Here is a 56,011-nt window from a genome sequence, read left to right as displayed (position 1 = left end):
GCCATCACGCAAATGGGGTGCTCGAAGAGGAGCCGGAACCTCCCCTTCCGTTCGGCTGCCGCAATGGTGGACACGTCCGCACCACAGGTGCGGGCACGAGCCCCCAGTCTGACGGAACCTCGCCCGGATTGCCCCTGCCGTGCGGCGGGAAGAGCGGGGTGTTCCCCGGACGGGGGAACCGTGCCGCGGGCCCCGGCGGCGGCCGGCCGTGCCGGAGGAACACCACGACGGGCCCGGGTGTTGGACACTGGAGGCCGACGCAGCCAGCAGGCACTCAGACGAAGGCGGGCCGATGACCACCACGCAAGCGCGCACCGAGCCGGAGCAGGCGCCCGGGGCGGAACCGCACGGCGAGCACGTTGCGCTCCAGAAGACGCCGGACGCCCACGCCGCCCACGGCCCGCACGGGTACAGCGCCCAGAAGGACGCGCACCTCAAGCGGCTGCGCCGGATCGAGGGCCAGATCCGCGGTCTCCAGCGGATGGTCGACGAGGACGTCTACTGCATCGACGTGCTCACCCAGGTCTCCGCCAGCACCAAGGCCCTGCAGTCCTTCGCTCTCTCGCTGCTGGAGGAGCACCTGCGGCACTGCGTCGCGGCCGCCGCCGAGGAGGGCGGCACCGAGCTGGACGCCAAGGTCGCCGAGGCCACCGCCGCGATCGGCCGGCTGCTGCGCAGCTGACCCCGCCGCCCTCCGGCCCCGGACGCTAACCGGCCGGACGCCGGCCCTCCCGGGGGGCCCGGGCCTCCCGGCCCTGCGGGTCCCGGGCCGGCCCGGCGGCCGGACCGCCGTCGGGCCGGTCGAGCAGCACCTCGTCGATCCGCTCGGTCGGCAGCCGGTCGCCGCTGCTGGCCGTGGCGGCGATCATCAGCTCACCGGCCAGCTCGATCTCGTCGAGGGCCGCGTCGTCGTGGCCGCCGCTGCGGCCGCCCGTGGACGACATCACCTGCACCACCCCTTCAGCGCCTCGCCAGCCCGGGCGGCAGCCACCCGACGTCCAGCCTAGGCACTTCGGAGCCCGTCCACATGGCACGGACGGGCCATCTCGGCGCCGCCGAAACGGGTGGGCCCGGGGGCTTCCGGGCCCACCCGGACCGGCGGCGTCCCCGCGCGCCTGCGCCCTCGGCGCCCGCGCCGCCCCCCAGTGCGCTACTTCGGACTCTCGGTGGGCTTCATCGCGTAGATGTCCGCGGCCGGCGGCTCGGCCGCCTCGACCGGCGCGCCGAAGTCGCTCAGCGTGGTGGTCGAGACCACCTTCACCTGGTCCTTGGCCTCCTTGGAACCGGCCACCCCGGCGAAGGTGAAGACCTCGACCACCTTGTGCAGCCGGCCCTGGTCGTCGAGCCAGACGTCGTAGGGGACCTCCTTCACGGTGAAGGTCTGCGCCCCCATCCGCAGGCCGTCCCCGCCGCGCCCGCCGGTGGCGTCGGCCGCCTTGGCGAGGTCCAGGGTGCCGCGGAAGTGCTTCAGGGCCACCCCGCCCAGCGGCTCGGTGCCGACCAGCTCGGCCTTCTGGGCGCCGCGCAGCGCGCCCGCGGCGGACGACGGGTCGGTGGCGCCGCCGCTGACCAGGTTGCCGTCCGGCAGCTGGCGGACGTCCAGCTTGACCCACTTGCCCTCCGGCACCTTGGCGCCGCTGTTCTGCAGGTAGACCGTGCCGGGCAGGAGCACCTCGACGATCTTGCCGGTGGTCGCGGCGCCCGGCGGCACCTGCACTTCCAGCCGCCCGATCCGCTTCACGTAGTCGTAGCCGCCGGCGCCGGTGAAGACCGCCTTCTTCTCCGCCGACTCGGTCACCAGCTCGGTGGCGGCGTGCGCGGAGCCCGAGCGGCCGGTGATGTCGGCGGCGGCGCGGACCGCCTCCAGCGGATCGGCGGCGAGCCGGTCGGCGGAGATCCGGCCGGGGTCGCCGCTCGCCTGCTGCTCGGCGGAGGCGGCGCTCGCGCCGTCCGCACCGTCCGGCGAGCAGCCGGCCAGGGCGGACGCCCCGGCCAGCACGGCGGCGAGCAGGACGGCACCCGCCGCCGGACGCACCCGCCGCCCGGCGCGGCCGCCCGCCCGGCCGCTGTGCTGCTGGTCGGTCATCTTCATCCTCGCGACAACCCCCTCGGGCCCGACTGCCCCGCCGGCCACCACCAGCGGGTGGGCAGAGCTCTTTCCGGGCAAACGAGTTGGGACGCGAGAGGTTACGGGGCCGGGTGCGTCGGGTGTGCCGCGGGCGTCGCGCGGCGGTGGTCCGGCGCGTTACGGTGAAGCACGTGCACAGTGAGCTGCCGGCCGTTCCCGGCACCGCCCGGATGCCCGAACACCGCGTCGAGATCAGCGAACGCGGTTCCTTCTGCCACGCGACCTGCAGCTGCGGCTGGTACTCCCCGGCCCGGCGCTCGCGTGACCTCACCCGGCGCGAGGCGGATGCCCACCTCTCCACCGTCGGGGCCGCCCCGGGGCCGGGACCGGGGTAGGGCCGGAGCGGGCCCGGGGCCGTCGTCGGGGGGCGTCGTCCGGTCTCTCGTCCGGCTCACGCGGCCAGGTCGGACTCCCGCGACTGTTCCTCGGTGCGCAGCGCGCCCCGGGCGCCGCCGCGCCGTCCCCGCGCACCCGGACGGCCCCCGCCCCGCTCGGCGCCCCGTCCGGCGCGGATCAGCGGGGCGAGCGGCGTGCGGGCGAGCGCGTGGCAGAGCGGCACCAGCACGGCCATCGCGATCGGCGCCAGCAGCAGCACCACCGCGGCGGCGAGCGCGAAGCCGCCGATCACGTCGGTCGGGTAGTGGACGCCCATGTACATCCGGCAGAAGCCCTGCAGCAGGGCCAGGCCGCCGGCGATCCAGCCGAGCCGTCGGTTCACCAGGAAGAGCGCCACCGCGATGCCCATCGACATCGTGGAGTGGTCGCTGACGAAGGAGTGGGTGCCGGCCTTGCCGTCGACCAGCACCTCCAGACCGGAGTGGTCCACGAAGGGCCGGGGGCGGTCCACGATCGCCGAGATCGGCAGGTTGGCCAGTTCGGCGAGGGCGACCGAGAGCGGGGCCCACAGCAGCCCGGCGACCGCCACCGGGGCGTCGGGGCGCCGCCGGGCCTGCAGCCAGCCCACCAGGCCCAGCAGGGCGAGGCCGAGCAGGATGCCGTACTCGCCGATCCAGGAGACCAGGCGGTCCACGGAGGCCGGGGCGTGTCTGGCCAGGCCGTTGACGGCGTAGAGCAGGCCGAGGTCGGGGTTGGTCGTGTCGGCAAGCGGCGTCGACACGCCGCACCTCCTTCTGGGTCCGCTGCACCTGGTCCTTGCTCCGTGGCCCACGCCACCGCCCGGCTCGGGGCGGTTGACGGTGGACCAACGGACACAACGTCATCACCGGCGTACAGCGTTCCACGGAAACGCGCAGTTATGGAAACTTGACTCAGCGTCCACACCGCGCGCACACCCGGCGGGTGGGCGGGAATCAGTTCTTTGCGGGGAGTTGACCTGGACCTGCCGTTCCGCTGCCGCTGCCGGTGGCGACGGCGCCGGCGGCCCGGCCGGGCGGGGCGGCCTGGACGGCCGCCTGCGCCGCCGGGGTGGTCGGGGCGGCCGGGGCGGGGGTGGGCGTGGTGGGGGCCGGGTCGCCGGGGCGGCTCGGGGCGATCACCTGGCCGTCGTCGTCGTTGCGGTTCGGCAGGGCCTGGGCGCCGTCCGAGGTGACCCGGGTGGCGCCGATGTACTCCCGGGTGTCGATCTTGTCGTAGCGGATCACCGCGCCGGTGTGCGGCGCGTCGATCATGTATCCGCCGCCCACGTAGATGCCGACGTGGTGGATGCTCCGCGGATCGGTCAGATCGGTCGCCCAGAACACCAGGTCCCCCGGGCGCAGCTGGTCGCGCGACGGGTGCGGCCCGGCGTACCACTGGTCGTTGGCGACCCGGGGGAGGATGATGCCCACGCTCTCGAACGCGGCCCTGGTGAGCCCGGAGCAGTCGAACCGTCCCTGCTGCCACGGCTTGCCGTCGCCGCCCCACAGGTACGGGGTGCCGAGCTTGGTCTGGGCGAAGTAGATCGCGCCCGCCGACTGCGCCGAGACCTCCACCGGGGCGGCCGGGTCGGCCGGGGCGGCGAAGCTGCGGGCCGTCGCCAGGATGTTCCGCACGTACCCCTGGGTCTCCCGGTACGGCGGCACGCCCCGGTACTTCGTCACCGCGCCCGGCCCGGCGTTGTAGGCGGCCAGCATGTTGGACTGGCGGTCGCCCGGGATCTTGGCCACGTCCCTGGCGAGCGCGCAGTCGAAGGTGGCCGCCGAGGCGATGGCGTCCAGCGGGTCCCAGGGGTCCCTGCGGCCGTCGTTGTTCCCGTCCGTGCCGTACGACGCCCAGGTGCCCGGCATGAACTGCGCCAGGCCCTCCGCGCCGACACCGGAGCGGGCCCGCGGGTTGAAGCCGCTTTCCTGGTACAACTGCGCCGCGAGCAACGGGGGGGAGAGATCGGGGCAGAGCCGGCCCCACTGCTCGATCGGCCCCTGGTACGCGGCCGGAACGGTTCCCGGGGAGAGGCCTGCGGCATTGCCCTGTTGCTGTGGCGTCCCGCTCGCCGCATACGTCCCGAGCGTCACCAGGCCGACGAAGCCGGCGAGGACAACTCCCGCAGCAGCGGCGGCCGTACCGCCCTTCCGGAGTACCATCAGCACCATCCCGACGAATCGTCAGTCGAAGTGTCCCGGAAGGCGTTGCTCACCGCAATCATCAGAGATACAAAGAGTGAGCGCTATCCTTCGTACGGTGGACATCCTCGCGTACGTGTCCGATGCCTCACGACCAATCCGCGAGAAGTAGCCAAGTCGACATCAGATCTGGCCAAGAATAGGTACCGACCCTTCGCGCGGGCGGGGTCTGGGCCCTTGAATTTGCCTGATCGGGCGGTGAGATGGAAATGAACCAGAGCAGCGTGCACAGCATCGCGATCGGCCACCTGGCCGAGGACCCTCCTAAGAAGCCGAATATCGACACCATCATCGGCGGCATCGCCCCGGACTGGGGCCCGTTCGCGAGCCTCGGGTCGGAGGCCCGGGTGATGATCGAGGTCGTCATGGCCGTGGCCATCCTGGGCTGCCTCGGCATCGCCATCTGGGGTGCGGCCAAGCAGCGGATCGGTGCCACCGCGATGCGCGACAGCTTCGGTGCCGAACAGGGCAAGGGGCTGATCATCGCCGGGCTGACCGGCGTGTTCATCATTGGATCACTCGGCACTCTGTTCACCATTGTGTACGGCATGGCGATCTGACGATCAGGCAGATCTGACGGATCGGGCAGATCGGACAGTCGGGGCGGATCCGGCGGTTCGGGCGCTCCGGACTCCCCGGGCCGCCGTGACCGGGCGGTGGACGGCGCGGCCCCCGGGCCCGCCGACCGGTCCGATCGTCTGACCCTCCGACCAGTCCGACGTCACGTCCGGGTATCCGTGAATGCTCGGAGTCCCGCCGGGAATCCATCCACCACCCCTTCCCTCCGCGCCCGCCCACGGCCGGAGGGGCCCCCGGAGCCGCCAGCCGGCTCCCCGCACCAGGAGGGCCGCCGTGCCGTTGTCCGACGACCAGCCGCACACCCGGACGCGGCTGCCGGTCGGCGAACAGCCCTCCCTCCAGCCGAACGGCCGTCAGCCCAGGCCGCTGCGCACGCTGCTGACGATCGTCCTGGTCGTCGCGCTGCTCGTGCTGGCCATCTCGATCGCCAACCGGGGCAAACCCGACCCCGGCCGCGGCGGCGCCGACGCCGGCCGCTCCGCCGACCGGGCCGCCGCCACCGCGGCCCCCGGCGCGGGCCCCGGGCCCAGCGGCGAGCAGCCCGTCGGCACGACCGTCAACGGCATCGCTTCCGGCTTCCCGCACACCGACCAGGGCGCCCAGTCCGCCGCCGCCAACTACGCGGTGGCCATCGGCTCCGCCGACATGTTCCGCACCGACACCCGCCACACCATCATCACCACCATCGCCGACCCCGCGGCCGCCCCGGCCCTCCAGTCCCGCCTGGACCAGGGGTTCGGCGGCGACACGGTGGCCCGCTACGGACTGGACGCCCAGGGCCGCGCGCCCAAGGGCCTCACCTTCGTCAGCCGCACCGTTCCGGTCGGCACCAAGTCGGTCGGCTACACCGACGCGGAGACCAAGGTCGAGGTCTGGTGCACCGGCCTGAACGGCCTCGCCGGCGAGCGCTCCATGCTGCCGGTGGTGACGAGCTGGTTCACGCTCAACCTGTCGCTTCGTTGGGCGGGTGGCGACTGGAAGCTCACGGACTACACGAGCCGGCAGGGGCCCGCGCCCATGCCGGGTGATGAACAGGCAGCCACCGCCGAGGAGCTCACCGGCGCCGTCCAGCAGTTCGGGGGTTTCCGCTATGCCCGTTGAGACGACCGTCGCCCCGCCCCCGTCCCGCCGCGGTGTACGCCGCGCCGGGACGCTGGCGGGCGCGCTGGCGACCCTCCAGCTCGGTGCCCTGCTCGCGGCCCAGCGGGTCTTCGCCGAGCCCTCGCCGACGGCGTCGCCGTCCCCGACGGCGACCTGCCAGAAGGTGGACCTCCCGATTCCCGGCAGCGACGCGGGCTGTGCCCCCAACGGCGCCGTGGTCATCCCCGGGAGCGGGACGGTCGGGACGGTGACGGATCCGCTGGGATCGTTGGCGAAGGGGTGTGCGCAGGCGGCGGCGTGGGTGGTGCGGAAGCTGTCGGGGGCGATCGACGGGACGACGGAGGTGGACTTCACCAACGCGTCGTTCCTGCAGCAGTACGCGGTGGTGTTCGCCGCGTCGACGATCGTCACGCTGGTGCTCTGGCTGCTCGCGGTGACCAAGCGGGCGGTGCGCGGGGCGCCGTTGGCGACGGCGATCTCGGAGGCGATCGGGTTCCTGTGGCTGACGGTGGTCGCGTCGGCGTTCACGCCGTTGATCCTGTACACGGTGGTGAGCGCGACCGACGGGCTGACCAAGGCGATCGCGGTGGGGACGAAGTCGGACACCGGGACGTACCTGGGCGGGTTCGCGGACACCCTGGAGAAGGGTGACATGGGCGGCGGGCCGCTGATCCTGATCATCACCTCGCTGGTGGCCGTGCTGGCGGCGGCGGTGCTCTGGATCGAGCTGCTGATCCGGGCGGCGATGCTGTACGTGGGCGCGCTGCTGGGGACGGCGGTGTACGCGGGTCTGGTGGACAAGCAGTTGTGGAAGCACGTGCGCCGCTGGGCGGGGGTGATGGTGGCGGTGGACCTGGCGAAGCCGATCATCGTGATCATCCTCGGGCTGGCCGGGGCGGTGTCGGCCGGGGCGGGGGCGAGCGACGACTTCGCCCGGGTGCTCTCGGGGCTGGCGATCCTCTTCCTGTCGATCTTCGCGAGCGCCGCCGTGTACCGGTTCGTTCCGGGCTTCGGCGACGAGATCATGAGCATGCGCAGCGCCCGGGCGAGCGCGGTCTCGGCGGGATCGGCGATGATCAACGGGACGGCGAACTTCATGCGGCAGGGCATCAGCACGCACGGCGACCGCGGCCCGCAACCGGGCGGCGGGGGCGGCGGCGGTGCGGGCGGCGGCTCGGTCGCCCCGGGCATCGCCGCCCACGCGGCGCGCACGCCGCCGCCGCAGGCCGGGCCGCCGGCCCAGGCCTCGGCTCCGAGCCGCGACAGCAATCCAGCGAAGGGAGGGTGACGGGTAAGTGAGCGAACCACTCGGCCAGTACGGCGCCCAGTACGCCCAGCCGTATGTGCACCAGCGCCGTACCTACCTGATCGGCAAGGCCCGCCCGAACGCGCCGATCGGCCGGAACCGGGAGTCCGGCGAGATCGTGCTGATCATCTTCGGGGCCTTCCTCGGCATGGTCTGGGGCCTGATGATGCCGATCCTGCCGTTGCGCATCGCGGGCCTGGTGGGTCTGCCCGCGATGGCGATCGCGGCGGTGTACGTGCCGTACCGGCGCCGGACGTTCTACAAGTGGGTGGAGATCAACCGCACCTTCCGCCGGACGGTCCGCAGCGGCCGGGCGGTGTGGAAGTCGGACGCGATGGACGCCGGGACGCGGCTGGACGGCCGCGAGGTGGAGATCGGGCCGCCGCCGGGGGTGGGGCGGCTGCGCTGGCTGTCGGCTCCGTTCGGGCCGGACGAGGTCGGGGTGCTGATGCACCTGGAGCGGCGCACGGTGACGGCGGCGATCGAGATCGAGGGCCCGGGTGTCGGGCTGCGCGACTCGGAGGACCAGGAGGCGCTGGTCGACCGCTTCGGGACGCTGCTGAAGCACGTCGCGAACGGGGACGGCTTCGTGACCCGGCTGCAGATCCTGGCCCGCACCCTGCCGGCCGACCCGGACGCGCACGCCAAGGACGTGGAGCGGCGGGGCGACCCGGACGCGCCGCGCTGGCTGATGGACTCGTACGACCAGCTGCAGTCGATGGTGTCGACCTCCTCGGAGCAGCACCGGGCGTACCTGGTGGCGTGCATGCACTACACCCGGGACCTCGCCGCCGAGGCGCACGCGATGGGCCGTACCGCGACCGGGCGGCGGGCCCGGGACGACGAGGGCCTGGCCGCGGTGATGGCCCGTGAGCTGACCGACATCTGCGCGCGGCTGGCGGAGGCGGACATCCGGGTGCGCCAGCCGCTGGGCCAGGCCCGGCTCTCCTCGCTGCTGCACTCGATGTACGACCCGGACCACCCGATCGACCACATCCAGGCGATGTCGAAGCGCAACGCCTGGCCGGCCGAGCTGGACGCCACCCACCCGCAGTACCTGGAGGCGAAGACCCGCGAGTCGGCGACCCGGGCGCCCTGGTGCCACGCCACCGCGTGGATCAAGGAGTGGCCGCTGACCCCGGTCGGCGTCAACTTCCTGGCGCCGCTGCTGGTGCACACCCCGGACGTGATCCGGACGGTGGCGGTGACCATGGACCTGGAGCCCACCGACGTCGCCATCGAGCGGATGCTCACCGAGAAGACCAACGACGAGGCGGAGGCCAGCCGCGCCGCCAAGATGAACCGCACGGTCGACCCGCGCGACCTGGCCCACAGCGGCCGGGTGGACCAGCGCGGTGACGACCTGGCGTCCGGCGCGGCCGGCGTCAACCTGGTCGGGTACATCACGGTCTCCTCGCGCAACCCCGACGCGCTGGCCCGGGACAAGCGGACGATCCGGGCCTCGGCGGGCAAGAGCTACCTGAAGCTGGAGTGGTGCGACCGCGAGCACCACCGCGCGTTCGTCAACACCCTGCCGTTCGCCACCGGAATCCGCCGCTGAGCGGGCACCGGCCGAGCGACTGATCTGGAGGCCCCGTATGGCGATCGGCAACCTCACCGACGCGTTCACCAGCCTGATGTTCGGCAAGGTGGAGACCACCCGGCTGCCGGTGCGCACGTCCACCGGGCAGGCGCAGGCGGTGTACCTGCCGACCGCCGCGCCGGGGCTCGGCGACTCCGGGGTGATCATCGGCCGGGAGGTGTACAGCGGAAAGGGCTACGTGTACGACCCGTTCCAGCTGTACGGCCAGCAGCTGCCGGCCCCGCACTGGCTGGTGCTGGGCGAGTCCGGCAACGGCAAGTCGGCGCTGGAGAAGACCTACGTGCTGCGCCAGCTGCGGTTCCGGGACCGGCAGGTGGTGGTGCTGGACGCGCAGGGCGAGGACGGGGTCGGCGAGTGGAACCTGATCGCCAACGCGCTGGGCATAAAGTCGATCCGGCTGGACCCGATGGCGGCCCGGGACGGCGGGGTGAAGCTCAACCCGCTGGACCCGGCGATCACCCAGACCGGGCAGCTGTCGCTGCTGCGCACCATCGTCGAGGTGGCGATGGGGCGCGGTCTGGAGGAGCGGGCCGGATTCGCGCTGAAGGCCGCGCACGCGCACGTGGTGGCGACGGTCCGGGACCGTCAGCCGGTGCTGGACGACATCATCGACACCCTGCGCAACCCCGAGCTGTCGTCGGTGGAGTCGCTGGGCGTGGCGGTGGACGAGGTGCAGTCCTGGGGCCTGGACGTCGCCCTGGTGCTGGACCGGCTGGTCGACGGTGACCTGCGGGGCATGTTCGACGGGTCGACCACCGACGGCATCGACCTGGACGCGCCGCTGATCGTCTTCGACCTGTCGCACATCGACCGCAACTCGATCGCGATGCCGATCCTGATGGCCATCGTCGGGGTCTGGCTGGAGCACACCTGGATCAGGCCGGACCGCAAGAAGCGGATCTTCCTGGTCGAGGAGGCCTGGCACATCATCAACAGCCCCTTCGTGGCCCAGCTGTTCCAGCGGCTGCTGAAGTTCGGCCGCCGGCTGGGCCTGTCCTTCGTCGCCGTGGTCCACCACCTCTCCGACGTGGTGGACGGGGCGGCGGCCAAGGAGGCCTCGGCGATCCTCAAGATGGCCTCCACCCGGACCATCTACATGCAGAAGGCCGAGGAGGCGAGAGCCACCGGACGGGTGCTCGGCCTGCCGCGCTGGGCGGTGGAGATCATCCCCACACTTTCGCCCGGTATCGCGGTCTGGGACGTCAACGGCAACGTCCAGGTGGTGAAGCACATCATCACCGAGGCGGAGCGTCCACTGGTCTACACCGACCGCGCGATGACCGAGGACGCGGTGGCCGAACGGGTGCGGGCCGAGCGGCAGTTGGCGGCCGAGCCGGGGGTGTGACGACGGCTCCGGCGGCGCCCCGGCCGGGGCGTGGCGGCCGGCGGTCCGTCGCGGTGCCCGGGCGGCGCGGCGGGGAGAGTCCGATGACGATTCGTCCGCAGGTAACCCTGTCGTTACGTCGGGGGGCCTGACAGCTACGCGCGTTGACCCTAGGCTGCACTCGCGCAACGACACTCGTCTCGCGCGCCCGGGCCTGTCCACAGCTGGGCGCTCTCACAGGTGCAGGGGACCCCCTACATGCTCTCCGTCAGAACCCGACGGTCCGCGCTGGCCGTCGTCGCCGCGGCCGGCCTCGTCGGCACGGTGGCCATGCCGTCCGCGGCCCAGGCCGCGACCGCCAAGAAGCCCAAGACCGTCAACCTCCAGTTGCTGGCCATCAACGACCTGCACGGCAACCTGGAGCCCCCGGCCGGCTCGTCCGGCACCATCCGGGAGATCGACCCGGCCACCGGCCAGCCGGTCAGCACCCCGGCCGGCGGCATCGAGTACCTCGCCACCGCGCTGCGCCAGGCCCGGATCCCCGCCGACGACTCGATCACCGTCGCCGCCGGCGACCTGGTCGGCGCGTCCCCGCTGACCTCGGCGCTCTTCCACGACGAGCCCACCGTCGAGGCGCTGGACAAGCTCGGCCTGGACGTCACCTCGGTCGGCAACCACGAGTTCGACGAGGGCTCGGCCGAACTGCTGCGCCTGCAGAACGGCGGCTGCCACCCGACCGACGGCTGCTACGAGGAGGGGCGCACGTTCAAGGGCGCCAACTTCAACTACCTGTCGGCCAACGTCACCAACGAGAAGACCGGCAAGCCGCTGCTGGCCCCGTACTGGGTGACCAAGTCCCAGGGCGTCAAGGTCGGCTTCATCGGTGTCACTCTGGAGGGCACGCCGAACATCGTGACCGCCGAGGGCGTCAAGGGCCTCAAGTTCGCGGGCGAGGTCGCCACGATCAACAAGTACGCCGCCGAGCTGAAGGCCAAGGGCGTCAACTCGATCGTCGCGCTGATCCACGAGGGCGGTCTGCCGGCCAGCAGCACCTACAACTACGACTGCGGCGCGGCCGGCCAGGGCATCTCCGGCCCGATCGTCGACATCGCCAAGCAGGTCGACCCGGCCGTCGGCGCCATCGTCACCGGCCACACCCACAACGCGTACGCCTGCACCATCCCCGACCCGCAGGGCGTGCCGCGCTCGGTGACCAGCGCCGCCTCCTTCGGCCGGCTGTACACCGAGATCGACCTGAAGCTCGACAAGGCCAGCGGCACCATCGTGCGCCCGTCGGTCAAGGCCGAGAACCACATCGTGCGCCGGACGGTCGAGAAGGCCCCGGACATGACGGAGCTGATCGGCCGCTACTCCAAGCTGGCCGCGCCGATCGCCAACCGCCCGATCGGCTACATCGCCTCGGACATCAACGGCCGCGGCAACAGCGACCCGGAGAAGCCGCTGGGCGACGTCATCGCCGACGCCCAGCAGGCCGGCCTGGCGCCCGCCGACAAGGGCGGCGCGCAGGTCGCCTTCATGAACCCGGGCGGCATCCGCTCCGACCTCGTCTACAAGGCGAGCGGCGGCGAGGGTGACGGCGTGGTGACCTACGGCGAGGCGTTCACCGTCCAGCCGTTCACCAACATGATGCAGGTCAAGACGCTGACCGGGGCCCAGCTGGTCCAGCTGCTGCAGCAGCAGGTCAGCGGCTCCAACGAGGCCTCGCCGAAGATCCTCCAGCCGTCCAAGAGCCTCGGCTACACGCTGGACATGCGCAACAAGGGCGCGGACCGGATCGTCGTCGACTCGATCCGCCTCAACGGCGCGCCGATCGACCCGGCCGCCAAGTACCGGGTCGCGGCCAACGAGTTCCTGGCCGGCGGCGGCGACGGCTTCCCGGCCTTCGCGGCCGGCACCGACAAGCTCGTCGGCGCCTCCGACCTGGACGTCTTCGCCGCCTACCTCGGCGCCAACAGCTCGGCCGCCGCGCCGCTGAAGGCCCCGGCGCAGGACCGGATCAAGGTCATCGGCCCGGGCGGCACCGCCGGCTGAGCCGGCGGTGCCGGCCGTGAGCCGGTCGGGGCGGGGCGCTGTCGGGGCGCCCCGCCCCTCTTCTCGTTCCTAGCCGGGGGCCGGACCGCCGGGCAGGCGGACGGCGGCGAGGGTGCCGGGGCCGCCGTTCCGGGCCGGGCCGAGCGAGACCTCGCCGCCGGCCTCCCGGACGCTCTGCGCGACGATCGACAACCCGAGGCCGGAGCCCGGGAGCTGGCGCGAGGACGGGGAGCGCCAGAACCGGTCGAAGACGTACGGGAGCTCGTCCGGGGGGATGCCCGGACCGTGGTCGCGGACGGTCAGCACGCCCCCGTCGAGGCGGACCTCGATAGTGCCGCCGGGCGGGCTGTACTTCACCGCGTTGTCGAGCAGGTTGATCACCGCGCGTTCCAGGGCGGCGGCGTCGGCGTGCACGTACCAGGGGGTGGTGGCGGTCTCGAAGACCAGCCCGGGGCCGCGCAGCTTGGCGCGTTCCACGGCCCGGTCGGCGATCTCGTGCAGGGCTACCACGGCGAGCGTGCGGACCGGCTTGGGGGAGTCGGGGCGGGAGAGCTGGAGGAGGTCGCCGATCAGCACGGTGAGCTCCTGCATCTGGGCCTTCATGTTGCCGAGCAGCTTGGTGCGGGTGGCGGGCGGCAGGGGGCGGCCGGTGTCGTCGCTGCGGATCAGCAGGTCGACGTTGGTGCGCAGGGAGGTGAGCGGGGTGCGCAGCTCGTGCCCGGCGTCGGCGATCAGCCGGGTCTGCCGCTCGCGGGAGTTGGCGAGCGCGGTGCTCATGGAGTTGAAGGAGGTGGAGAGGCGGGCGATCTCGTCCTCGCCCTGGACGGGGATGGTGGTGCCGACCTCCTCGGTGCGGGCGATGTGCTCGACGGCGTCGGTGAGCTGGTCGACGGGCTTGAGCGCCGAGCGGGCGACCAGCCGCCCGGCGACGGCGGCGAGGATGACGCCGCCGAGGGCGACGCCGCCGAGGAGGAAGGCGAGCTGGCGCAGGGAGTCCTCGACGGCCTTGGTGGAGGCGGCGACCATGATCAGTACGGGTTGGTCGGTGCCCTTGAGGCGGCCCGGGGAGATGCGGATCATGGCGGGTTCGCCGGAGGTGTAGTGCCCCTCTCGGATGACGAACTGGTCCCATCTCAGGTTCAGGGCCTTCACGTCGCCAGGTTCGATGGCCATGGCCTTGGAGGCCAGCTCAGGCAGACAGACGATCGTGGTCTGGCCGACGACGACGAACTGGGTGTCGCGGGGGACGGGGGCCCCGTTGGGAGCGAGCTGCGTGGAGCTCTGGACGTTCTTCAGTGCCCCCTGGGGTGTGGCGGCGCAGCCTTCGAGCGTCAGCAACGGCTGCGGTCCGCCCCGCGCGTTCTCCAGGTCGCTGCGGACCACGCCGTACATCCGTTCCTCGACGATGAACCAGCAGGCCAGCGCCGACAGCGCGATCGCCACCGCCACCGCCGCAGCCGTCAGGAACGTCAGGCGGCTGCGCAGGGAGCGGGCGCGGTACCAGGTGGTGAGGCGGCCGCGGCGGGGGATGCGGGGCGGGGCGAGCGGGGGCGGCGGGACGGTGGGGCTCACGCGCTGGTGCCGGCGGCCGGGCGGAGCGCGTAGCCGACCCCGCGGACGGTCTGGATGAGCCGGGGCAGTCCGCCCTGCTCGGTCTTGCGGCGCAGGTACATCACGTAGACGTCCAGCGAGTTGGACGAGGGTTCGAAGTCGAAGCCCCAGACCGCCTTGAGGATCTGCTCGCGGGTGAGCACCTGGCGGGGGTGGGCGAGGAACATCTCCAGCAGCATGAACTCGGTGCGGGTCAGCTCCACCGGCAGGCCGGCCCGGGTGACCTCGCGGGTGGCGGTGTTCATCCGCAGGTCGGCGAAGGCGAGGACGTCGGTCTCCTCCTCGACGGCGGCCGCCCGGGCGGCGGCCTCGGCGGCGAGCGCGTTGCGCCGCAGCAGGGCCCGCACCCGGGCGAGCAGCTCGTCGAGTTCGAAGGGCTTGGCGAGGTAGTCGTCGGCGCCGACGTCGAGGCCGGTGACCCGGTCGCCGACGGCGTCCCGGGCGGTGAGCATCAGCACCGGGACGGTGTCGCCGCGCGAGCGCATCCGGCGCACGGCGGTCAGGCCGTCCATCCGGGGCATCATGATGTCGAGCAGGACGAGGTCAGGCCGGTCGCGTTCGACGGACTCAAGGGCCTCGTAGCCGTCGGTGGCGGTGGCGACCTCGTAGCCCTCGAAGGCGAGGCTGCTCTCCAGGGCGTCCCGGAGGGCGGGTTCGTCGTCGACCACGAGGAGCCGGGCGGTGGTCTGCTGCCCGGGCTCGGCGGCAGTGCGGTCGTCGGCGGACGGGGTCATCGGCGGTTGCCCTTTCTGGTGGCGGGAGGGCCTGCTCGGGTCAATTGTCGGACGTGGTCAGACGTTCTGGCCGGACTGCAGCTTCGGCAGCACCTGCTTGATGTCGTCGATCGGGATGGCGAAGCCGAGGCCGACGCTGCCGGCCCCGCTGCCGCCGGCCGTGGCGCTGGAGCCGCTCGGCGAGTACATGGCCGAGTTGATGGCGATGACCTGCCCCTCGGCGTTGATGAGCGGGCCGCCGGAGTTGCCGGGGTTGAGCGCGGCGTCGGTCTGGAAGGCCTGGTAGGTGGCGGTCTCGCCGCCGCTCTGCGGGGTGGTGCCGCGAAGTCCGGGCAGCTGGGGGAAGCCGAAGCCGCCGTTGCCGCTGGTGGTGCCCTCGTCGAGCTGGACGGTGACCTCGCGGTGCTCGGCGCTGATGATGCCGGAGGTGACGGTGCCGGTGAGGCCCTCGGGGTTGCCGATGGCGACGACGGGGTCGCCGACCTCGACGGCCGAGGAGTCGCCGAGGACGGCGGGGGCGAGGTCCTTGGCACCGCTCGCGGTGATCACGGCGGCGTCCAGGGCCTTGTCGGTGCCGGTGAGGGAGGCCTTGGCGGTGGAGCCGTCGTGGAAGGTGACGGTGATCCGGCCGCCGCCGGCCGCACCGGAGACCACGTGGTAGTTGGTGAGGATCTGGCCGTTCTCGCCGAGCACCACGCCGGTGCCGGTGGCGGTGCCGTTCGCGGTCTGCACGGTGATCTGGACGACGCTGGGCGAGACGGCGGCCGCCACGGCGGCGACGTCGGCACTGCCGTCGGAGCGGGCGGCGATCGGGCCGGCGAGGGTGCGGCCGCGGGCCTCGGAGTCGTGTCCCTGGGCGGCGACCACGCCGCCGGTGACCCCGCCGAGGACGGCGGCGATCGCCGCGACGGCGGTGACCAGGGCCAGCCGGCCGCGCAGCACGGTGCGCCGGGCGCGGTGGCCGGGGCCACCGGAGCCGCCGGGGGCGGCCGACCGGCCCGCCTCGGGCGGGAACGGCGGGGCCGGGGGAGGGGGCGGGGTGCCGGCGGCGGGGTGGGCGGCGCTGCCGTACCCGGTGCCGTCGTACCCCGTGCCGTCGTACCCGGCGCCGTGGTTCGCGGCGCCGTCCTGCGCCGTGCCGTCGTACGTGGCGCTGTCGAGGACGGTGCCCGGGATGACCCGGGGCCGCGGGTGCCCGTACGGGCCGTCGTACTGCTCGCCGCCGGTGCGCTGCTGCCACTGCTGGTGATCGCTCATGGCGACCAACGTCCGCCCGGCGGATGAGAATCCGGTGAGAGATCGCTCAGAAGGCCCCGAGAAGCCCGTTGACTTCTCATAAAGCCTGGTCAGGCTATGACCGGGCGCCGTCCGGCGAGCATCCGCAGGAACGCCGCACGACCAGGCGCGACGGGAAGGTGCGGACCCGTTCGGTGTCCGAGCCGGGCACCATCAGCGAGTCGTCCAGCACCAGGTCCACCGCGGCCCGGGCCATCGCGTCGCGGTCGGAGGCGACGGTGGTCAGCGGCGGGTCGGCGAGCGCGGCCTCCGGCACGTCGTCGAAGCCGGCCACCGCGAGGTCCTCCGGGACCCGCAGGCCCAGCTCGCGGGCGGCCCGCAGCACGCCGATGGCCTGGTCGTCGGTGGAGCAGAAGATCGCCGGCGGGCGGTCCTCGGAGCCCAGCACGCGCAGCGCGACGTCGTAGGCGCCGTAGCGGTGGAAGGGCGCGTCGATGAGGTGCGGCTGGGTGGGCAGGCCGTGCGCGTCCATGGCGCGCTGCCAGCCCTCGACGTGGTCGATGACCGGGTCGCCGGGCGCGGGGGACTCGACCGGGCCGCCGAAGCACGCCACGTACGGGTGCCCGTGCACCTCCAGCAGGTGGCGCACGATCGTCTCGGCGCCGGCCACGTCGTCGGTGACCACCGCGACGTCGTCGATCGCCTCGGGGCGGCGGTGCAGCAGCACCACCTTGGCGCCCTCCATCGCGGCGAACTCCTCGGCGGCCCGCTGCGAGGGGCCCTGGCTGACCAGGATCAGGCCGGAGACCCGCATGCCGAGGAAGGCGCGGACGTAGTGGACCTCGCGGTCGTCGACGTAGTCGGAGTTGCCGATCAGCACGAGCTTGCCGCGCTCGGAGGCGGCCCGTTCCACGGCGTGCGCCATCTCGGCGAAGAACGGCTGGCGGGCGTCCGGGACGACCATGCCGATCAGGTTGGTGCGGCGGGAGGCCATCGCCTGCGCGACGCTGTTCGGCCGGTAGCCGAGCTGCTCGATCGCGGCGAGCACCTTCTCGCGGGTGGCGGGCGCGACCGGGCGCGGCCCGTTGTTGATCACGTAGCTGACGACCGCGGTCGAGGTACCAGCCAGTCGGGCTACGTCGTCGCGCGTCACTTTGGCCACGGGAGGAGTCTACGCGTGTGGCATGGGGCCGGGCAGTGGGGGACCCGCCCCGGGCGGGCGCAGCGCGCGGCGGCCCGGGGCAGGGTGGGGCGAATCCGGACAGGCCGGGCGGGGCGCCGGGGCGCGGGCCCGCCCGGCCGGCCGGTCAGGCGTCCAGGGCGGCCGGGGAGCGCCGGGGGGCCGGCTCGGCGCGTTCGGCGCGCTCGCCCTTGTCCCCCTTCTCCGGGACGACGAAGCGGTAGCCGACGTTGCGCACGGTGCCGATCAGGCCCTCGTGCTCGACGCCGAGCTTGGCGCGCAGCCGGCGGACGTGCACGTCGACCGTGCGGGTGCCGCCGAAGTAGTCGTAGCCCCAGACCTCCTGCAGCAGCTGCGCCCGGGTGAAGACCCGGCCGGGGTGCTGGGCGAGGTACTTGAGCAGTTCGAACTCCTTGAAGGTGAGGTCGAGCACCCGGCCCTTGAGCTTGGCCGAGTAGGTGGCCTCGTCCACCGAGAGGTCGCCGTTGCGGATCTCCATCGGGCTGTCGTCGGTGGTCACCTGGAGCCGGCCCAGGGCGAGCCGCAGCCGGGCCTCGACCTCGGCGGGGCCCGCGGTGTCGAGCAGCACGTCGTCGATGCCCCAGTCGGCGGTGACGGCGGCCAGGCCGCCCTCGGTCACCACCAGGATCAGCGGGCAGCCGATGCCGGTGGAGCGCAGCAGCTGGCAGAGGCTGCGGATCTGCGGCAGGTCGCGCCTGCCGTCCACCAGGATGACGTCGGCGCTGGGGGTGTCGACCAGGGCGGCTCCCTCGGCGGGGGCCACCCGGACGCTGTGCAGCAGCAGGCCGAGCGCGGGCAGCACCTCCGCGGAGGGTTGAAGCGCGTTGGTGAGGAGGAGCAGAGAACTCATACCCGGTAGTCCCCTTTCCGGGTCGTCGCGGTCGCGGTCCGGCTGCCGCCACAGCCGGAGGGCGCACGTGCTGGTGAGGGGGAAGGGACGGACGTCCGGGGGGAGGCGGGGGGCGCGGCGGCGCGCGCGGCCGAACGGGGCACGCTCCGGGGGTCCCGCAACCCCCGCTGCACCGTTTCTGCTCTGCCCATCCGCGAACCTTCCGGTCCTGGCCCGGTCCGGGCGGCGGCCCGGAGCCGGGGTTGTCCGACGCCCCGGCCCGGTCCCGGCACGTCGTTGTGCCGGTGCGGCGGGGCGGTCCCTGCGGCACGCCGGGGGTGGGCCGACGATTCGCACGGACGTCCGTACTGGTGTCCTGAAAGCACAAAAGGATCCGGGGGCGACTCTGCCCGGATCCCTCAGGGATCGAGGATAGCCGACCGGCCCCCCGCGCCGGGAGGGCTCGAATCCGGCGGTTCGGCCTTTTCGGGCGCGCCCCGGGTGAGTCCGGCCACAGCTTCGCGACGGCGCCGCCGGAGGCCGGGCCAGGGCGATTGCCGCTCGCGAGGGCGAACACGCCATCATGGGGGACACATCGGCGGCACCGTATGCGTACCCCTTTCGGGGGAGGCACGGGCGCCCCGGTGGTGGACCCGGCCGGGACACCCGGGCCCGGGCGAGGACGACGAGAAGGGGTTGCCATGGGCGCGACCACCGGGCACGACCCGGCGGCCGCCGTTCGGGTGAGCGGCACGATCCGCTACTGGGCGGCGGCGAAGTCGGAGGCCGGGCTGGCGGAGGAGCCGTACCTGGCGGTGACCCTGGCCGAGGCGCTGGCGCAGGCCGGGGAGCGGCACGCGGACCGGCCGAAGCTGCTCCGGCTGCTCGGCCACTGCTCCTACCTGGTGGACGGCTCGCCGGTGGGCGGCCGCGACCACGCGACCGTCGCCCTCACCGAGGGCGGGACGGTCGAGGTCCTTCCGCCGTTCGCGGGCGGGTGAGCGGCATGACCGGGATGAACGGAACCCCCGAGGGGCAGCCGCAGCAGCCGCACCCCCAGCAGCCCCACCCCCAGCATCCGCAGGCGCCGTACCAGCCGCAGTACCCGTACGGGCAGCCGCAACCGCAGCAGCAGGCGCCGCAGGGCTACCAGCCCGGGCAGGCGCCTTATCCCTATGCCCCGCAGCAGGCGTACGCGCCGGATCCCTATGCGCAGCAGGGGCACGCGGCCCAGCCGCACGCCCCCGGCGCGGGACACGCGCCGTACGGGCAGCAGGCCTACGGGCAGCCGCCGTACGGGGCCGGGCCGGGCGTGGACGACGCCGCCACGGCGCTGCTCCCGCCGGTGCCGCCGCTGGACGACGCGGCGGCGACCGCGCTGCTGCCGCCGGTGCCGCCGCTGGAGGACGCCGCCGCGACCGCGCTGCTGCCGCCCGTGGTGGTGTCCGGTCCGCTGCCGCCGGCCGCGCCGGGGCAGCAGCCGGGCGGGCCGCCGGTCCGGGCGCCGGGTCAGCCGTCGGCCCAGGGACCGGCGCGGCCCTACACCGAGGCCCCGCCCGGGCGCGGGCGCCGCCGGGCGGCACCGCCCGCGCCGACGCCCGCCCCCGCGCCCGTCCAGGCCCAGGCCCCCGTGCCGGCCCCCGCCCAGGGGCAGGACCTGGACCAGCCGACCATGACGCTGAAGCGCCCCGAGCCCCCGGCTCCCGTGCTGACCGACCCGGCCGCGGCCCGCGCCGCGCGGGCCGCCCGGGCCGCCCACGGCGCCCACGGCGCGCCCGCCCGTCCGGCCGCGCCGTTCCCCGGCCCGGCCCCGTCGCTGGGCGGGCAGCCGTTCCCGGCCGCTGCCCCGGCACCAGCCGCAGCCCCGGCCCCGGCCCCGGCCGCGCCCGCCCGGACCGGTTCGCCGATCAACGACCCGGGCCTCCAGCCCGCCCTGATCACCGCCGGTACTGCCGCCCTGCTGGCCGGCGGCGCGGCGATCGGCCTGCCGGCGCTGGCGCTGGTGCTCGTCCTGCTCCAGGGTCTGACGGCGGCCGGCTGGTTCCGGCTGAACGGCATGTGGCCGGCCCGCCAGGGCATCGCGCTGGCCGCGCTGGCCGGTGTGGTGGCCGACGTGGCGGTGCTGCTGGCCGGCGCGGACGGCGGCACGGCCGCCGTGGTCGGCACGCTCGGCGGGTTCTTCCTGCTGGTCCTGGTGCTGCAGACGTTCCGCCCGGCCGATCCGAAGGAGCGGTTCTACGCGCTCACCGTGCTCGGTTCCGCCACCGTGGTGACGGTGCTCTGCACCGCGCTGCTGCTGGCCGACTGGGTGCCGGCGGCGGTCGGCGGCGTCGCGCTGGCGACCCTGCTGGCGGCCGCGCCGCTGCCCCTGCCGCGCTGGGCGGGCCCGCTGCTGGGCCTGCTCGCGGCGGTCGGCCTGGGCTTCGCGGTCGGCGCGCCGCCGTTCCTGGGCGTGGCGGCCGGCCTCGGAGCCCTGATCGGCCGCCGGGTGGCCGGGTACGACTTCCCCTCCCGGTTCGTGCACATGACGGCGGGCGTGGCCCTGCCGCTCGCGGTGTCGGCGCCGCTGGTCTGGATCGCCACCGCGCTGCTCGGCTGACCGCCCGGACCCGCCCGACGTCCCGCCCCGGAACCATGCTCCGGGGCGGGACGTCGTACGGTCGTGCGGGAGCAGGCCGCACCGGAGCGGCCCGGTCCGCCGCCGGGACGGCTCCGCGCCGCCGGCCACGGCGGACGACAGCGACCGGCGACGACGGGGGAGAGCGATGCGCGGCTGGCTGAAGGCGACGATCGGCGTGGTGGTGCTCTCGGGCGTGCTGGTGGGCGCCGACCGGATCGCCGTCGGGGTCGCCGAGGACGAGGCGGCCGAGCAGATCCTGAAGAGCGGCCGGATGAGCCAGAAGCCGGACGTCTCGATCGAGGGTTTCCCCTTCCTCACCCAGGTCGTCTCGCAGAAGCTGGACGACGTGCGGATCTCCTCGGACGGCCTGACCGTCGGCGAGGGCAAGGACGAGGTGGCCCTGCACGCGTTCCAGGCCCGGCTGTCCGGCGTCGAGGTGAGCGGCAACATGAGCAGTGCCACCGTGGAGAGCGGGAGCGGCTCCGGGCTGATCACCTACGCGGACCTGGCCCGGCTGCTGCCGCCGGCCTCGGAGCTGGTGCCGAACGTGGGCCGGCTCTCGCTCGGCGGCGGCACCCGGCTGAGCCTCTCCTACGGCGGTCCGGGCAAGGTCAAGGCCTCGCTGGGGCCGTTCCCGGTCGGCGACGCCGCGGTGCACAGCCAGGGCGACACGGTCACGGTGGACGGCTTCAAGCTGAGCGCGATGGCCTCGCTGCTGGCCGGGGTGTCCGACCAGAGCCTCGCCCCGATCAGCTTCACCCTCTCCACGCTGCCCGCCGGTCTGAACCTGGCGTCGGTCACACCGCGGGAGGACGGCCTCCAGCTGGCCTTCGAGGGCAAGGACCTCAAGCTCATCGGCTGATCCCCGCCGCCTCTTCCACCGTTCCGATCCGCGAGACGCGCTGTCCAGCACCGGCCGCGGAGCGCTGCCGTGCCCGGCTCCGGACCGGCCTCCGCGCGCCCGCCGCCCGGGCCCCGGCCGGATCCCGACGCCCATGAAATGGTCAAATCCCACGATGTGAGTCATCTGGTCTCGCTATTCGATACGCTGATGACAGCGGGCATCCGGTGTCCCTAGCATCGTCCGCATGAAGCGACAGACGGACCTCACCAAGCGGCGGGCGGTAGACCTGTGCCGCGTGGCCGCCTGTCTGTGTCGAATGCGCTAACTCGGCGCCCAGGCAGGGCAGTTGCCCCCGCCGCCGATTTCCTCCGGTGACCGCCGCCGGCCCCTCTGGCCGGGCGTCCCCGCCGTACTCCGCCACATCCCGCCCGGTCGCGCCGCGCACCGTCTCCCGTCCCAGTATTCGGACAGGAATTCGGACCGGTGGCCGACGGGCGACCCGCACCACCGCTGAGCAGCAGCACCCGAACCAGCGAGCACCTTCCGCCAACCGCCCCCGGATGGAGAACATCACCATGAGCCGCAGCGACGTCCTGGTCGACGCCGACTGGGTCCAGGCCCACCTGGACGACCCGAAGGTCGTCATCGTCGAGGTCGACGAGGACACCTCCGCCTACGAGAAGAACCACATCCGCAACGCGGTCCGGATCGACTGGAAGAGCGACCTCCAGGACCCGGTCCGCCGCGACTTCATCGACCAGGCCGGCTTCGAGGCGCTGCTCAGCGCCAAGGGCATCGCCAACGACGACACCGTCGTGCTCTACGGTGGCAACAACAACTGGTTCGCCTCCTACGCCTACTGGTACTTCAAGCTGTACGGCCACGGCGACGTCCGCCTGCTCGACGGCGGCCGCAAGAAGTGGGAGCTGGACTCCCGCGACCTGGTCGCCGAGGTCCCGCAGCGCGCCGCGACCGAGTACAAGGCGCAGGCCGCCGACTCCTCGATCCGCGCCTTCCGCGACGACGTGATCGCCGCCATCGGCAACCTCAACCTGGTCGACGTCCGCTCGCCCGACGAGTTCTCCGGCAAGCTGCTCGCCCCGGCCCACCTCCCGCAGGAGCAGTCGCAGCGCCCCGGCCACGTGCCGACCGCGCGCAACGTCCCGTGGGCCAAGAACGCCAACGACGACGGCACCTTCAAGAGCGACGAGGAGCTCAAGGCCCTGTACGAGGCCGAGGGCGTCGACCTGGCGACCGACACCATCGCCTACTGCCGCATCGGCGAGCGCTCCGCGCTCACCTGGTTCGTGCTGCACGAGCTGCTCGGCCAGGAGAACGTGAAGAACTACGACGGTTCCTGGACCGAGTACGGCAGCCTCGTCGGCGTGCCGATCGAGCTCGGCAACTGAGCCACCGGCTCCACCCGTAAGGCAGAAGGGAAACAAGACAATGTGCGGTGCGAAGGCCGGCGGCCCGGACCTGGCAGGAGTTGACGTGGCGAACGAGACGATCATCCAGGGTTCGGTGACCCGCGACGGAGAGCCGGTCAACGGCTATGTCCGACTGCTCGACGAGGGCGGCGAGTTCACGGCCGAGGTGCCCACCTCGGCGACCGGCCAGTTCCGGTTCTTCGCCCGCCCGGGCAAGTGGACGCTGCGCGCGCTCATCCCGGGCCAGACCGTGGACCGCCAGGTGGTCGCCTCCCAGGGCAACCTGACCGAGGTCGCGATCGCGGTCTGATCGGCGCGACGGCGTGACCTGAGGGCCCCTGCCGTGCGGGGGCCCTCAGGCCTACCGTGGAAGGGTGCAGTCCCGCCGGCGCCGCCGCTACTACTACGCCATGATGGGCGTCTGCCTGGGCGTCTTCGTCCTGGCCTGGGGAGTCGTGCGGTTCTTCTCCGTCCCGGCGGCGATCGGCATGTGCCTGTTCGCGATGGTCATCCCGCCGGCCGCGGCCGTGTTCGCCAACAAGCGGGACCCCGAGGACGACTGGTGGGACGACCCGCGCTGGGAGGACCCGAAGTGGGACGACCCCGGCCACGACCGGGACCGCCCCGACCACGAACCCCGTCAGTAGACGAGCGCCTGCACGCCCTCGGCCATGATCTCGCTGACGAAGACCTGCGCGCCCGCGATCCGGACACCGTCGAGGGTGTCCTGCTGCTCGATCCCGCGCCGCGCCGCGCACTGGGTGCACAGCGTCAGCGTGCCGCCGGCCAGCACCGACTCCAGCAGGTCCGGCAGCGGGGCCGCGTGCGGCAGCTCGAACTCCGCCGCCCGCCCCGGCAGGGCGAACCACGCCGACTCGCCGGTCAGCCAGAGCGAGACCTCGACGCCGCTGGCGACGGCCACCGCCGCCACCGTGAACGCCTGCGAGCACCGTTCGGGGGCGTCCGCCCCGGCGGTGACCTTGATGACGAGCTTCTTCTTCTGGGACATGCCGACACCCTAGATCGGCGAGGTGGTGGGGCTCACCGAGACCCGTCCCCACCCGCCGGATAGAGTGAGCGGCAGCAAAATCCACCACACTGTCGCCGCAATGGGAGCCCCCCGTGTCCGGTCTGGAAATCTTCTTCGACGGTCTGCTGGCCCTCATGGCCGTGCTGATCACCTGGTTCGCCATCTTCTCGGTGATGAAGCTCTACCAGGGCCAGCGCTGAGCCACTGCCGTACGGTTGAAGTACTCCCGCACCGACGACAGCGACCAGGAACATGATCGAGATCCCCTCTGACCTCCACAAGGACGTCATCCCGCTCGCCTTCCTCCTCGGCACCTGGGAGGGCGCGGGCGTCTATGACTTTCCCGGCACCGAGAAGTGCAACTTCGGCCAGGAGATCGTCATCCGCCACGACGGACGGCCCTTCCTGGAGTTCCGCTCCCGCAGCTGGGTGCTGGACAACGAGGGCGAGAAGGTCCGCCCGCTGGAGAACGAGCACGCCTTCTGGCGCATCACCAGCAACCAGCACGGCACCAGCGGCGCCCGCGGGGTCGAGATCTCGTCCGTCCGCGACGACGGCACGGTGGAGATCTGGTACGGCGAGCTGGCCGACGGCAAGCCGCAGATCGACGTCTCCACCGACGCGGTGGCCCGGATCGAGGGCTCGCCGGAGTACTCGGGCGGCAAGCGGCTCTACGGCTTCGTCAACGAGGAGCTGCTCTGGGTGGGTGAGAAGGCCGCCCCGAACGTCCCGCTGCGTCCGTACATGTCGGCCCAGCTGAGGAAGGTGCTCTCGCCGGCCCAGCTGATCAAGGACATCAACGACCTGCCGGACGACGGCATCGCCTTCTTCAAGTAGGCACGCCGCCCGTCCGGGCTCGCACAGGGTAGGGACCGGCCCCCGGCCGGTCCCTACACTTGGTCCAGGACCCCCGACGTATGGCAGGGACAGGACCGTGGCGGACACCGGCACCACCGACTGGCAGCTCTCCGGCGACTGGAAGGCCGACCTGCGCGAACGCGGGTACCGGCTCACCCCTCAGCGGCAGCTCGTGCTGGAGGCGGTCGACGCGCTCGACCACGCCACCCCGGACGACATCCTCTGCCACGTCCGGCAGACCGCCAGTGGCGTCAACATCTCCACCGTCTACCGGACCCTGGAGCTGCTGGAGGAGCTGGGCCTGGTCTCGCACGCCCACCTCGGCCACGGCGCACCGACCTACCACCTGGCCGGCCGTCACCACCACCTCCACCTGGTCTGCCGGGACTGCGAGAAGGTCACCGAGACCGGCACCGAGATCGCCCAGCCGCTGATCGACAGCCTCCGCGCCCAGCACGGCTTCGACACCGACCTCAAGCATTTCGCCATCTTCGGCCGCTGCGCCGACTGCACCGCCGAGCGCGCCGCGGGGCGGTCGTAAGCTTGCCGGTATGACCGGTCTGAAGAGTCCGCTGCTTGCGCTGCCCGGAGCCGTCCCCGCCGAGGGAACCGACGAGGGCGTCGCCGCCCACTACGGCGACCTCTTCCGCGAGCAACGGAGCCTCGCCCGAGGCGCCGGGTTCGTCGACCTCTCGCACCGCGGCGTGCTCACCGTCACCGGCGAGGACCGGCTGAGCTGGCTGCACCTGCTGGTCACCCAGCACGTCAGCGCGCTGCCGCCGCAGCAGGCCACCGAGGCGCTGGTGCTCTCCCCGAACGGGCACGTCGAGCACGCCCTCTACCTGGTCGACGACGGCACCACCACCTGGGCGCACGTCGAGCCGGGCACCCAGCAGGCGCTGGTCGGCTACCTGGAGAGCATGAAGTTCTTCTACCGGGTCGAGGTCGCCGACGCGACCGCCGATTACGCGGTGGTCCACCTGCCGGCCGGCTCCACCGCCTCCGCCGAGGGCGCGGCGGCCGTCCGCGAGCTGTCGTACGGACGGGACCTCTTCCTGCCGCGCGCCGAGCTGGCGCAGCGGACGGCGGGCTACGGCCCGGCGGCCGGCGTCTGGGCGTACGAGGCGCTGCGGATCGAGGGCCACCGGCCGCGGCTCGGCTTCGAGACCGACCACCGGACCATCCCGCACGAGGTGGACTGGCTGGACACCGCCGTCCACCTGCAGAAGGGCTGCTACCGGGGCCAGGAGACGGTGGCCCGGGTGCACAACCTGGGGCGGCCCCCGCGCCGGCTGGTCTTCCTGCACCTGGACGGCACCGAGGAGGTGCTGCCCCCGCACGGGACGCAGGTGCGGCTCGCCTCGGACCCGGAGGGGCGGGCGCTCGGCTTCGTCACCTCCTCGGCGCGCCACCACGAGCTGGGGCCGATCGCGCTGGCCATCGTGAAGCGGAACGTCCCGGTGGACGCGGTGCTGCTGGCCGGCACGGTGCCGGGCACGCAGGACGTGATCGTCCCGCAGTAGGGCGGACGGACCCTAGACCTCGACGAGGACGGTGAACGGGCCGTCGTTCACCAGGGCGACCTTCATGTCGGCGCCGAAACGGCCGGTCTCGACCTTGGCGCCGAGTGCGCGCAGCCGGGCGACCACCTCGTCCACCAGCGGCTCGGCGACCGGGCCCGGCGCGGCGGCGTTCCAGGTGGGGCGGCGCCCCTTGCGGGCGTCGCCGTAGAGCGTGAACTGGCTGATGACCAGCAGGGGCGCTCCGATGTCGGAACAGGACTGTTCGACACCCTCGTCGTTCGCGGGCAGCAGCCGCAGGGTCCAGAGCTTGCGGGCCAGCTGGGCCGCCTTGGCGGGGGTGTCGTCGTGGGTGACGCCGACCAGGACGCAGAGCCCGGGCTCCTCGATCGCGCCGACGGTCTCGCCGGCCACCGTCACCCGGGCCTCGGCCACTCGCTGCACCACTGCTCGCATGCGGCCATTCTGCCGGAGTCGCAGGGGGGCGTGAGCAGGCCCCTGGGGCGCTCTGTCCCTGGGCGCGCGCCGGGTAGCGTGCGCCTGCGTGCGCCATGGCGGCGTTCTCCCTGCGAAAAGCTTCGGTCGTATCAGCCACCCCTCTTCGCCAGGGGGCCGTTCGGGTGCACGGGCGGTGCGGCGGCGCCGGGCGGGGTGGCACGCTGGGGGACCGTACGAGGGCGGGCCCGCCGCTCCGCCGCACCAGGCGGGGGCGGTCGGACGCGCCCGGGGTCCGGGGCGCCGAGGTCCGCCGCGCCGGGCCCGGTCCGGCCGGGCGGCCGGGCCCATGGGTCAGGCGTTCTGGTCGTGTCGCCCCGCGGGGTGGCCGCGGCCGGGGGCGGGAACCTTCGTGGGCGTCCGGGCGTGCCTCCGGACGGGAACGCGCCACCGGCGCGCGCGGCGGTTGACGGGCCGGACCTGCGGCAGGCGACGGGGCGCCGCGAGCGGGTGGGATCGGGACGACGGCAGGTGGGTTGGTTGATGGACGCGATCAGCGCGGCGCAGGACCGGTACGGGCGGCTGCCCGAGGGGCCCGGGGCCGGCCCCGGGCCGGACCTCGGAGGACTGGGCCTGGACCAGCTGCGGACCCTGCGCCGGGAGACCCTGGAGCAGGAGGCCGACCTCTCCTACCTGCGACGGCTGCTGCACGGCCGGATGGACATCCTGCTGGCCGAGCTGGACCGGCGGCCCGTGGCCGGAGGCGGGGCCGGCGCCGGTGCCGCCAGGCCGGTGGGTCCGGCGGACGCGGCGGAGCCGGCCGGCGCCCTGCTGGCGCGGCTGCCGGCCATCCTGACGGACGCGCCGTCCACCGTCCGCCGCTCGGCCCGGCACGTCACGCTGGGGCCGCCGCGCGGGGAGCAGTCCCAGCTGGAGGCGGACGCGCTGATGGGCGACGTCCAGCTGGCCGACCTGGCGGCGCACCCGGCCGAGGAGCTGCTGGCGGCGCTGGAACGGCTGCGGGCGCACGAGCGGGAGGTGTCCGGACGGCGGCAGCGGCTGCTGAGGACGGCGGACGGCTGCAACGCCGAAATCACCCGCAGGTACCGTGATGGGGAAGCACGGGTCGACGACCTGCTCGCAGGCGGCCCGCTCTGACAGGTGCGGGGCCGCCCGGGGCGGGGCGGGGCCCGGCTCGCCCCCGGCTCACCCTCACCCCGGAAGGCTTTCGCCATGTCCAATTCCGCCGCCCTGCCCGTGCTCGCCGAAGTCGTCCGCTCGGGCTTCGTCGAGGGCCGGCACCACGGTTCGCTGGTGCTGCTGGGCACCGACGGCTCGGTCGAGTTCGCGCTGGGCGCGCCGGACGCGCCGGTCTTCCCGCGGTCCTGCGCCAAGCCGTTCCAGGCCGTGGCCACGCTGCGGGCCGGGCTGGCGATCGAGGGCGAGCTGCTGGCGCTGGCCGCCTCCAGCCACTCCGCAGAATCGTTTCACCTCGATGGTGTACGGCGGATCCTCGCCGGTGCGGGGCTGGACGAGTCCGCCCTGCGCACCCCGGCCGACCTCCCGCTCGACGACCTGGAGGCGGAGCTGCACCTGCGCTGGGGCGGCGACCGCGAGCCGATCCTGATGGACTGCTCCGGCAAGCACGCCGGCTGGCTGGCCGCCTGCGCGGCCAACGGCTGGCCCACCGACGGCTACCTCGACCCGGCCCACCCGGTCCAGCGGCTGGCCCGCGAGGCCCTGGAGGAGTCCGTCGGCGAGCCGGCCGCACACGCCGGGGTGGACGGCTGCGGCGCGCCGCTGCTGGCCGTCAGCCTGACCGGCCTGGCCCGCGCCTACCGCGCGCTGGTGCTGGCCGAGCCCGGCACCCCGCAGCGCCGGGTCGCCGACGCGATGCGGGCGCACCCCGAGTACGTGGCCGGCACCCGCCGGGCCGACACCCGGCTGATGCGGGCGGTGCCCGGCGCGCTCGCCAAGATGGGCGCGGAGGCCGTCCAGGCGGTGGCGCTGCCGGACGGGCGGGCGCTCGCCTTCAAGATCGACGACGGCGCCGAGCGGGCCCGCGGCCCGGTCCTGGCCGCCGCGCTGCGCCGCCTCGGGGTGACCACCGCGGACGGCACCCTGGACCGCATCGCCGCCTCCCCCCTGCACGGCGGCGGCACCCGGGTCGGCGAGGTCCGCGCCACCCTGTGATCCGCCCGCTCGCCTCCGGCGTGCGGCGCGGGGCGGGGGTCGTCCGCCCGGTCGGCTCCGCGTGCGGACGGACGGCCCCCGGTGCACCGTGGACCGGGGGCCGTCGCACAGCTGAGGAGTCCGCCATGAGCGAGCATGTGTACCGGGTGACCGAGATCGTCGGGTCCTCGACGGAGAGCGTCGACGCCGCGATCCGCAACGGCATCGATCGCGCCTCCCGGACGCTGCGCCACCTCGACTGGTTCGAGGTCTCGCAGGTCCGGGGTCACCTCGCCGACGGGCGGATCAAGCACTACCAGGTGTGCATGAAGGTCGGCTTCCGGCTGGAGGACGAGGGCTGAGTCACCCGCGTTCCGGCAGCACCAGCGGCAGTCCCGTGCGCGGGTGCGGCAGTACCTCGACCGGGTGTCCGTACACCTCGCTGAGCAGCGGGGCGCGCAGCACCTCGGCCACCGGCCCGTCGGCGACCGTCGCGCCGCCGGTCAGCAGCACCACCCGGTCCGCGTAGGCCGCCGCCAGCGACAGGTCGTGCAGCACGACGACCACGCCGTCCCCGGCGGCGGCCCGGGTGCGGGCCAGGCGCAGCACCAGTTCCTGGTGGCGCAGGTCGAGCGCGGCGGTGGGCTCGTCGAGCAGCAGCAGGGCGGTGCGCTGGGCGAGCACCCGGGCCAGCGCGACGCGGGCCCGTTCACCGCCGGACAGGGCGGTGAACGGCCGCCCGGCGAAGGCGGCGGACTCGGTCGCGGCCATCGCCTCGGCGACCACCCGTTCGTCCTCGGCGGCGGCCGCGGTGCCGGCCCAGGGGGCGCGGCCCATCCGGACCACCTCGTCGGCCGGGAACGGGAAGGACAGCGCGGCCGCCTGCGGCAGCAGCGCGCGGCGCCGGGCGAGGTCGGCGGGCCGGTAGCCGGCCAGCGGGCGGCCGTCCAGCCGGACCTCGCCGGCGGTCGGCACGAGGTCCCCGGCGAGCACGGAGAGCAGGGTGGACTTGCCCGCGCCGTTCGGCCCGAGCAGGGCGACCACCTCGCCGGCGGTGACCCGGACGTCCGCGCCGGCCAGCAGGTCGCGCCCGCCGACGGTCAGCCGGACCGCCTCGGCGGTGAGCAGTTCGCTGCCCGGGGCGGGCCGTTCGGGCACCTCGGGGCGGGTGCGCAGGGTACCGATCCTCATGCCCAGCCTCCCTGCTTGGTCCTGGTGCGGCGCAGCAGCCAGAAGAAGAACGGGCTGCCGATCAGCGCGGTGAGCACGCCGAGCGGGAGCTCGGCCGGCTCGGCCAGGGTGCGCGCGGCGAGGTCGGCGGCGACCAGCACGAGCGCGCCGCCGAGCGCGGAGGCGGGCAGCAGGAAGCGGTGGCCGGGCCCGGCGACCATCCGCAGCAGGTGCGGGACGACCAGGCCGACGAAGCCGATGATGCCGCTGACCGCGACGGCGGCGGCGGTGAGCAGGGCGACGAGGGTGATCAGCACCAGCCGCATCCGCTCGACGTCCACGCCGAGGTGGCGGGCGGGCCGCTCACCGAGGGCGAGCAGGTCCAGCGAGCGGGCGTAGCGGGGTGCGGCGGCGAGGCCGGCGAGCGCGAACGGGAGGACGGCGAGCACCTTGCCCCAGGTGGCCTGGGAGAGCGAGCCGAGCTGCCAGAAGGTGACCTGGCTGATCGCCGCGGAGTCGGCGGTGAACAGGAACAGGCCGATCAGCGCGCCGCAGAAGGCGTTCACCGCGACGCCGGTGAGGATCAGCGTGACCACCTCGGTGCGGCCGCCGGAGCGGGACATCGCGTAGACCGCGAAGACCGTCAGCAGGCCGGTGGCGAAGGCGGAGGCGGTCACCGTCCAGGTGCCGAGCGCGTCCAGGCCGAGCACGATGCAGCCGACCGCGCCGACCGCGCCGCCGGAGGAGACGCCGATGACGGCCGGTTCGGCGAGCGGGTTGCCGAACACGCCCTGCATCAGCGCGCCGGCGCAGCCGAGCGAGGCGCCGACCAGCAGGGCGAGCACCACCCGGGGCAGCCGGACGTTCCAGAGCACCGACTCGGGGACGCGGTCGAGGGCGTGGCCGCCGAGGCCGAGCCGGTGGCCGAAGGAGGCGAGGATGTCGCCGAGCGGGATGCGGTAGGCGCCGATGCCGGCCGCGAGCAGGGCGCAGAGCACCAGGGCGGCGGCGAGGCCGGCGGTGAGCAGGGCGGTGCGGCTGGTGCGCTTGGCCACCGGGAGGCTCTTGCCGGTGACGGCGGCGGTCACTCGGCGGCCTTCGGGTAGAGCTGCTCGGCGATCCCGCGGATCACCTGCGGGGTGCGCGGGCCGTAGCTGAGCAGTTGGCCGTCCTCGACGGAGACGATCCGGCGGTCGAGCCCGGCCGGGGTCTGGGCGACGCCGGGCAGCTTGAGCAGGCCGTCGACGCCGCCGACGGAGTCGAGGCCCTTGCTCATCACCAGGATCGCGTCGGGGGCGGCCTTGACCAGGGCCTCGCTGGTGAGCGGGGTGAAGTCGCCGCTCAGTCCGGCGGCGGTGCCGGCGTCCTCGCCGCCGACCGCCTCGATCAGCGAGCCGGCGCCGGAGGCCGGGCCGCCGAGCAGGTAGACCGAGGCGCTGCCGCGCAGGTAGAGGAAGGCGACCTTGGGGCGGCGCTCGACGGCGGGCAGGGCGGCCCTGGCCTCGGTGATCCGCTGTTCGGTGCGCTCCTTCAACTGCCGCCCGGCGTCGGGGACTCCGAGGGCGGCGGCGACGGCGTCGATGCGCGGGCCGACGTCCTCCAGCCGCTTGGCGTCGTCCAGGACGAGCAGCGGGACGCCGGCCGCGCGGATCTGCGCGACGGCCTCGGCCGGGCCGGTGGAGCGGTCGGCGAGCACGACGGTCGGGTGGAGGGAGAGCACGCCCTCGGCGGAGACGTCGTGGGCCTGGGTGATCACGGGCAGGGCGGCGGCCTGCTCGAAGGTGGTGGAGACGTCCCGGGCGACGACCTTGGGGCCGAGGCCGAGGCTGAAGACGATCTCGGCCAGGCTGCCGTTGAGCGGGATGATCCGTTCGGCGCTGGTGACGGTGGTCGTCCGGCCGTCGGCGGAGGCCGCGGTGGCGGGGAGCCGCGGGGTCGGTGCGCCGGGCAGCGGCTCGACCCTGTCCGGGGCGCGCGAGCCCGTTCCGGCGGCCGCGCCGGCGGCACCGGTGGCCGAGCCGCAGGCGGTCAGGGCGAGCAGCAGGCCGAGGAGGAGCAGCAGGATCGCGGGGCCGCGGGCGGCCCGATGTCGGGTGGTACTGCTGCTCAACGTCGTTCCCTTCGTCGGGAGTTGTCGCCGCCGGTGGGTGGGGTGCGGGGGTGCCCGGCGGGGCTCTTGACTCATATATTAGGTTAGCCTTACCTAAATCTCGCAAGGGGGTCGGTGGTGTGCCGACCCCGTTTTCCCCTGTCACGCCGAGGAGTGATCCGCGTGCCTCTGCCCCATCGGCTCCGCCGTCCGACCGCCGGACTGGTGGCCGCCCTGGCGGCCCTGTTGACGGTCGCCCTGCTGCCCGGCCAGGCGGTGGCGGCCGAGGGGCGGGTGTCCGGCGGGCGGCTCGACTGGGGGATCAAGCAGTCCTTCCTGACGTACGTCACCGGGCCCATCGCGCAGGGGAACTGGTCGCTCACCGGCGGCGCGGCCACGGTGGCCGGCAGCGGCTTCCGGTTCCACTCCGCCACCGGCGCCTACGACCCGGCGAGCGGCGCGCTGAGCGCCGCGTTCTCCGGCGGGGTCCGGTTCACCGGGCACCAGGAGAACGGCGCCAACGCGCTGGACCTGAGCATCGGGAGGCTCACCTTCCGGGCCGCCGCGGGCGGCGCGGCCGGGCTGTACGCGGACGTCAGCAGCAAGTCCCGGGAGACCGGCCAGGTCAGCAGCGCGAGCCAGGCCAAGCTGGCGGAGCTCTCGCTGGCCGGCGTCGACCTGCGCGGCGCGGCCGGCACCCTGACGCTCAGCAACGTCCCGGCGACGCTGACCGACGCGGGCGCCAGGGCCTTCGGCGGGTTCTACACCGCCGGGACGGCGCTCGACCCGGTCAGTCTGTCGGTCAACCTCCCGGCGGCGCAGCCGACCCAGACCCAGACCCAGACCCCGGCCGCACCGAGCGCCACGGCGACGCCGACCGCCGCGCCGAGCGCGACCGCGACCGCGGCGCCGAGCGCCGCGCCGTCGTCGACCGCCCCGGCGGCTCCGGCCGAAACCCCGGCCCCGGCCACCGCTGAGGCCGCCGCCGCCACCGAGTTCGGCAACGGCGCGCTCGACTGGGGCGTGCGCCGGACCTTCCGCGACTACGTCACCGGCTCGATCGCCCAGGGCCGGTGGGAGCCCGCCGGCGGTGCGGCGGACGGCGGCGCGTTCTTCCGCTGGACGCCCGCCAGGGGCAGCTACGACCCGGCGAGCGGCGCGCTGAGCGCCGCCTTCTCCGGCAGCGTCCGCTTCACCGGTCTGAAGAGCGGCGACGCCTACGGTCTGGACCTCACCCTGGCGAACCCGGGCGTCACCGTCGCCGACGGCAAGGGCCTGCTGCGCGCCGACGTCTCCGGCCGCACGCCGGACGGCGCCACGCAGCAGCTCACCGGCGTCGAGCTGGCGACCTTCGACCCGGCCGGACTCGCCGCCGAGGGCGGGCTGCTCAAGGCCGTCGAGCTGCCGCTCACGCTCACCGAGCCGGGCGGCAAGGCCCTCGGTGGCCTCTACCCGGCGGGCACCGCGATGGACCCGCTGAGCTTCGCCGTCGCGCTCGACCCGGCCGCCGCCCTCCCGCCGCTGCCGGACATCGGCAGCGCCCCGGCGGTCGCTCCGGCGAGCCCGTCCGCCGCGCCGGTCGCCGCCGCCACCGGCGCCGGGGGCCCGGACGGCGTCCCGACGGCGGCCGTGGTGGCCGGCGGTCTGCTCACCGCCGCATTGCTCGCGGGCGGAGGCCTGTTCCTCGTCCGCCGCCGTCGCGCCTGACCCCCTCCACACCCGCTTCCCCCGCTCATCGATCGGAGTTCCCCCATGTCCCGCAACCGCACCCGGCTGGCCGCCCTGGCCGCCGTCACCGCCGGCCTCGGCCTGACCGCCTTCGGTGCCCCGGCCCTGGCCTTCGGCGCCGGCGCGCCGGGCAGCGTCACGTACGACACCGGCGCGCTGGACTGGGGGGTGAAGGCCGGCTTCCGCAACTACGTCACCGGCCCGGTCGGCCAGGGCGCGGTGGAGCTGAGCGGCGGCGCGACCACCAACGCCGACGGGACCTTCCACTTCGGGCTGGCGAGCGCGCGCTACGACCTGGGGACGCACGTCCTGACCTCGGCCTTCACCGGCGGGGTGCGGTTCACCGCCCACCACGGCGCGCTGGACGTCGCGCTGAGCGATCTGAAGATCACCACGGCGGGGACGGCCGGCACGCTGACCGCCGACACCGCCTCCAAGGAGTCGACGGGCGCGACGGAGGTCACCAAGCGGGACGACGTGCCGCTGGTGACCTTCACCGTCGGCCGGGACACCACGACGGGCGTGCCGACGGCGGCGAAGCTGACGGAGGAGGGGGCCAAGGCGTTCGCGGGCTTCTACCAGGCCGGGGCGGACATGGATCCGCTGGCGCTGCTGCTCAAGCAGAGCCCGGCCACCCCGTCCCCGACGGCCACCCCCACCGCTACGGCCACGCCTACGGCCACTCCGACGGCGACGGCGACGGCCACTCCGACCGCCGAGCCCACCGCGACCGCCTCGCCGACCGCCGAGCCCACAGCCACCGCCACGCCGTCCGCAACAGCCTCGCCCACGGCCACTGCCTCGCCGGCCGCCACGCAGTCCCCGACGGCCACCTCCTCGCCGTCCGTGACCTCGTCCCCGTCCACCGCTCCCGGCGGCAACGGTGAACTCGCCGTCGTCAACGGAACTCTGGACTGGCAGGTCAAGGAGAGCTTCCGCAAGTACCTGCAGAGCCCGGTGGCCAACGGCAAGGTCGAGTTCGGCGGCGGCGCGGCCGACTACCGCTTCGGCGGCGCCAGCGGCAGCTACAACACCAAGAGCCACGCGCTGTCGGCGGGCTTCGCCGGCTCGGTGCGCTTCCTGGGACACCCGGCCGCCGGTGGCGGATACCAGCTCGACACCGCCCTCTCCAAGCTCGGCCTGAGCATCTCCAAGGACGGCGCCTACCTGACGGCCGACGTCACCGCCAAGTCCCTGGACGGGAAGACGACTTCGCTGTCCGGCGCCCGGATCGCGAAGCTCGACCTCTCCAGGGCGAACCTCGCCCCGGTCAACGGCGTGGTGACGCTCGACGCCGTCCCGGCCACCCTGACCGCCGAGGGCGTTCCGGCCTTCGCCAACTACAAGGCGGGCGAGGCCCTCGACCCGGTCACCGTCTCGCTGGCCTTCGACAAGAACGCCCAGCTGCCCACCACCCAGCCCACCGGCGGCACGGCGGGCGGCACCACGACCGGTGCGACCGGTGCGACCGGCACGACCGGCTCCACCGGGGGCGCCGGCGGCAGCGGCACCGGCACGGTCGGCGGCGCCTCCCTGACCACCACGGGAGGCACGACGGCCGGTGCCCCCGGCTCGCTCGCCGCCACCGGCTCCTCCACCCCGGTGGCCCCCCTCCTGGCCACCGCCGCCGGTCTGCTCCTGCTCGGCGGCGGTGCCACCGCCCTGGCCCGCCACCGCAAGTCCACCAGCGCCTGATCCGAAGGTCCGGAGTGGGAAGTCGGCGGGTCCGACTTCCTGCTCCGGCAGGCGGGTTGCCCACCCGCCGGACAGCTTCCGGTGGGCCTCGCCCGGCCTGAGCGAGGCCCACCGGGCTCGCGCGGGAAGTCGGCCCCGTCGACTTCCCGCGCGCGTGCCTGCGCCGTGTGGACCCCTGGCGCCAGGGACGGGCGCCACGGGATGATCGCCGGAGGGCGGATGTGATCGTCTTCGATCTGGACGGCACCCTGGTCGATCACCGGAGCGCGGTCTTCGAGACGATCGGCCGGATTGTCCAGGACGCGCCCAACGCGACGGCTTCGCCGGGGGAGTTGACGTCGTTGTGGTGGGCGCTGGAGGCGCGCCACATGCGGGAGTACCTGGCCGGCCGGTGCTCCTTCGCCGAGCACCACCGACGCAGCCGCCGCGCCTTCCTGTCCGCGCTCGGCGAGCCGGTTCCGACGGACCCCGGCCTGCTGGACGCCCGGATCGCCGAGCGCTACCTCACGGTGTTTCGAGGAGTCCTGGCGGTGCTACCCCGACGTGCGGCCGTGCCTGGAGGCCCTGAAACACCTTCCCCGAGGACCGCGCCTGGCCGTTCTCACCCATGGGGATCCCGATCAGCAGCGCGCCAAGCCGGCCCGCTTCGGCCTCCTGGAGTACTTCGAGGCCGTCTTGACCCCGACCGGGCTCGGCGCGGACGAGGCGGTGCTCCGCATCGAACGGCTCACCGACCTGCCCGACCACCCGTGAGCGGGAAGTCGGCCCGGCCGACTTCCCGCTCACGATCGGTCGTTCGGTTGTTCAGGCGCTCAGCGGGTACCGGGTGTCCATGTCGCGGAAGAGGGCGCCGTTCAGCTGGAAGGCGCGCTTGCACTCCTCGACCACCCGGCGGCGCTCGACCTCGTCCATGGCCAGCCCGGCGGCGTCCAGCTTGGCCCGGTAGTCGCGCTTGAACGCGGCCGGGTTGTCGACCTGCTCGAAGACGTAGAACCGCACGCCGTCGCCCTTGCGCTCGAAGCCCCAGGTCTTCTCGGCGATGCCTCGGATGATCTGACCACCCGACAGGTCGCCCAGGTAGCGGGTGTAGTGGTGCGCGACGTACCCCGCCGGCCACTCGGCCGCCAGCTCCTCCAGCCGCGCGACGTAGGCGGCGGTGGCGGGCAGCGGGGCGAGCCCCTCGCGCCACCGCGGGCCCCGCAGGTGGGCCAGGTCGCGCTCGATGGCGTCGGTCCGCAGCACCGCGGGGTCGATGAACGGCCCGGCCACCGGGTGTTCCGACAGCTCGGCGGTCCGCTCCTCCAGCGCGCGGTAGACGTACCAGAGCTGGCCGGTGAGGTCGGCGTAGGCGTCGATTCCCAGGTGCCCGCCGAGCAGCCGGCTCATGAAGGACGACTGTTCCGCGGCCTCGTGCTCGGCACTGCTGGCGGTGCGCAGCACGGTGGAGAACGGGACGACGGGCTGCTCGGGTATGGGCATGCGGGCCTCCAGAGATCGAGTACGCCCCCGATTGCTTTGGTTAGCCTAACCTAAGCTCACGTCATGCCGACAGGGTGTCGGGAAGAACCGCCGGCCCCCGGGAACGGCGAAGGCCGGGACCCGCGGAACGACTCCGCGAATCCCGGCCTCCGACTGCCTCGACCTACCCCGAAGCGCCTCGGCGGACGGACCGCCGGACGGACGAGATGGGCACGACGGCTCAGTGACCGCCCTGCTCCGCCAGGCGCTTGATCGACGCGGTGACCTCGGCCTCGGCCTCGGCGCGGCCGACCCAGTTGGCACCCTCGACCGACTTGCCCGGCTCCAGGTCCTTGTAGACCTCGAAGAAGTGCTGGATCTCCAGGCGGTCGAACTCCGAGACGTGGTGGATGTCCCGCAGGTGCTCCCAGCGCGGGTCGGTCGCCGGGACGCAGAGCAGCTTGTCGTCGCCGCCGGCCTCGTCGGTCATCTGGAACATGCCGATGGCGCGGCACTTGATGAGGCAACCCGGGAAGGTCGGCTCGTCCAGGATGACCAGGGCGTCCAGCGGGTCGCCGTCCTCGCCGAGCGTGCCCTCGACGTAGCCGTAGTCGGCCGGGTAGCGGGTCGAGGTGAAGAGCATCCGGTCGAGCCGCAGGCGGCCGCTCTCGTGGTCGACCTCGTACTTGTTACGAGAGCCCTTCGGGATTTCGATAAGGACGTCGAACTCCAACGGTTCCTCCAAGGTAGGGACTGACAGAATCCAAGTGTCTCCTACGGGAGTGAGTGCTCAGGAAAGGGGCCGGGTCGGTGCGTGCAGGGGCTGGGTCGGGGAACCGACGCGGGGGGACGGCCGCCGGGCTGTTCGGGGCGGCGCTGCTGGTCGCCGGGACGGTGCTCGGCACGGGTGGTGCGTACGCGCAGCCGTCCGCGACGCCGACGGGATCGGCCTCCCCGGGCGGCCGGTCCACCGGGAACGCCCAGGGGGACGAGGACGAGGGCAACGGCCGGCACGACGACAGGGGCGGCCAGGGCGGCCAGGGGGACAAGGGCAACCGCCCGGGGCACCGGGGCGGCGAGTCGCCCCACCCGTCCACGAGCGCCACCGGGACCACCGCCGCCCCCGGTGCGCCGGGCCCCAACGGCACCGCCGGAACCACGGGCACCACCGGGCCCTCCGGCGCCTCCACCGCTCCGGCCGCCGCCAAGCCCACCGGAGCCGTCCGCCCGGCCCCCGCCGGGACGGTGCTGGCCGCCGCCGAGGCCGGGCCGGGCACCGGCCTGCCCACCGCCCAGGGCCTCCAGCAGGCGCTCGCCTCCGTGCTCGCCGACAAGAACCTCGGGACCTACGGCCTCGCCGTCGCGGACGCCGCCGACGGCCAACTCCTCTACGGGAGCGGGGAGAACACCGCCGCCACCCCGGCGTCCACCACCAAGCTGGCCACCGCGGTCGCGGCCCTGTCGCTGATCCCCGGTGACACCCGGCTGACCACCCGGGTCGTCAAGAACACGGCCACCGGAGGGATCACCCTCGTGGGTGGTGGTGACCCGACGCTGACCGCGCTCCCCGCCGACCAGGTGCAGATCGGCGGCGTCCCCGCCGACCAGGACACCGCCCCCGCCTCGCTGGACGCGCTGGCCCGGCAGACCGCCGCCGCGCTGAAGGGCGAGGGCACCACCACCGTCGTGCTCGACTACGACGTCTCGCTCTACACCGGCAGCCCGCTGCACAAGAACCACGACGGCGAGAACATCGCCGCGGTGACGCCGCTGATGGTCGACGAGGGCAAGGTCGACCCGAAGAGCCGCGAGGACGCGCCCGCCCGCGTCCCCAACCCGGCGGAGTCGGCCGCCGAGGCCTTCGCCGCCCTGCTCAAGGCCCAGGGCATCACCGTCCAGAGCAAGGCGAAGCAGGCCGCCGCCCCGGCCGCCGCCGACGCCCCCGTGCTGGGCCGGGTCGACTCGCCCACCGTGGCCCGGCTGGTCGAGCGGCTGCTGACCACCTCCGACAACACCCTCGCCGAGGCGATCGCCCGGCAGGCCGCGCTCGCCGCCCGCCAGCCGGCCAGCTTCGAGGGCGCCGCCACCGCCGTCACCCAGGAACTCGCCCGGCTCGGCGTGCCGACCACCGGCGTGGTGCTCAACGACGGCAGTGGCCTGCACACCGGCAACGCGGTCCCGCCGGTCGCCCTGGTCAAGCTGCTCGCGCTCGCCGCCTCCGCGCAGCACCCGACGCTGCGGCCGGTGCTGACCGGCCTGCCGATCGCCGGGTTCACCGGCACCCTCGGCAAGCGCTTCGGCTCCACCTCGGGCGCCGCCGACGCGGCCGGCCTGGTCCGCGCCAAGACCGGCAGCCTGAGCGGCGTCAACACCCTGGCGGGCACCGTCGTGGACGCCGACGGCCGCCTGCTCACCTTCGCCCTGATGACCCGCACCACCGCCCCCGCCGACACCGCCCGCACGGCCATGGACCGCGTCGTGGCCCGCCTGGCCGCCTGCGGCTGCCACTAGGCCCTTTCCTTCGGATCACGTCGGCTCAGCGGGCGTCGGTGGAGTGCGTGCATCGGCGGTGACCTCCGAAAGAGAAGGCCCAGCCGACAGACGAGGACGACGGAGCCGACGTGGCGGGCGCCTGCCGTTCGGGCAGGCAGGGGCCGACCGGCCCGCCGGGGCGCTGAGCCGGGCCTCCGGGCCCGGCCATGCCCGGCTCACCCCGAACCGTGCACCGGCCCGCGTCGCACCCGGCGCCCCGCACTCCCTCCCGCGAGCGCCGGCGGTGCTCCACGCGACCGGCTCGGCCGGACCGCCCTCCGCCCAGCGGCAGGCGGGCGCGGGAGGGCGCGGACGCCGGGCGGCCGCAGCCCCGGCGGAATCCGCGCGCCATGGGAGGGCGCAGCCGCGGGGTGGTCGTGGTTCTGGCGGGAGTTGCGTGCCGGGCCCGCGTCGGCGTCCTGTCCCGAGGTGGGGCCGAGCTTCGGCGAGGACCGCACGCCCCGGGGCGTCGGCGGGTGCCGGGGTGGGGGTCGCCGTTCCGTGGAGCGCGTCGTCGGAGGGCCGCGGTGGTGAGGGAACCGCAACTCCGTGCGGGGGCAGGCGAGTCGGGCCGCCCCCGGGTGGGGGTGGTGGCATGGCGCGGGTCCGGTGCGGGTACGTCCCGGCCGGATGGGTGGTCGCCGGGTGGCCATGGACCGGCCGTACCGGCTCCCCCAGGCGAGCGGGAGCACGTACGGTGAGGGCATGACGAGCGCGAGCGGCGGTGCCGACATGGTCGACTGGAATCTCGCGGTCGCGACCGCGACCAGGCTGGTGCGGCCGGGGCCGGAGGTGAGCCGGGCCGAGGCGGCCGCGGTGGTCGCCGAACTGCGCCGGCACGCCCTGGCGGCCGAGGAGCACGTCCGGGAGTTCACCGGCATGCGCTCCAGCAGCCTGGCCGAGGCGGCCGCGACCCCGGTGCTGATCGTGGACCGGCCCGGCTGGGTGCGGGCCAACGTGGCGGGCTTCCGCACCATCGTGCAGCCGCTGGTGGAGAAGCTGCAGGCGCGCCGGACGAACGGGTCGGCCTCCGCGGTGTTCGGCACGGTGGGGGAGAAGGCCACCGGCATCGAGGTCGGTGCGCTGCTGGCGTTCCTGGCCACCAAGGTGCTCGGCCAGTACGAGACCTTCGCCCCGGCCGAGCCCTCACTGGAGGCGCCGGACAGCCCGGCCGCGCTGTTCGACAAGCCGCGTCTGGGCCCCGAGGGCCCCGGCCCCGGGCGGCTGCTGCTGGTGGCGCCGAACATCGTGCACGTGGAGCGGGAGCTGGACGTCGACCCGGCCGACTTCCGGCTCTGGGTCTGTCTGCACGAGGAGACCCACCGCACCCAGTTCACCGCGGTGCCCTGGCTGCGCGACCACATCCAGTCCGAGGTGCAGTCCTTCCTGGCCGAGACGGACGTCGACCCGGGTGCGCTGCTGGAGCGGCTGCGCGACGCCGCCGGCTCGCTGGGGGCCGGGCTGCCGGGCCTGGGCGGCGCCCGGGGCGACAACGCCGCCTCGGCCGGCCTGCTGGAGATCGTCCAGTCGCCCGCCCAGCGGGAGATCCTCGGCCGGCTGACCGCCGTGATGTCCCTGCTGGAGGGGCACGCGGACGTGGTGATGGACGGGGTGGGCCCGGCCGTGGTGCCGAGCGTCGCCGAGATCCGCGAGAAGTTCCAGCAGCGCCGCGACCGCGGTGCCAACCGGCTCGACCTGGTGCTGCGCCGGCTGCTCGGCATGGACGCCAAGCTGCGCCAGTACCAGGACGGCGCGGTCTTCGTCCGGGGCGTCGTCGAGCAGGTCGGCATGGAGGGCTTCAACCGGGTCTGGACCTCGCCGAACACCCTGCCGACCAAGGAGGAGATCCACGACCCCGCCGCCTGGGTGGCCCGCGTCGCGCGGTGAGACGGCGAGGCGGGCCGCCGAAACCCGTTCGTACGGGTGGTCCAGCCGTGCACATGGCGGGTGAAGATACGTTTCTTCATTCACCCGAACGTGGGACCGTGGTCGTACTGGAGGCGCGGGTGGCGTAGCGGGTGCCTCCTTTCTGCCACCATCTGTGAGCGCCCGGTAACAGGGTGCTCACGGATGCGCGGTCCCCCGCCGCGCCCACCGTCGTCCTGTCCCCCCTCCGCCGAGGAGTCGTCGCCGTGGGCCCTCACCCCGCCGTCGCCGCGATACGCCTGGCCGTTCGCCGCACCCTCGCCGACCTCGCCGCCGAGGCCGGCTCCACCTTCACCGCGCCCGTCCGGGAGCCGCGCGAGCGCACCGGCGGCGTGCCGCTGGCCGCCGCCGCGCTGCCCGCCGCCGTCGGCACCACGCTGATCGGCAACGCCCACCGCCACCCGTCCGGGCTGCCCCGCACCCCCGCCGCGCCCGGCTCGCCGCTCGTCCTGGTCGCCGTCAGTGGCGGCGCGGACTCCATGGCCCTCGCCATCGCGGCCGCCTTCGAGGCCCCCAAGATCGGCCTGCGGGTCGGCGCCGTCACCGTCGACCACGGCCTGCAGCCGGGCTCCGCCGAGCGCGCCGACCAGGTCGCCGGCCGGCTGCGCGAGCTGGGCCTGGAGCCGGTCGAGGCGGTCGCCGTGCGGGTCGGCCGGGACGGCGGGCCCGAGGCCGCCGCCCGGGACGCCCGCTACGCGGCGCTGGACGAGGCCGCCGAGCGCCACGGCGCCCTCGCCGTCCTGCTCGGCCACACCCGCGACGACCAGGCCGAGACGGTGCTGCTGGGCCTGGCCCGCGGTTCGGGTTCCCGCTCGCTGGCCGGCATGCCGGCCCAGAAGGGCCGCTACCGCCGCCCGCTGCTGGAGCTGGACCGGGCCGCCACCCGGCAGGCCTGCTCCGCCCAGGCGATCCCGGTCTGGGACGACCCGCACAACTGCGACCCGGCCTACACCCGCTCCCGGGTCCGCCACGAGGTGCTCCCGGTGCTGGAGAAGCACCTGGGCGGCGGCGTGGTCGAGGCGCTCGCCCGCACCGCCCGGCTGTTCCGCGACGACGCCGACGCGCTCGACCAGTGGGCCGCGCTCGCCGAGCGCGACATCCGGACGGGCGAGGGCACGCTGGACGCCGTGAAACTGGCCGAACTGCCCCCCGCCGTGCGCCGCCGGGTGCTGCGCCGGGCCGCGCTGCGGGCGGGCTGCCCCGCCGGGGACCTCTTCGCCCGGCACCTGGAAACGATCGACCTGCTGGTCACCGGATGGCGCGGACAGGGACCGCTGCACCTACCCGGGGGCGTCGAAGCGACCCGGCGGTGTGGCACGCTGGTCTTTCGGCGACAGGGCGACTGACGGGCTGGCATGCCCCGGGGGAGCCGGCCGCCGGCCATCCAGACCCCGACACGTTTGAGGACGTATCCCCGGTGGACCAGAACGACATGGGCGCTGACCTCGCGAAGGTGCTCATCAGCAAGGACGAGATCGACGCCAAGCTCCTGGAGCTGGCCGAGCGCATCGACCGGGACTACGCAGGCAAGGACCTGCTGATCGTCGGCGTCCTCAAGGGTGCCGTGATGGTCATGGCGGACCTCGCCCGCACCCTGCACTCGCAGGTGACCATGGACTGGATGGCCGTCTCCTCCTACGGGATGGGCACGAAGTCGTCCGGTGTGGTGCGGATCCTGAAGGACCTCGACACCGACATCGCCGGCCGTGACGTCCTGATCGTCGAGGACATCATCGACTCCGGTCTGACCCTGTCCTGGCTGCTCGGCAACCTGGGTTCGCGCGGCCCGGCCTCGCTGGAGGTCTGTGCCCTGCTGCGCAAGCCGGACGCCGCGAAGGTCGAGATCGACGTCAAGTACGTCGGCTTCGACATCCCCAACGAGTTCGTCGTCGGCTACGGCCTCGACTACGCGGAGAAGCTGCGCAACCTGCCGTTCATCGGCACCCTCGCCCCGCACGTCTACGGCGGCTGAGACCCGTTCGGACGACGGACGGGAACAGGAGCCTGTTCCCGCCCGTTGGATCCGGGGGACCATAGAAGAACGTCGTATCGCCGTGCTCCCGCCACGCGGGGGGCGTACTGCGGTACGGTCCAATGAACCGCTCTTCACATGAGCAGTGACCGAATGCGCCGGCGGCCCACAGCCACGCGGCGCCGTTGAGTGGCAGGAGGGACGGGGCGGCAACGCCCCGCATGGATGGACGTCAAGCGATACTTCCGTGCGCCGATCATGTGGATCGTGCTGGCCGTCCTCGCCGTCATCGTGCTGATGCAGGTCGTTTCGGATTCGAACGGCTTCAAGACGGTGGACACCGGGCAGGTCGTCGCAGCGATCGACGCGAAGCAGGTCAAGTCGGCGCAGATCACCACGGGTGACTCGAACACCATCAAGATCCAGCTGAAGGACGGCGCCAAGCTGCCCGCCGTGGGCACCGGCAAGCCGCAGTCCGGCAGCAAGTTCCAGGCCTCGTACATCGGCGACCAGGGTGTCGCGATCGCCGACAAGCTGCAGGCCCAGATCAACGACAACGACCAGAGCACGCTCTCCGAGGGCTACACCATCAGCCCGGAGAAGCAGAGCACCCTCGTCAGCCTGCTGCTGTCGATGCTGCCCATCGTGATCATCGTGCTGGTCTTCCTGTTCCTGATGAACCAGATGCAGGGCGGCGGCTCGCGCGTCATGCAGTTCGGCAAGTCCAAGGCGAAGCTGCTCACCAAGGACACCCCGAAGACCACCTTCGCCGACGTCGCCGGCGCCGACGAGGCGGTGGAGGAGCTCCACGAGATCAAGGAGTTCCTGCAGGAGCCGGCCAAGTTCCAGGCCGTCGGCGCCAAGATCCCCAAGGGCGTGCTGCTCTACGGCCCGCCCGGTACCGGCAAGACCCTGCTGGCGCGCGCCGTCGCGGGCGAGGCCGGCGTGCCGTTCTACTCGATCTCCGGCTCGGACTTCGTCGAGATGTTCGTCGGTGTCGGCGCCAGCCGCGTCCGCGACCTCTTCGAGCAGGCCAAGGCGAACGCCCCGGCGATCGTCTTCGTCGACGAGATCGACGCCGTCGGCCGGCACCGCGGTGCGGGCCTCGGCGGTGGCCACGACGAGCGCGAGCAGACCCTCAACCAGCTGCTGGTCGAGATGGACGGCTTCGACGTCAAGGGCGGCGTCATCCTGATCGCCGCCACCAACCGCCCGGACATCCTGGACCCGGCGCTGCTGCGCCCGGGCCGCTTCGACCGCCAGATCGCGGTCGAGCGCCCCGACCTCCAGGGCCGTCTGGACATCCTCAAGGTGCACCAGAAGGGCAAGCCGATCGCGCCCGACGTCGACCTCTCGGCCGTCGCCAAGCGCACCCCCGGCTTCACCGGTGCCGATCTGTCGAACGTCCTGAACGAGGCGGCGCTGCTGACCGCCCGCTCGGACAAGAAGCTGATCGACAACAACATCCTGGACGAGGCGATCGACCGCGTCGTGGCCGGTCCGCAGAAGCGCACGCGGATCATGTCCGACAAGGAGAAGAAGATCACCGCGTACCACGAGGGCGGTCACGCCCTGGTCGCGGCGGCCTGCCAGTACAGCGACCCGGTGCACAAGATCACCATCCTGTCCCGCGGCCGGGCCCTCGGCTACACCATGGTGCTGCCGGACGAGGACAAGTACTCCACCACCCGCAACGAGATGCTCGACCAGCTGGCCTACATGCTGGGCGGGCGCGCGGCGGAGGAGCTGGTCTTCCACGACCCGACCACCGGCGCCTCGAACGACATCGAGAAGGCCACCGCCACCGCGCGGGCCATGGTCACCCAGTACGGCATGACCGAGCGGCTGGGCGCGATCAAGTTCGGCAGCGACAACTCGGAGCCGTTCCTGGGCCGTGAGATGGGGCACCAGCGCGACTACTCGGAGGAGGTCGCCGGGCTGGTCGACGAGGAGGTCAAGAAGCTCATCGAGGCCGCGCACAACGAGGCCTGGGAGATCCTGGTCGAGAACCGCGACGTGCTCGACAACCTGGTCCTGGAACTCCTGGAGAAGGAGACCCTCAACAAGGAGCAGATCGCCGAGGTCTTCGCGCCCATCGTCAAGCGCCCGGCCCGTCCGGCGTGGACCGGCTCCGCCCGCCGGACGCCGTCCACCCGCCCGCCGGTGCAGTCGCCCAAGGAGCTGGCGCTCACCAACGGCGCCACCACCGCCGCCGAGGCCGGTCCGGCCGACGTGGTGAAGCTCCCGCCGCTGCCGGTCGACCCGCCCGCCGAGGGCTGAGCCGCAGCGCCGGCACCCGACGGAATGGATGCCGCGTCACCGGGGTTTGTACCCTGGAGGCGCGGCATCCGTGCTGTTCAACCCACGTTCGTCAACCAGTTAGCGAGGCCTGCATGATCGACCCGGTGACGCTCGACGGTCCGCCCGCCGTCGGCACCTTCGACCAGAAGCGGGCCGAGAACGCGATCCGCGAGCTGCTGCTGGCGGTCGGGGAGGACCCGGACCGCGAGGGCCTGCTGGAGACCCCGGCGCGGGTCGCGCGGGCCTACAAGGAGATATTCGCGGGCCTGTGGCAGGAGCCCGAGGACGTCCTGACCACCACCTTCGACCTCGGCCACGACGAGATGGTGCTGGTCAAGGACATCGAGCTGACCTCCGTCTGCGAGCACCACCTGGTGCCGTTCCGGGGCGTCGCGCACGTCGGCTACATCCCGTCGACCAGCGGGAAGATCACCGGCCTGTCCAAGCTGGCCCGGCTGGTCGACGTCTACGCCCGCCGGCCGCAGGTGCAGGAGCGGCTCACCAGCCAGGTCGCCGACGCGCTGATGCGGATCCTGGAGCCGCGCGGGGCGATCGTCGTGGTCGAGTGCGAGCACATGTGCATGTCGATGCGCGGCATCCGCAAGCCCGGCGCCAAGACCATCACCTCCTGCGTGCGCGGGCAGCTGCGCGACCCGGCCACCCGGGCCGAGGCGATGAGCCTCATCATCGGGCGCTGACCGGGCCCCGGCCACCCCGCGGGCCCGCACGGGCGGGGGCCGGTCAGATCGGCTCGTGCTCGTGCTCCGGCTCGGTGTGCGGCGGTGCCGGGGTGCCCAGCGCGTTGCGGCGCACCGGCATCCGCAGCCGCACCATCCGCCGCCAGCCGTACAGCAGGTCGTACAGGTAGAGCGCGTGCACGCCGGCCATGACCACGGCCAGCTGCCAGCGCGGCCAGCCGAGGATCCCCGCCATCCGGGACGTCACCGCCAGGCCGACGTCCCGGTGGGTGCGGATCTCGCCGCGGGCGCTGGTCTCCAGCACGTGCCGGATGTACGGGCCGTGGCCCTCGGCGGTCAGCCGCAGCAGCTCCTCGTGGCAGTAGGCGAGGTGGTTGTCCTCGTCCGCCGAGATCATCCGCATCGCCCGGCCGAGGTCCGGGTTCTCCCCGTAGACCTTGACCAGCTGGCGCATCTGCTCGGCCGCGCGCTGCTCGGTGACCCGGCTGTGCGCGAGGTAGGTGATGATCTCCCGGTCGGTCAGCGGGACCGCGGTGGTCAGCCGCTCGTGGGCCAGGCCCACGCCCTGGCGCTCCAGCAGCATGCAGTAGTCGGCCTCGGCGGGTACGGCGACCTTCGGCAGGCCGCGCTTGTGGAGCAACTGGGTGAAGATCCGGCCGTGCTTGCGCTCGTCGGCGCCGTGCCGGGCGATCTTCGGGGCGAGCACCGGGTCGCGGGTGAGCTCGGTGATCCGCTCGTTCTCCCACCCGCCCTGGTCCTCGCCGCCGGCGGCGATGCTGCAGAACAGCTGGTAGGCCTCGTCGTTGCGGTAGATCTCGTCGAAGAGTGATCGGGTGCTGAGCATGGGGCCTCCTGCCCGGATCCGGGGCGGCGCCGGCCGTCGTTCGGCCGGGCGGTCGAGATACCTCCCCCCGCGGCGGCGGCGCCCTCGCCCGACCGGCCGGTAATCACTCAGGTGTCCTAAGGCCCGTCCCCGCCGGGCCCGGGGTCAGCCCAGGTGGTGGCCCATCCACTCCAGCGAGGCGGGCAGCTCGCGCACCCAGCTCTCGAAGTTGTGGCCGCCGTCGTCCAGGTACATCGACTCCACCTGGAACTGCGGGTTGGCGGCGGCGACCTGCTGGGCCAGCTCGACGAACTGGACGGTCTGCGGGTAGTCGCTCTCCTTGCGGGTGGAGACCACCAGCATCGACAGCGGCGGGGCCGGCAGGTTCTGCAGCCGCCAGGCGAGGTCGCTCTGATCGGCCAGCGCCCGGTCCCCGCCGAACAGGCTGCCGCCGGTGAACTGGTCCTCGTTGACCTTGAAGTCGGCGTGCAGCCCGCCCGCGCTGCCGAAGACGTTCGGGAAGCGCATCGCCAGCCGCAGCGCGCAGCTGCCGCCGGTCGAGTAGCCGAAGACGCCCCAGGAGGCGGGGGAGCGGCCGATCCGGTAGGCGGAGTGCAGCGCCTCGGGGACGTCCTTGGTGAACCAGGTCTCGGTGCGCGGGCCGCCGGCGACGTCCACGCACTCGGTGTTGCGCGGCGGGGTGAGGGTCGGGCGGGCCAGGACCACGATGGCCGGCTGCATCTTCCCGGAGCGCTGGAGCTCCGCGGCGGTCTGGATGACCGGCAGGTCCTTCATCAGGTTGAGCGTGGTGCCCGGGTAGCCGGCGACGGCCAGCAGCACCGGGAAGCGGGTCAGGCCGAGCTTCGGGTCGAAGTACTCGGGCGGCAGGTAGACGAACATCTGGTCGGACAGTCCGGTCTCCTTGCCGGTGACCCGGACCGACTCGACCCTGCCGACCTCCTCGGGTGCCCCTTTGGGCAGGTCCCCGATCGTCTCCATGCCGCCCTCGTTCGTCGGTACGAGCAGGGTGTCGCCGGCCGCGGCGCCCTGGTGGTTCTCGCTGCTGGTGAGGGCGAGCTCGGTGCCGCCGGGACTGAGCAGGTCGTCCCATGAGGTGTAGAACCCGAAGGAGTTGTTGACGCTGAGCGCCAGTACCGCCAGCACCGAGGCCTGAGTGACCGTCAGCAGACCCATTCGGCCGAGCACCGGCAGCGGCCGCTGGCGCGCCAGTCTCGGCCAGACCCAGAGGGTGGTGGCGAGTGCCGCCGAACCCAGGGCAAGCAGCGAGTTCATCAGCGCGTCGCTGGTCAGTTCCATGCCGTCGGCCTTCCGGTGGGACACTGTCGGTGCAGGCTTCATCGTCTGGCGGTGCGTCAGGTGGGGCCACCGCGGCTAGGCTGTCCGGACGCCGGGGAGGGCCCGGGAGGCCGACGGCGCGCACGCGCAACCGGCGCCCTAAAATGCGGCGTCCACCGTACGTAGGACGTGCGCGGGGGCCCGTCGCGCCACGCGGTGAGGGGCTCCGGCACCCACCCCTCGGCTCAATTCGCAGCGCCCCAGGGCGCCGGTTTACCCTTCGTTGCCGGTTCCTTGGTGTGCGTATTGCCTGATGAAGGAAAAGGCATGAAGGTCCATCACGGCTCCCGCCCGGGAGTGACCGGACACCCCTCCACAGCCTCTACGCTGAACCCCCATGAGCGTTCCCGTGTCCGTTGAGCCGAGCCCCGAGCCGCCGCGCCGCCGCGGCCTGCAGACGCTTCGTACCCAAGCGGCCGCCGTCCCGAGGGCCTGGCTCCCCGGTGCGGTCGGCTACGCCTGTCTGCTGATCGGTCTGGTGGACATCGCCAGCGCGGTGTTCCCCAAGCTGCGGCACACCAGGGTGCACACCTTCGCCGGACAGCTGCCGGGCGGCACCACCACCCTGGCCGCCGCCGGGACCCTGATGATCGGCCTGCTGCTGGTGCTGCTCGCGCACGCGCTGCGCCGGCGCAAGCGGCGGGCCTGGCGCGCGGTCTGCGTGCTGCTGCCGGTCGGCGCCGCGCTGCACCTGCTGCGCTGGCACCAGCTCGGCCCGGCGGTCGTCTCGCTGGTGCTGTTCGTGGTCATGCTGGTCCACCGGCGCGAGTTCTACGCCAAGGCCGATCCGCGCACCCGCTGGCGCGCCGTGGTCAACCTGGTGGTGCTCGGGAGCGTCGGCGTCCTGCTCGGCCTGCTGATCGTGAGCACCCGCACCAAGTACGAGCTGGGGCATCCGGGCCTGTACCAGCGGCTGGAGCACGTGGTCTACGGGCTCTTCGGCTTCGAGGGCCCGGTGCACTACAACTCGGACCGGATCGAGGACCTGGTCGGCTACCTGCTCGGCGCGATGGGCCTGATCACCGCCCTCACCACCACGTACCTGGCGCTGCGGCCGGAGAAGCCGAAGCCGGAGCTGACCGCCGAGGACGAGGAGAAGGTCCGGGCGCTGCTGGAGCGGCACGGCGAGCGGGACTCGCTCGGCTACTTCGCGCTGCGCCGGGACAAGAGCGTGCTGTTCTCGCCCACCGGCAAGGCGGCGATCTCCTACCGGGTGGTCTCCGGCGTCATGCTCGCCTCCGGCGACCCGGTCGGCGACGTCGAGGCCTGGCCCGGCGCGATCAAGGTGTTCATGGCCGAGGCCCGCGAGCACGCCTGGGTGCCGGCCGTGATGGGCTGCAGCGAGGTCGGCGGCGAGGTCTGGACCCGCGAGGCGGGGCTGGACGCGCTGGAGCTGGGCGACGAGGCGATCGTCGACACCGCGACCTTCTCGCTCGCCGGGCGGGCGATGCGCAACGTCCGTCAGATGGTCAAGCGGATCGAGCGCAACGGCTACTCCTGCAAGGTCCGCCGGGTGGCCGAGCTGTCCCTGGAGGAGAAGCAGCGGATCGCCGACGCCGCGGCCCGCTGGCGCGGCACCGACACCGAGCGCGGCTTCTCGATGGCGCTCGGCCGCTTCGGCGACCCGGGCGACGACGACTGCGTGGTGGTCACCGCCCACAAGGAGCCCGAGGAGGGCGAGGGCGGCGACGACCTCAAGGCCGTGCTGCACTTCGTGCCCTGGGGCCGGGACGGCATCTCGCTGGAGCTGATGCGCCGGGACCGGGCGGCCGACCCGGGCCTGAACGAGCTGCTGATCGTGGCCGCGCTGCAGGCCGTCCCCGCGATGGGCGTGCGCCGGGTGTCGCTGAACTTCGCGATGTTCCGCTCGGCGCTGGCGCGCGGCGAGCGGATCGGCGCCGGGCCGGTGCTGCGCGCCTGGCGCGGGCTGCTGGTGTTCCTGTCGCGCTGGTTCCAGATCGAATCGCTGTACAAGTTCAACGCGAAGTTCCAGCCGGAGTGGGAGCCCCGCTTCCTGGTCTTCCCGAACAGCCGCGACCTGCCCCGGATCGGCTTCGCCGCGATGCAGGCGGAGGCCTTCATCACGCTGGGCATGCCCCGCTTCGGCCGCAAGCCGCAGCGCCAGGGGCTGCTGCCGGGCGGTGCCCGCCCGGAGGTCACCGAGGCCGCCTGAGCCGTGCCCGTGACACCGCCGGCCCCCGCCGAGGACGCTCCTCGGCGGGGGCCGGCGGCGTTGCGGGGGGTGGGTGCCGGGTGACCGGAGGCGGTGGGTCAGATAATGGGGTTATGAGCAATTCGGCGCCCTTTTCGCTGCCGCCCGGACTGCCGCGGCTCGACCGCTGCGCCGTCATGGGCGTGGTCAACGTGACTCCCGACTCCTTCTCGGACGGCGGGCTGTGGCACGACCCCGCCAAGGCGATCGCCCACGGGCTCGCGCTGCGTGCCCGGGGCGCCGACCTGGTCGACGTCGGCGGCGAGTCCACCCGCCCCGGCTCGCAGCGCGTCCCCGAGGAGGAGGAGCTGCGCCGGGTGGTCCCGGTGGTGCGCGAGCTGGCCGCCGCCGGCGTGGCGGTCTCCGTCGACACCATGCGGGCCTCGGTGGCCGAGCGGGCCGTCGAGGCCGGCGCGCTGGTCGTCAACGACGTCTCCGGAGGCCTGGCCGACCCGGCGATGGCCCGGGTGGTGGCCGAGACCGGCGCGCCGTTCGTGGTGATGCACTGGCGCGGGCAGTCCGCCGACATGGACCGGCTGGCCGTCTACGGCGACGTGGTCGCCGACGTGGTCGGCGAGCTGTCCGCCCGGGTCGAGGCGCTGCTGGCCGCCGGGGTCAAGGAGGACCAGCTGATCCTCGACCCGGGGCTCGGCTTCGCCAAGACCTCCGAGCACAACTGGGCGCTGCTCGGCCGGCTCGACGCGCTCACCGCGCTCGGCCGGCCCGTACTGGTCGCCGCATCCCGCAAGCGGTTCCTGGGTACGCTGCTGGCCGACCCGGAAACCGGGGAGCTGCGCCCGGCCCGGGAGCGCGACGACGCGACCGCCGCGGTGTCGGTGCTCTCGGCACAGGCCGGCGCCTGGGCGGTGCGGGTGCACGACGTGTCCGGCACGGCGGACGCCGTCCGGGTGGTCGCGGCCTGGCAGCGCGCGGCCCGGCACGGGTGAGCGCTTGGCGAAGACGGGAGGGTCATGGCGGGTGACGGCAGGTTGAGCGGGGAGACGGCGGGCCGACGGGCCGGCGGGGCGGACCGGGAGGCGGTCCTGGCCGCCAACCGGGCGCTCTACGAGGCGCTGGAGACCGGCGACCTCGCGGCGGTCGAGGACGCCTGGCTGGGCGCCGGCGAGGCGGACGACAAGGGGGGAGTGGTCTGCGTCCACCCCGGGTGGCCGGTGCTGCGCGGACGGGCCCAGGTGACCCGCTCGTACATGCTGATCATGGCGAACACCGAGTACATCCAGTTCATCCTCACCGACGAGGAGGCGGAGGTGCACGGCGATGTGGCCCTTGTCACGTGCACCGAGAACATCCTTTCCGGCGGCGAGGCCGAGGAGGAGGGCGAGCTCGGGCCGCTGGTCGGCGGAAAGGTCGTGTCCACCAATCTCTTCCGGCGCACCCCGGCCGGGTGGAAAATCTGGTCGCACCACGGTTCACCCGTTCTGACCAGCGCCGACGAGGACGACGAGGACTGATTCCGGGCCCCGGCGGGAAATCGCCGGAAAACGTCGCCGGCCGGTGGCCGGGGAATTCCCGGAAGGTCACCGAACGTTCACGTCAATCGCCATTCCGGTGCGCGTGGCGACGGTTCGTGCCGGGTAGGACGGTCGGGTGTTGTCGGCGCGCGCGGGTAGATTCGAATAGTTCGGCGGCGGGCGCGACGCCCGTCTCCGCCCTGCCCGCCACCGTCCTCCGGGGCGGGGCCCGTCCGACTGGGAGCAGTGATTCGTTTGCTGGACCGCGTCACCCTGCGGGGCCTGCGTGCCCGCGGCCACCACGGTGTCTTCGAGCGGGAGCGGGCCGAGGGCCAGACCTTCGTGGTGGACCTGGTGCTGTACCTGGACACCCGTCCCGCCGCCGCGGACGACGACCTGACCCGCACGGCGCACTACGGCATCGTGGCCGAGGAGGTCACCGCGATCATCGCCGGCGAGCCGGTCGAGCTGATCGAGACCCTGGCCCAGCGGATCGCCGACCAGTGCCTGAAGCACGAGCCGGTGGAGGAGGTCGAGGTGACCGTCCACAAGCCGGACGCCCCGATCACCGTGCCGTTCGACGACGTGACCGTGACCATCCACCGGACCCGCGGATGACCCGCACCGTCCGTCCGGTGCCCTGCGCAGGGCCCGGTTCAGCCATAGGGGAAGTCCGATGACCACAAGTGACCCGACCGCCGCGCCGAGCGCCTTCGACCTGGAGCAGCGGGTGGACTCGGTCGACACCACCCTGCACAGCCAGCGCTTCGCCGTGGTCGCCCTCGGCTCCAACCTGGGCAACCGCCTGGAGACCCTCCAGGGGGCCGTGGACGCGCTCGCCGACACCCCCGGGCTCAAGGTCAAGGCCGTCTCCGCGGTGTACGAGACGGACGCCGTGGGCGGTCCCGCCGAGCAGCCGGCCTACTACAACGCGGTGGTGGTGCTGCGCACCACGCTGCCGCCGCGCGACCTGCTGGAGCGCGGCAACGCGATCGAGGACGCCTTCGGCCGGGTCCGCACCGTCCACTGGGGCCCGCGCACCCTGGACGTCGACATCCTGGCCTACGAGGGCGTCCTGAGCGAGGACCCGCAGCTGCTGCTGCCGCACCCGCGCTCGCACGAGCGGGCCTTCGTGCTCGCCCCCTGGCTGGACGCCCAGCCGGACGCCGAGGTGCCCGGGCACGGCCCGGTGGCCGGGCTGCTGGCGGCGCTCGGCGGCCCGGACGCGCAGGGCGTGCGGCGGCGCGAGGACATCCGGCTGACGCTGCCGGAGTAGCCCGCCCGGGCGGGGCGTTCCCGGCCGGGCCGCGGGCCGGGGAACTCCGGCGGGGCCGCCGGCCGTCCACCTGGTGTCCGTCCCGGTCCCGGGCGGGCGCCCGCGGTCCGGGGCCTTCGCGGGCCGGGCCCGGTACGGTGGCCTGACGCCGCCGCACCCGCCCGGGGCGGCCGGCCCCGTCGTCACCCGTCGCCCGCCGCCCGGGAAAGGACCCCGTCCGAGTGAAGCTGCTTCGCCTCCGTCTGCTGATCGGCATCACCGCCGCCGCGACGGCGCTGTCCTGGGCCGGCGCCAAACTGTGGGCCTCCCTGGACACGCTGCCCGCGGTGCCGGGCGCGGCGCCGGTGGTGCTGGCCGCGGTGGCGGTGATCCTGCTCGCGACCGCGCTCTCGCTGCGCTCGCGGCTGAAGGCGGCGCGCGAGCGGCAGCCCGGGGCGAAGCGGGTGGACCCGCTGGGCGCGGCCCGGGCGGTGGTGCTCGCCCAGGCCAGCGCGCTGGTCTCGGCGGTGGTCACCGGGGTCTACGCGGGCGCCGGGATCTACCTGCTGGGCGAGCTGGACGTGCCGGCCCGCAAGGACCAGGCGATCACCGCGGGCTTCGCGGTGCTGGCCGGCGCGGCCGTGATCGCGGTGGCGCTCTGGCTGCAGCACGTCTGCCGGCTGCCGGAGAACCACGACGACCCGGGCGGTCACGGGCCGGCGGCCACGCACCGCTGATCGGACCGCGCTGACCAGGGGCTTTTCGGTGATCTTGAGTGATTTTCCGGATGCGTCCGGTAAAACCGGCGCGGTGTCAAGGGCCGAACCGGACCCTGGGCTGACACGGCCCCAATTCGCACGCTAGTTTCTTGGCATGTCTCGCGGACGCCACCGTCATTCCTCCGTCCTCGGCCGGGTCTTTCCCCCCACCGCCGCCGGCGTGCTCATCGTCGCCGCGCTGGGGGCGCTGCTTTTCAGTCAGGACACCGTGCTGGTCCGCTCGGTGGGCGCGGCCGCGGTGCTCGCCACCCTCGGGTTCGCCGTCCTGCTGCGCCAGCGCGACCGGGCCGCGCGGGCCGCGGCCGAGGTCTCCGTCGCGCAGCGGCTGCGGGCCGAGGAGCGCTTCGAGGAGCAACTCGCCGAGGCCGAGTACGCGGCCGAGGTGGCCGAGGAGCGGGCGACCCGGTTCGGGCGGCGGCTGACCGCCGAGAAGTCCCGGCTGGCGAAGGCCGAGACGGAGATCGCCCGGCTGCTCAAGGAGCGGGCCGTGATGGTCGCCGAGCAGGCGCTCAAGGAGGCCGAGGCGGCCCAGCGGGCGCTCGCCGCGAGCCGCCCCAGGCACCCGGCGAGCCCGGCCGCGTACGTCCGCGCCGCGGCCGTGCTGCGGCAGCTGGAGCGGCGGGCGGCGCAGCAGGAGGCGCGGCGCGAGCAGGAGGCCCGGCGGGAGGCGGAGCGCGCGGCGGCGGGTGCGGAGGTCGCGCTGCGCGCGCGGACGGCGCCCGCGACGACGTCCGCGCAGGCACCGCGGCGGGTCACGCCGGAGGTTCCGGCCCCGGTCGCTCCCTCGGTTCCCGCGCCCGGGACGGCGCCGTCCGCGCCGGCTCCCGCCGCCCCCGGGGCCCAGGCCGCTGAGCCCGCCCCCGCGGCTGCGGCCCGGCCGGTGCTGACGGCGACCGTCGGACAGCTCGGCGGGGCGCCCACCGCGCCGCCCGTGCTGCCGGCCGAGCGGCAGCGTCCGCGTCCGGCGGCCTCCCCGGCCCCGCGCCCGCAGGGCTTCAGCTTCTTCGGCCGCGGCTCCGGCGCGGCGGTCCGCGCGGCGGCTCCGGCGCCGGCCGTGCGCAGTGTCGCGGAGCTCGGCGAGCGGGCGGACCTGGCGGACGTGGTCGGCGACGAGGCGGTCGCGGCCCAGGCGCGGGAGCAGGAGCAGGCACGCGAGCGGCAGCGGACGCGCGAGCAGGCGGCGGTGCGGGCGCAGGCGGGCCCCGAGACGGGCCCGGAGGCGGAGACCCAGGTGCTGCCGCAGGTCGGGGACGCCGACCCCGAGGTGGTCGACCTGACCCCGCACGACGAGACCGAGCAGATCGAGGTCCCCGAGCTGCGCGCCTCGCGCTGAGGCGGCCGCCGGGTGGCGCGGGGCGGACGGAGAGCGTCCGC

The 56,011-nt window shown here is 73.8% G+C and carries 54 protein-coding genes and 1 pseudogene; 37 read left to right on the top strand and 18 right to left on the bottom strand.

Annotated features, from left to right (window positions below; translation table 11 throughout):
- Positions 1-292: 292 nt before the first annotated feature.
- Complete coding sequence (locus ABT093_RS30965; protein ID WP_350570081.1) at positions 293-682, top strand: metal-sensitive transcriptional regulator; 390 nt, start codon at positions 293-295, stop codon at positions 680-682.
- Between the two features lie 25 nt (positions 683-707).
- On the opposite strand, the gene ABT093_RS30960 is transcribed toward ABT093_RS30965, so the two are convergent.
- Entirely contained in the window at positions 708-947 is a 240-nt protein-coding gene (locus tag ABT093_RS30960) for a hypothetical protein (RefSeq protein WP_502884352.1), read from the bottom strand.
- Positions 948-1,150: 203 nt separating this feature from the next.
- A complete protein-coding gene (locus ABT093_RS30955) occupies positions 1,151-2,086 on the bottom strand; it encodes an SCO4651 family lipoprotein (RefSeq protein WP_350570080.1) in 936 nt (311 codons plus the stop codon).
- Between the two features lie 173 nt (positions 2,087-2,259).
- Between ABT093_RS30955 and ABT093_RS30950 the strand changes: the two genes are divergently transcribed.
- Complete coding sequence (locus ABT093_RS30950) at positions 2,260-2,463, top strand: hypothetical protein (protein ID WP_350570079.1); 204 nt, start codon at positions 2,260-2,262, stop codon at positions 2,461-2,463.
- A gap of 56 nt (positions 2,464-2,519) precedes the next feature.
- Here ABT093_RS30950 and ABT093_RS30945 read toward each other — a convergent pair whose 3' ends face one another.
- Both ABT093_RS30945 and ABT093_RS30940 read right to left on the bottom strand, forming a co-directional pair.
- Positions 2,520-3,245 carry a phosphatase PAP2 family protein gene (locus tag ABT093_RS30945; protein WP_350570078.1) on the bottom strand — a complete coding sequence of 242 codons (726 nt, stop codon included), beginning with the start codon at positions 3,243-3,245 and terminating at the stop codon, positions 2,520-2,522.
- A gap of 397 nt (positions 3,246-3,642) precedes the next feature.
- A pseudogene (locus tag ABT093_RS30940) lies at positions 3,643-4,647 on the bottom strand (C40 family peptidase); the annotation flags it as partial.
- A 248-nt stretch (positions 4,648-4,895) separates the two neighbouring features.
- Between ABT093_RS30940 and ABT093_RS30935 the strand changes: the two are divergent.
- From ABT093_RS30935 to ABT093_RS30910, 6 genes are all read left to right on the top strand, one after another.
- Entirely contained in the window at positions 4,896-5,246 is a 351-nt protein-coding gene (locus ABT093_RS30935) for a DUF8827 family protein (RefSeq protein WP_344344345.1), read from the top strand.
- 292 nt (positions 5,247-5,538) lie between these two features.
- The gene (locus ABT093_RS30930) at positions 5,539-6,366 is read left to right on the top strand and encodes a DUF8175 domain-containg protein (RefSeq protein ID WP_350570077.1); all 828 of its coding nucleotides are present in this window, start codon (positions 5,539-5,541) and stop codon (positions 6,364-6,366) included.
- Positions 6,356-7,654 (top strand): hypothetical protein, encoded by a 1,299-nt coding sequence (locus tag ABT093_RS30925; protein ID WP_350570076.1) that lies wholly within the window; start codon positions 6,356-6,358, stop codon positions 7,652-7,654. Before ABT093_RS30930 ends, ABT093_RS30925 begins: the two co-directional genes overlap by 11 nt.
- A 7-nt stretch (positions 7,655-7,661) precedes the next feature.
- Complete coding sequence (locus ABT093_RS30920; protein ID WP_350570075.1) at positions 7,662-9,233, top strand: SCO6880 family protein; 1,572 nt, start codon at positions 7,662-7,664, stop codon at positions 9,231-9,233.
- Between the two features lie 37 nt (positions 9,234-9,270).
- On the top strand, positions 9,271-10,620 hold the full coding sequence (locus tag ABT093_RS30915) for an ATP-binding protein (RefSeq protein WP_350570074.1): 1,350 nt from the start codon (positions 9,271-9,273) through the stop codon (positions 10,618-10,620).
- Positions 10,621-10,857: 237 nt separating this feature from the next.
- Positions 10,858-12,651: a bifunctional metallophosphatase/5'-nucleotidase gene (locus ABT093_RS30910; protein WP_350570072.1), complete on the top strand. Its 1,794-nt coding sequence runs from the start codon at positions 10,858-10,860 to the stop codon at positions 12,649-12,651.
- 69 nt (positions 12,652-12,720) lie between these two features.
- Here ABT093_RS30910 and ABT093_RS30905 read toward each other — a convergent pair whose 3' ends face one another.
- The 5 genes from ABT093_RS30905 to ABT093_RS30885 form a co-directional block, all read right to left on the bottom strand.
- The gene (locus tag ABT093_RS30905) at positions 12,721-14,223 is read right to left on the bottom strand and encodes a sensor histidine kinase (protein WP_350570070.1); all 1,503 of its coding nucleotides are present in this window, start codon (positions 14,221-14,223) and stop codon (positions 12,721-12,723) included.
- Positions 14,220-14,996, bottom strand: a complete 777-nt coding sequence (locus ABT093_RS30900) for a response regulator transcription factor (protein WP_350570069.1) — start codon at positions 14,994-14,996, stop codon at positions 14,220-14,222. Before ABT093_RS30900 ends, ABT093_RS30905 begins: the two co-directional genes overlap by 4 nt.
- A 57-nt stretch (positions 14,997-15,053) precedes the next feature.
- Positions 15,054-16,253: a S1C family serine protease gene (locus tag ABT093_RS30895; RefSeq protein ID WP_350570067.1), complete on the bottom strand. Its 1,200-nt coding sequence runs from the start codon at positions 16,251-16,253 to the stop codon at positions 15,054-15,056.
- Between the two features lie 94 nt (positions 16,254-16,347).
- Positions 16,348-17,394 (bottom strand): LacI family DNA-binding transcriptional regulator, encoded by a 1,047-nt coding sequence (locus tag ABT093_RS30890; RefSeq protein ID WP_350570065.1) that lies wholly within the window; start codon positions 17,392-17,394, stop codon positions 16,348-16,350.
- Positions 17,395-17,539: 145 nt separating this feature from the next.
- Positions 17,540-18,283, bottom strand: a complete 744-nt coding sequence (locus ABT093_RS30885; protein WP_350570063.1) for a response regulator transcription factor — start codon at positions 18,281-18,283, stop codon at positions 17,540-17,542.
- Between the two features lie 680 nt (positions 18,284-18,963).
- On the opposite strand from ABT093_RS30885, the gene ABT093_RS30880 reads away from it, so the two are divergent.
- The 7 genes from ABT093_RS30880 to ABT093_RS30850 all read left to right on the top strand — a co-directional run bounded on the left by ABT093_RS30880 (position 18,964) and on the right by ABT093_RS30850 (position 23,803).
- Entirely contained in the window at positions 18,964-19,263 is a 300-nt protein-coding gene (locus ABT093_RS30880) for a MoaD/ThiS family protein (protein WP_350570061.1), read from the top strand.
- 5 nt (positions 19,264-19,268) lie between these two features.
- On the top strand, positions 19,269-20,861 hold the full coding sequence (locus ABT093_RS30875; RefSeq protein WP_350570059.1) for a hypothetical protein: 1,593 nt from the start codon (positions 19,269-19,271) through the stop codon (positions 20,859-20,861).
- Between the two features lie 166 nt (positions 20,862-21,027).
- Entirely contained in the window at positions 21,028-21,744 is a 717-nt protein-coding gene (locus ABT093_RS30870; protein ID WP_350570057.1) for an LmeA family phospholipid-binding protein, read from the top strand.
- Between the two features lie 226 nt (positions 21,745-21,970).
- On the top strand, positions 21,971-22,051 hold the full coding sequence (locus tag ABT093_RS30865) for an Ms5788A family Cys-rich leader peptide (RefSeq protein ID WP_350517234.1): 81 nt from the start codon (positions 21,971-21,973) through the stop codon (positions 22,049-22,051).
- 250 nt (positions 22,052-22,301) lie between these two features.
- A complete protein-coding gene (locus tag ABT093_RS30860) occupies positions 22,302-23,135 on the top strand; it encodes a sulfurtransferase (protein ID WP_350570055.1) in 834 nt (277 codons plus the stop codon).
- Positions 23,136-23,175: 40 nt separating this feature from the next.
- Positions 23,176-23,466 carry a DUF1416 domain-containing protein gene (locus tag ABT093_RS30855; RefSeq protein ID WP_030397542.1) on the top strand — a complete coding sequence of 97 codons (291 nt, stop codon included), beginning with the start codon at positions 23,176-23,178 and terminating at the stop codon, positions 23,464-23,466.
- A 64-nt stretch (positions 23,467-23,530) separates the two neighbouring features.
- Complete coding sequence (locus tag ABT093_RS30850) at positions 23,531-23,803, top strand: DUF3099 domain-containing protein (RefSeq protein ID WP_350570053.1); 273 nt, start codon at positions 23,531-23,533, stop codon at positions 23,801-23,803.
- Here ABT093_RS30850 and ABT093_RS30845 read toward each other — a convergent pair.
- Positions 23,797-24,165, bottom strand: a complete 369-nt coding sequence (locus ABT093_RS30845) for a DsrE family protein (RefSeq protein WP_350570051.1) — start codon at positions 24,163-24,165, stop codon at positions 23,797-23,799. The two genes, ABT093_RS30850 and ABT093_RS30845, sit on opposite strands and share 7 nt — an antisense overlap.
- A gap of 273 nt (positions 24,166-24,438) precedes the next feature.
- Here ABT093_RS30845 and ABT093_RS30840 point away from each other — a divergent pair, with 273 nt between their 5' ends.
- The 3 genes from ABT093_RS30840 to ygfZ all read left to right on the top strand — a co-directional run bounded on the left by ABT093_RS30840 (position 24,439) and on the right by ygfZ (position 26,567).
- Positions 24,439-25,023 (top strand): heme-binding beta-barrel domain-containing protein, encoded by a 585-nt coding sequence (locus tag ABT093_RS30840; protein WP_350570050.1) that lies wholly within the window; start codon positions 24,439-24,441, stop codon positions 25,021-25,023.
- A gap of 97 nt (positions 25,024-25,120) precedes the next feature.
- The gene (locus tag ABT093_RS30835; RefSeq protein WP_350570048.1) at positions 25,121-25,585 is read left to right on the top strand and encodes a Fur family transcriptional regulator; all 465 of its coding nucleotides are present in this window, start codon (positions 25,121-25,123) and stop codon (positions 25,583-25,585) included.
- 19 nt (positions 25,586-25,604) lie between these two features.
- Positions 25,605-26,567: a CAF17-like 4Fe-4S cluster assembly/insertion protein YgfZ gene (gene ygfZ, locus ABT093_RS30830; RefSeq protein WP_350570093.1), complete on the top strand. Its 963-nt coding sequence runs from the start codon at positions 25,605-25,607 to the stop codon at positions 26,565-26,567.
- 12 nt (positions 26,568-26,579) lie between these two features.
- Here ygfZ and dtd read toward each other — a convergent pair whose 3' ends face one another.
- Positions 26,580-27,020, bottom strand: a complete 441-nt coding sequence (dtd, locus tag ABT093_RS30825) for a D-aminoacyl-tRNA deacylase (protein ID WP_350570046.1) — start codon at positions 27,018-27,020, stop codon at positions 26,580-26,582.
- Positions 27,021-27,542: 522 nt separating this feature from the next.
- On the opposite strand from dtd, the gene ABT093_RS30820 reads away from it, so the two are divergent.
- The 3 genes from ABT093_RS30820 to ABT093_RS30810 all read left to right on the top strand — a co-directional run bounded on the left by ABT093_RS30820 (position 27,543) and on the right by ABT093_RS30810 (position 29,533).
- The gene (locus tag ABT093_RS30820) at positions 27,543-28,157 is read left to right on the top strand and encodes an RsiG family protein (protein WP_350570044.1); all 615 of its coding nucleotides are present in this window, start codon (positions 27,543-27,545) and stop codon (positions 28,155-28,157) included.
- A 75-nt stretch (positions 28,158-28,232) separates the two neighbouring features.
- The gene (locus ABT093_RS30815) at positions 28,233-29,192 is read left to right on the top strand and encodes an asparaginase (protein ID WP_350570043.1); all 960 of its coding nucleotides are present in this window, start codon (positions 28,233-28,235) and stop codon (positions 29,190-29,192) included.
- A 125-nt stretch (positions 29,193-29,317) separates the two neighbouring features.
- Complete coding sequence (locus tag ABT093_RS30810) at positions 29,318-29,533, top strand: dodecin (protein WP_350570042.1); 216 nt, start codon at positions 29,318-29,320, stop codon at positions 29,531-29,533.
- A 1-nt stretch (position 29,534) separates the two neighbouring features.
- On the opposite strand, the gene ABT093_RS30805 is transcribed toward ABT093_RS30810, so the two are convergent.
- From ABT093_RS30805 to ABT093_RS30795, 3 genes are read right to left on the bottom strand one after another with little or no spacing between them, the layout of a single operon-like run.
- The gene (locus tag ABT093_RS30805; RefSeq protein ID WP_350570040.1) at positions 29,535-30,362 is read right to left on the bottom strand and encodes a heme ABC transporter ATP-binding protein; all 828 of its coding nucleotides are present in this window, start codon (positions 30,360-30,362) and stop codon (positions 29,535-29,537) included.
- On the bottom strand, positions 30,359-31,429 hold the full coding sequence (locus ABT093_RS30800) for a FecCD family ABC transporter permease (protein ID WP_502884351.1): 1,071 nt from the start codon (positions 31,427-31,429) through the stop codon (positions 30,359-30,361). Before ABT093_RS30800 ends, ABT093_RS30805 begins: the two co-directional genes overlap by 4 nt.
- Positions 31,426-32,451 (bottom strand): heme/hemin ABC transporter substrate-binding protein, encoded by a 1,026-nt coding sequence (locus ABT093_RS30795; protein ID WP_350570038.1) that lies wholly within the window; start codon positions 32,449-32,451, stop codon positions 31,426-31,428. Before ABT093_RS30795 ends, ABT093_RS30800 begins: the two co-directional genes overlap by 4 nt.
- A 162-nt stretch (positions 32,452-32,613) precedes the next feature.
- On the opposite strand from ABT093_RS30795, the gene ABT093_RS30790 reads away from it, so the two are divergent.
- The 3 genes from ABT093_RS30790 (at position 32,614) to ABT093_RS30780 (ending at position 36,606) form a co-directional block, all read left to right on the top strand.
- Positions 32,614-34,137 (top strand): HtaA domain-containing protein, encoded by a 1,524-nt coding sequence (locus ABT093_RS30790; RefSeq protein WP_350570037.1) that lies wholly within the window; start codon positions 32,614-32,616, stop codon positions 34,135-34,137.
- 45 nt (positions 34,138-34,182) lie between these two features.
- On the top strand, positions 34,183-35,853 hold the full coding sequence (locus ABT093_RS30785; protein WP_350570036.1) for an HtaA domain-containing protein: 1,671 nt from the start codon (positions 34,183-34,185) through the stop codon (positions 35,851-35,853).
- Positions 35,854-36,396: 543 nt separating this feature from the next.
- Positions 36,397-36,606: a hypothetical protein gene (locus ABT093_RS30780; RefSeq protein ID WP_350570035.1), complete on the top strand. Its 210-nt coding sequence runs from the start codon at positions 36,397-36,399 to the stop codon at positions 36,604-36,606.
- A 51-nt stretch (positions 36,607-36,657) separates the two neighbouring features.
- Here ABT093_RS30780 and ABT093_RS30775 read toward each other — a convergent pair whose 3' ends face one another.
- Entirely contained in the window at positions 36,658-37,332 is a 675-nt protein-coding gene (locus ABT093_RS30775) for a biliverdin-producing heme oxygenase (protein ID WP_350570034.1), read from the bottom strand.
- Between the two features lie 220 nt (positions 37,333-37,552).
- Entirely contained in the window at positions 37,553-38,044 is a 492-nt protein-coding gene (locus tag ABT093_RS30770) for an inorganic diphosphatase (RefSeq protein ID WP_063348256.1), read from the bottom strand.
- 77 nt (positions 38,045-38,121) lie between these two features.
- Here ABT093_RS30770 and dacB point away from each other — a divergent pair, with 77 nt between their 5' ends.
- From dacB to folE, 6 genes are all read left to right on the top strand, one after another.
- Positions 38,122-39,822, top strand: a complete 1,701-nt coding sequence (dacB, locus tag ABT093_RS30765) for a D-alanyl-D-alanine carboxypeptidase/D-alanyl-D-alanine endopeptidase (protein ID WP_350570032.1) — start codon at positions 38,122-38,124, stop codon at positions 39,820-39,822.
- A 726-nt stretch (positions 39,823-40,548) separates the two neighbouring features.
- Positions 40,549-41,730 (top strand): Rv3626c family coenzyme F420 biosynthesis-associated protein, encoded by a 1,182-nt coding sequence (locus ABT093_RS30760; protein WP_350570030.1) that lies wholly within the window; start codon positions 40,549-40,551, stop codon positions 41,728-41,730.
- Positions 41,731-41,975: 245 nt separating this feature from the next.
- A complete protein-coding gene (gene tilS / locus ABT093_RS30755) occupies positions 41,976-43,115 on the top strand; it encodes a tRNA lysidine(34) synthetase TilS (RefSeq protein WP_350570028.1) in 1,140 nt (379 codons plus the stop codon).
- Positions 43,116-43,186: 71 nt separating this feature from the next.
- Positions 43,187-43,741 carry a hypoxanthine phosphoribosyltransferase gene (gene hpt / locus ABT093_RS30750; RefSeq protein WP_049654051.1) on the top strand — a complete coding sequence of 185 codons (555 nt, stop codon included), beginning with the start codon at positions 43,187-43,189 and terminating at the stop codon, positions 43,739-43,741.
- Positions 43,742-43,966: 225 nt separating this feature from the next.
- Positions 43,967-46,021 (top strand): ATP-dependent zinc metalloprotease FtsH, encoded by a 2,055-nt coding sequence (ftsH, locus tag ABT093_RS30745; RefSeq protein ID WP_350570026.1) that lies wholly within the window; start codon positions 43,967-43,969, stop codon positions 46,019-46,021.
- 113 nt (positions 46,022-46,134) lie between these two features.
- Positions 46,135-46,740, top strand: coding sequence for a GTP cyclohydrolase I FolE (folE, locus tag ABT093_RS30740; protein ID WP_030309924.1), 606 nt, complete (start codon positions 46,135-46,137; stop codon positions 46,738-46,740).
- A gap of 43 nt (positions 46,741-46,783) precedes the next feature.
- Here folE and ABT093_RS30735 read toward each other — a convergent pair whose 3' ends face one another.
- Complete coding sequence (locus ABT093_RS30735; protein ID WP_350570024.1) at positions 46,784-47,584, bottom strand: ferritin-like domain-containing protein; 801 nt, start codon at positions 47,582-47,584, stop codon at positions 46,784-46,786.
- A 144-nt stretch (positions 47,585-47,728) separates the two neighbouring features.
- Positions 47,729-48,880, bottom strand: a complete 1,152-nt coding sequence (locus tag ABT093_RS30730; protein ID WP_350570023.1) for an alpha/beta hydrolase — start codon at positions 48,878-48,880, stop codon at positions 47,729-47,731.
- Between the two features lie 376 nt (positions 48,881-49,256).
- Between ABT093_RS30730 and ABT093_RS30725 the strand changes: the two genes are divergently transcribed.
- The 7 genes from ABT093_RS30725 to ABT093_RS30695 all read left to right on the top strand — a co-directional run bounded on the left by ABT093_RS30725 (position 49,257) and on the right by ABT093_RS30695 (position 55,970).
- On the top strand, positions 49,257-51,092 hold the full coding sequence (locus ABT093_RS30725) for a phosphatidylglycerol lysyltransferase domain-containing protein (RefSeq protein WP_350570021.1): 1,836 nt from the start codon (positions 49,257-49,259) through the stop codon (positions 51,090-51,092).
- Positions 51,093-51,205: 113 nt separating this feature from the next.
- Complete coding sequence (gene folP, locus ABT093_RS30720) at positions 51,206-52,078, top strand: dihydropteroate synthase (RefSeq protein ID WP_350570019.1); 873 nt, start codon at positions 51,206-51,208, stop codon at positions 52,076-52,078.
- Positions 52,079-52,102: 24 nt separating this feature from the next.
- On the top strand, positions 52,103-52,603 hold the full coding sequence (locus ABT093_RS30715) for a nuclear transport factor 2 family protein (RefSeq protein ID WP_502884350.1): 501 nt from the start codon (positions 52,103-52,105) through the stop codon (positions 52,601-52,603).
- 258 nt (positions 52,604-52,861) lie between these two features.
- Positions 52,862-53,221 carry a dihydroneopterin aldolase gene (folB, locus tag ABT093_RS30710; protein WP_350570091.1) on the top strand — a complete coding sequence of 120 codons (360 nt, stop codon included), beginning with the start codon at positions 52,862-52,864 and terminating at the stop codon, positions 53,219-53,221.
- A gap of 58 nt (positions 53,222-53,279) precedes the next feature.
- A complete protein-coding gene (gene folK / locus ABT093_RS30705; RefSeq protein ID WP_350570016.1) occupies positions 53,280-53,879 on the top strand; it encodes a 2-amino-4-hydroxy-6-hydroxymethyldihydropteridine diphosphokinase in 600 nt (199 codons plus the stop codon).
- 221 nt (positions 53,880-54,100) lie between these two features.
- Positions 54,101-54,595, top strand: coding sequence for a DUF3180 domain-containing protein (locus ABT093_RS30700; RefSeq protein ID WP_350570014.1), 495 nt, complete (start codon positions 54,101-54,103; stop codon positions 54,593-54,595).
- 136 nt (positions 54,596-54,731) lie between these two features.
- A complete protein-coding gene (locus ABT093_RS30695) occupies positions 54,732-55,970 on the top strand; it encodes a hypothetical protein (RefSeq protein ID WP_350570012.1) in 1,239 nt (412 codons plus the stop codon).
- Positions 55,971-56,011 lie beyond the last annotated feature (41 nt).

This window comes from Kitasatospora sp. NPDC002551 (assembly GCF_040296005.1).
Taxonomy (GTDB): domain Bacteria; phylum Actinomycetota; class Actinomycetes; order Streptomycetales; family Streptomycetaceae; genus Kitasatospora.
The sequence above is the reverse complement of the archived record's forward strand: the minus strand, read 5'-3'. Positions and strand labels throughout refer to the sequence as shown.

Excerpts from the sequence above, each read along its gene's own strand:
- ABT093_RS30965 (WP_350570081.1), top strand. The coding sequence starts at position 293 with ATGACCACCACGCAAGCGCGCACCGAGCCGGAGCAGGCGCCCGGGGCG.
- ABT093_RS30955 (WP_350570080.1), bottom strand. The coding sequence starts at position 2,086 with ATGACCGACCAGCAGCACAGCGGCCGGGCGGGCGGCCGCGCCGGGCGG.
- ABT093_RS30935 (WP_344344345.1), top strand. The coding sequence starts at position 4,896 with ATGAACCAGAGCAGCGTGCACAGCATCGCGATCGGCCACCTGGCCGAG.
- ABT093_RS30925 (WP_350570076.1), top strand. The coding sequence starts at position 6,356 with ATGCCCGTTGAGACGACCGTCGCCCCGCCCCCGTCCCGCCGCGGTGTA.
- ABT093_RS30915 (WP_350570074.1), top strand. The coding sequence starts at position 9,271 with ATGGCGATCGGCAACCTCACCGACGCGTTCACCAGCCTGATGTTCGGC.
- ABT093_RS30910 (WP_350570072.1), top strand. The coding sequence starts at position 10,858 with ATGCTCTCCGTCAGAACCCGACGGTCCGCGCTGGCCGTCGTCGCCGCG.
- ABT093_RS30900 (WP_350570069.1), bottom strand. The coding sequence starts at position 14,996 with ATGACCCCGTCCGCCGACGACCGCACTGCCGCCGAGCCCGGGCAGCAG.
- ABT093_RS30895 (WP_350570067.1), bottom strand. The coding sequence starts at position 16,253 with ATGAGCGATCACCAGCAGTGGCAGCAGCGCACCGGCGGCGAGCAGTAC.
- ABT093_RS30885 (WP_350570063.1), bottom strand. The coding sequence starts at position 18,283 with ATGAGTTCTCTGCTCCTCCTCACCAACGCGCTTCAACCCTCCGCGGAG.
- ABT093_RS30880 (WP_350570061.1), top strand. The coding sequence starts at position 18,964 with ATGGGCGCGACCACCGGGCACGACCCGGCGGCCGCCGTTCGGGTGAGC.
- ABT093_RS30875 (WP_350570059.1), top strand. The coding sequence starts at position 19,269 with ATGACCGGGATGAACGGAACCCCCGAGGGGCAGCCGCAGCAGCCGCAC.
- ABT093_RS30870 (WP_350570057.1), top strand. The coding sequence starts at position 21,028 with ATGCGCGGCTGGCTGAAGGCGACGATCGGCGTGGTGGTGCTCTCGGGC.
- ABT093_RS30865 (WP_350517234.1), top strand. The coding sequence starts at position 21,971 with ATGAAGCGACAGACGGACCTCACCAAGCGGCGGGCGGTAGACCTGTGC.
- ABT093_RS30860 (WP_350570055.1), top strand. The coding sequence starts at position 22,302 with ATGAGCCGCAGCGACGTCCTGGTCGACGCCGACTGGGTCCAGGCCCAC.
- ABT093_RS30855 (WP_030397542.1), top strand. The coding sequence starts at position 23,176 with ATGTGCGGTGCGAAGGCCGGCGGCCCGGACCTGGCAGGAGTTGACGTG.
- ABT093_RS30845 (WP_350570051.1), bottom strand. The coding sequence starts at position 24,165 with ATGTCCCAGAAGAAGAAGCTCGTCATCAAGGTCACCGCCGGGGCGGAC.
- ABT093_RS30840 (WP_350570050.1), top strand. The coding sequence starts at position 24,439 with ATGATCGAGATCCCCTCTGACCTCCACAAGGACGTCATCCCGCTCGCC.
- dtd (WP_350570046.1), bottom strand. The coding sequence starts at position 27,020 with ATGCGAGCAGTGGTGCAGCGAGTGGCCGAGGCCCGGGTGACGGTGGCC.
- ABT093_RS30820 (WP_350570044.1), top strand. The coding sequence starts at position 27,543 with ATGGACGCGATCAGCGCGGCGCAGGACCGGTACGGGCGGCTGCCCGAG.
- ABT093_RS30815 (WP_350570043.1), top strand. The coding sequence starts at position 28,233 with ATGTCCAATTCCGCCGCCCTGCCCGTGCTCGCCGAAGTCGTCCGCTCG.
- ABT093_RS30810 (WP_350570042.1), top strand. The coding sequence starts at position 29,318 with ATGAGCGAGCATGTGTACCGGGTGACCGAGATCGTCGGGTCCTCGACG.
- ABT093_RS30805 (WP_350570040.1), bottom strand. The coding sequence starts at position 30,362 with ATGAGGATCGGTACCCTGCGCACCCGCCCCGAGGTGCCCGAACGGCCC.
- ABT093_RS30785 (WP_350570036.1), top strand. The coding sequence starts at position 34,183 with ATGTCCCGCAACCGCACCCGGCTGGCCGCCCTGGCCGCCGTCACCGCC.
- ABT093_RS30775 (WP_350570034.1), bottom strand. The coding sequence starts at position 37,332 with ATGCCCATACCCGAGCAGCCCGTCGTCCCGTTCTCCACCGTGCTGCGC.
- ABT093_RS30760 (WP_350570030.1), top strand. The coding sequence starts at position 40,549 with ATGACGAGCGCGAGCGGCGGTGCCGACATGGTCGACTGGAATCTCGCG.
- ftsH (WP_350570026.1), top strand. The coding sequence starts at position 43,967 with ATGGACGTCAAGCGATACTTCCGTGCGCCGATCATGTGGATCGTGCTG.
- folE (WP_030309924.1), top strand. The coding sequence starts at position 46,135 with ATGATCGACCCGGTGACGCTCGACGGTCCGCCCGCCGTCGGCACCTTC.
- ABT093_RS30735 (WP_350570024.1), bottom strand. The coding sequence starts at position 47,584 with ATGCTCAGCACCCGATCACTCTTCGACGAGATCTACCGCAACGACGAG.
- ABT093_RS30730 (WP_350570023.1), bottom strand. The coding sequence starts at position 48,880 with ATGGAACTGACCAGCGACGCGCTGATGAACTCGCTGCTTGCCCTGGGT.
- ABT093_RS30725 (WP_350570021.1), top strand. The coding sequence starts at position 49,257 with ATGAGCGTTCCCGTGTCCGTTGAGCCGAGCCCCGAGCCGCCGCGCCGC.
- folP (WP_350570019.1), top strand. The coding sequence starts at position 51,206 with ATGAGCAATTCGGCGCCCTTTTCGCTGCCGCCCGGACTGCCGCGGCTC.
- ABT093_RS30715 (WP_502884350.1), top strand. The coding sequence starts at position 52,103 with ATGGCGGGTGACGGCAGGTTGAGCGGGGAGACGGCGGGCCGACGGGCC.
- folK (WP_350570016.1), top strand. The coding sequence starts at position 53,280 with ATGACCACAAGTGACCCGACCGCCGCGCCGAGCGCCTTCGACCTGGAG.
- ABT093_RS30695 (WP_350570012.1), top strand. The coding sequence starts at position 54,732 with ATGTCTCGCGGACGCCACCGTCATTCCTCCGTCCTCGGCCGGGTCTTT.